This is a genomic window from uncultured Gemella sp. (assembly GCF_963529685.1).
GTDB lineage: Bacteria > Bacillota > Bacilli > Staphylococcales > Gemellaceae > Gemella.
In genome coordinates this window covers 1-51,139 of the sequence record NZ_CAUSAI010000005.1, presented here as the reverse complement: position 1 = coordinate 51,139, position 51,139 = coordinate 1, and the positions used below count along the sequence as shown (strand labels likewise).

Here is a 51,139-nt window from a genome sequence, read left to right as displayed (position 1 = left end):
TTCATTATCAGAGGCAGTAATTAAAATATATCCTCCTTCTTCAATTTTTGTTGGTTCCGAAATATCTAAATTATAAGAACCTAAGATTTGTTCACCAACTGCATACTGTGTGTTTCCATCAATTAATCGTCCAGATATCTTAGCACCACTATAATCAATTGTTTCCGGATCTGTTAATGCTCTTTTAGATCGTTTACTAATTTTCTTCCTATTTCTATTAGTAACTTCACTTGTAGTATCAACAATAGATGAATTACTATTATTTTCAGTAGGTTTTATAGAATCAGTATCCATTTGTTGGGGTGTTGTACTAGAATTTACACCCATTTTATCATTATTAGGACTATTTTTGGAGTTTACAGAATTATCATCTACATCGTCACTATTTCTATTGGAAGTAGTTTCAACAGCAGGCTCATTAGCTAAAGCTACAGATGCTTTACTACCTAAAAATACAATACCAGTACCTATTAAAACTGACGCTGCACCAACTTTTAATTTTTTTATCGAAAATATTTCCTTTCTTTCCATATGATTACATTTTCCTTTCTATAATGCTAATTATTTACACATTACATTTATCATCTATTTGTTATTATATTTTAATTAATGTGAATTATAAATTATTCCCTTTATATTATATCAGATTTATTATTTTTTATCAATTAATATATTGCAAAAACACCTTAAATACAACTTTAAAACCTTTTCTACTTTACCTTAAGTATAGTTAAATTTTACTAAAAATATATATAAAAAAAAAAAAAACAGGAAGTATTTTAGCTCTTTGTCAAATTCGGTTGATTTTGAAATTTAAGAGGAAGCTATACTATATTAAGTAATATAGCCTTTTTCCTATTTTTTCGTTTTAATTTTCTTTCTTTTCGGCGAGATTCTTGTGAATATCTAGGTTTCTTCTTAATCTCTGAAGGTGTAAACAGGCTAAAAACAAGGAGTATTTTACCTCTAAAGTTACTAAAAGATCTATATCCGTAAGAAATACGTTTAATAACCTTGATTTAATTATTAACCCCCTCTAAAGGACCGTTAGAAAGCCCATTATAGTAAATAGTATTTTTAATCTGTTTTTTATATTTTCTAAGTGTTTTAATAGCTGTAAACATATATCTAGGTAAAGTAGTTCTATCATTGATTAAAGCTTTAAATCTATCAAAATCATCTTTTTCAAGAGCTTCTCTAAGGTCTTGAATAAGCCAATAACATTTATATAACTGAGGATCTTGCTTAATTATGTAAATGATTTATGACAACTTTTACAAATAAAGCGCTGTTTATTTAGGTATAAGATAGCTGGTTTATCAGAGATAAAGGGCATTTTAACCTTTGCTTTTCTATACCCATTTTTTCCTACCTAACATTTCTTACAATAAGGGTAAACCTTAGGTGAAGCGTCTAATACTCCGCAATAAATTAAATGAACTTGTCCTTTTATGTTCTCCTTTTCTGTTTTATCTAGAATTTTTATATTTTTGTCAGTTATTTGTAGCGTTGTTTTAAGAGATTTGTTATAATTAGACATGTGAATGTAAATTTCCTTTCTTATTTTTTTGCTCATACTTAAATATAAAGGAATTTTACATTCTTTTCCGTTTTTTTATAAATTTAAATACGGCTGATTTTTATTAACAACCATATTTATTATAGATCCAAAACATTCATAAAAAACTCTCTTTACTGTAATTTCTATCCAGTAAAGAGGTGGATATATCTACCCTATAAAATTCATAAAAAAATTACTGCTGAATTGTGTTTTTCCTTGACTATATATATATATATATATAATATTAGTATAAAAATTTTATGGAGGAGTTATTATGTCAAAAAAAATTACAGATCAAGATGGGAATATATATATTCAAAAAAAACCTATCTATAAAAGAATTTGGTTTATAGTTTTAGCTGCAATTGTACTTATATTAATTATTCAGCAAACAACTGGTAATAAGAAAAAAGATGTCGAAGTTAAAAGTTCTACTCAAGAAACTCAAAAAGCTAAATATGAAGTTTCTGAACTAAATATAGAAAAAGATTCTTTTTCTAGCTATGTTACGGGTGTGTTAAAAAACAATACTGACAAAGAGAAATCATATGTTCAAGTTACAATTCCTGCTTACGATGCAAATGGTAATAAAGTTGGGGATGCTTTAGCAAACGTCAACGACTTAAAACCTAATTCTACATGGAAATTCAAAGCTATGTACCTTGGTTCTGAGAAAAATGTTACATTTAAAACTGAAGAGTTAAAAGTTAGTGGCTTTTAATATTAAAACGAGATTATCAAAATACGATAATCTCGTTTTATTTTATTTTCTATTGTTAATCTTGAATTTCAAGAATAAGTCGTTATAGAACTGAAGCATTTTTTTCTCTAAGTCCTCATATACCTCTGCTCTATTTCCAAAACTTTCTAAATCAGGATAAAATTGCTCATCACTTGTTGTTTCCTCTGGAAGCAACTCTTTGGCTTTTGTATTAGGTGTTGCATATCCTATAAATTCAGAATTTTTCGCAGCATTTTCTGGTCTTAGCATAAAGTTAATAAATTTATACGCCCCTTCTTCATTTTTAGAAGTTTTAGGAATTATGATATTATCAAACCAAAGGTTCGTTCCTTCTTTAGGTAAGGCATATACCATATTTTCATTTTCTTCCATAATGGCTTTTGCATCTCCTGAAAATACTACCGATACCCATGCTTCGTTGTTAATCATAAGCATTTTTTTCTCATCAGCATTAATTGCTTTTACATTCGGATGAAGTAATTCTAATTTTCTTTCAGCTAAGTTAAGATTTACTTCATTAGTGTCATTAACTGAATTCCCTTCAGATTGAAGTGCAATTCCCATCATTTCACGAGCCCCATCGATTAATAATACATTATTCGCTAGTCTAGTATCCCAAAGATCATTCCATTTTTCGAAAGTTAAATCCTCAGGAACTTTTGTTTTATTATATAAAATCCCTAATGTTCCCCAAAAATACGGAATCGAAAATTCATTGTTATGATCAAAACTTTTATCTTTAAACTGAGGATCAATATTGTCAAATCCTTCAATTTTACTATGATCAAGTTTTTTCAAAAGATTTAGTTTTTTCATCTTCTTAATCATATAATCTGACGGAATAACAATATCATATGGTGTTGATCCTGCTTGAATTTTTGTAAGCATTGCTTCATTCGAGTCAAAAGTTTCATATACTACTGAAATACCAGTCTCTTCTTCAAACTTTTTAATTAAATCTGGATCAATATATTCTCCCCAGTTAAATATTGTTAACGTTTGCTTATCACCACTATTTGAGCTATCAATAAAATCGCGGCTATACAGCATACCTAAACATATAACTAAGATTGAAACAGCTGAAATAAGTAATTTTTTCATATTATCTTACCTCCCTTTTTAATTTACTAGTATTAATTACATAATAAATAAGTACTGCTACAACTACGAAAATAGTTAACACTGTAGATAACGCATTGATTTGTAAGTTGATTCCTTGTCTAGCCATTGAGTAAATTTCAACCGATAATGTTTGAAATCCATTACCTGTAACAAAGAATGTCACAGCAAAATCGTCTAATGAATATGTTAATCCCATAAAGAATCCAGCCCAGATACCTGGTGTAATATATGGAATAACGATTTTACTAAGAACTTGTGAATATGTTGCTCCAAGGTCAATCGCAGCATCTACCATACTTTTTGGCATTTCATATAACTTAGGTAATACCATTAGAACAACGATTGGAATACTAAATGCAATATGGGATAATAATACAGACCAAAAACCTTGAATGCTATCTAATCCAGTGTACTTAGAAATAAATGTAAACATTAATAAAAATGAACATCCAATAATAACGTCTGGACTAACGATTAATATATTATTTCCAACTAAGAAAGAATTTTTTTGTTTGTTAGATTTTAAAGAATAAATACCTAGCGCACCTAACGTTCCAAATATAGCCGAAAACAATCCACAAAGTAGTGCAACAACAAGTGTGTTGATAACTATAACCATCATACGAGTATTTTCAAATAAATCAATGTAGTGTTTCCATGAAAAACCTTCAAAGTCTATCATTGTTTTACCCGAGTTAAAAGAAAAATACGCTAAGTAAATTAGAGGTATATATAAAATTGCAAAGATAACCCCTAAATATATTTTTGAAGTTAATTTCATTATTTTCTACCTCCAAAATTAGTTTTGTCTTTTGTATTAGTAAGTACCATAATAATACCCATCACTACTATTAAGAATACTGCGATAGTTGAACCTACTCCCCAGTTTTGAGTAACAAGGAAATGTTCCTCAATAGCTGTACCTAAGTTTATAATTTTATTACCTGCTACTAAACGTGTAATCATGAATAGAGATAAGGCAGGAATAAATGTTACCTGAATACCAGTTTTAACACCATTAACACTTAATGGGAAAATGATTTTTAAAAATGTAGTTTTAAAATCTGCCCCAAGATCATATGATGCTTCAATCAAGTTTTTATTCATACCTGAAACTGAATTATATATTGGGAGTAACATAAATGGTAAGAATATATAACTAGAAACAAAGATAAAACTAAACGAATTAAATAGTAAACTTTGTGTACCTATACCGATATACTCTAAGAAACTATTGATTGTTCCGTATTCACCAAACAATCCTAAAAACGCATAGGTTTTTAATAAAATATTAATCCATGTCGGTAGAATGATTAACAATAATAATAATTCTTTATGTTTACTTTTATTAATTGCAAATGCTAGCGGATAGCTAATTACTAAACAAATTAATGTAATTAAAAATGCATACCAAAAACTATATAGTGTCATCAGAACATATGTACTACTAAAGAAAATCTTATAGTTAGCTAATGTGAAATTTCCATCGATATCTCTAAACGAATAATATATTATCAGTAATATTGGAAATACTACAAAAAGTAACATCCACATTACATAAGGAATCATAAAAAATGAACGAGTTTTTTTATTAAACATTTCTACTCCTCCTCTTCATACGATTCAAGACGAGCATCAAATTCTTCTTCTGTTTCTCCAGGTACCATGATATGTATTGCTTCTGGATCGAAGTTTAAACCTACCGCAGCTCCTGGTTTTGCCTGTTTTGTTGAATGAACAATCCATTCATTATACTGGTCATCTAAACAACAAATTTCATAGTGAACTCCTCTAAATAGTTGAGTATCTACTACAACACTTATTTTACCTTTTTCTGCACTTGTAATTTCTAAGTCCTCTGGACGAATAACTACCTCTACTCTCTTATTCTTATCTAAACCAGCATCTACACATTCGTATTGTTTGCCATAGATTTCTACTAAATAGTCATCTAACATGACTGCATTAACTATATTAGATTCACCAATGAAATCAGCAACAAAACGGTTTACCGGCTCATCGTAGATATCAAGTGGTGTTCCACTTTGTTCAATTTTCCCGTGATTCATAACAAAGATATAGTCACTCATCGCTAGAGCTTCCTCTTGGTCGTGAGTTACATAGATAAACGTAATCCCTGTTTGTTGTTGAAGTTCACGAAGTTCATATTGCATCTCTTGACGAAGTTTTAAATCAAGTGCTGATAGTGATTCATCTAAAAGAATAATATCAGGTTCATTAATAATGGCACGAGCTATAGCAACACGTTGTTTTTGTCCACCACTCATCTCGCTTATATCACGTTTTTCAAAACCTACTAAGTTAACTTGCTTAAGAGCTTTTTTTACTTTCTTATTAATTACTTCTTTCTTTTCATTTTTAATTTTTAATCCAAAAGCAACATTTTCAAATACATTCATGTGTGGGAATAATGCATAGTCCTGGAACACAGTATTTACATGTCTCTTATTAGCTGGTAAGTCATTCACTACTTTTCCATCTAATAATACATCTCCTGAAGTAGGACTTAAGAATCCACCAATCAACTTTAAAATTGTACTTTTACCGCAACCACTAGGTCCAAGTAATGTATAAAATTTTCCTTTTTCTATTTCTAAATCAATGTTTTTTAGCACTTTATTGTTACCAAAAGACATGTTAACATTTTTAAATTCAACAATATTTGCCATGATTTTCTCCTTATAAATACGAATTAGTCGCTACTATTAACACTTCACATTCTTCATCAAATGGATTTGATAACCTATGTTCAGATGTAGCTAAAAAATAAAAACTTTCATGTGTAGAAGCAATATACTCCTCATCACCTAATTTTAATTTACATTTCCCTTTTAATACATAACATAATGTTTCAGACTCTGAGGGATCAAATGTTTTATAATTACTATTTTTATCTAACTTCAGTATTAGTGACTCCATCTCTTTCTCATTTGATTCAGGAACAAGCCAAGTAAGTTCATACCCTTCATCAGTTTCTTCATAACTAGTTTGATCCTCTAATGAGTAGTATACTTTCTGACTTGTACTCTCTTTATCAAAGAAATCTTTTGGAGCACACCCTAAAACCTGCAGTATATTAAAAAAAGTCTCCATCGATGGGGATGCTAAATCTCTTTCTACTTGAGATATATATCCCTTACTAAGATCAGTACGTTCTCCCAGTTCTTCCTGGGTGAGATTTTTTTGAATTCGTAATCTCTTTAATCTTTCACCTATAGAATACATAAATTCTCCTTCTATAATTAAAAGTTATTAATTGTTTATCAATATCTAACTTTTCGTTATATATGTTTATTATTATCTAACTTACTGTCATAATTGTTTACCATTATTAAACTTATCGTCACTTAAGTTTAACGTCAGTAAACTCTCTGTTTAGTATAATTAAATCACAAGTATTATATTACTATATTTCCTACTTAAAATCAAGCTAAAATTAAGCTATTTTTTAACTTTTTTAATAATTTTTAAACTCCTAAAATTCTTCATTTTTCTTTCTTAAATCAGCGTTTTAGTATATAATAATACTATCAACAAAAGACATAAACAAGGAGTCTCAATGAAATTTAAAATTACACAAGATTTCGTTAGTGTAGAAAGCTATTTAAGCCAATTCCTAAAGATTTCCAAAAAAAATATACACACTATTAGAATGAATAGTCATCACTATAAAGAAACTATAAAAATTAATAATAAAGAAGCGGCATTAAATTCAAATTTAAATGCTAACGATATTTTAGAAATAAACATCAATTTAGGTTCTTCTAATTATATCTCTAATAAAACAACATCAATATTAAAAGAATATGAGGATGAATATCTATTAATTGTTTCTAAACCTTTCGGTATTAAAACACATCCAAATGACATAGCAACAGAAAATGACACTTTAGTGAATTACCTAATCTCTGATTACAACTATCTAGAACCTATTCATAGACTTGATATTGATACGTGTGGGTTAGTTATTCTAACTAAAACTCCATTAATTAAAGCTAAACTAGATCAAATGCTTGAACAAAGAGATATTAAACGTTATTATACAGCTTTAATAAAAAATAATATTAAACCTCAGACTATAAATACTAATATTGGAAGAGACAGCAAAGAGAAGAATAAAATGGCTGTAACTAGAAATGGAAAAAATGCTATAACTAATATTCTTAGTTGCACGAAATTAGATCAAAATAAATTTTCTGTAACTTTATCATTGGAAACAGGTCGTACGCATCAAATACGTGTGCATCTCGCTTCTATCGGCGTTCCTATCATAGGAGATAAATTATACTCTAAAGATGGTTATAAATATGAAAAAATGTATTTAGGTGCATTAAAAGTAGTATTCAAACATCCTGTTACTCACAATTTAATAGAGATTAAATCTTCATTAGAAAGAGAATTTATATAATTCTAGTTATATTAAAGTTTTATAATTAATTATAAAATAGCGAATCATTTCATAATTTGAATTTAATATATATAAAAAACAGATGCGTTTTTTACACATCTGCTTTTTTATATATTATTTTTTCATTTGTTTGTGAGCTTGTTTTTGAGCTTTTTGCATGTTGCTCATAACTTGATTGATTTTTTTACGAGATGGTTTTTGTCCCATTTGACTCATCATACTCATAACCATATCTTCATTGATTTGAGGATTTTTTTCCATGTAGCTCATGAAATTACGTCTTGCTAGGAAGAAACCTCCTACAACACCAGCAAGTAAACAAATTGCTCCAACTAAAATTGTAACTGCAGTTGCACTCATTGTTAATTTCCTTTCTTCTTAGGAGTTATATCTTCTCCGTTTTCATTAATTACTCTAGTATTATCTAATATATTTCTCATATTAGCTTTAAAATTTTGTAAATATAATTGTCTATATTTAGCTAATTCTTCTGATTCCTCAGTAGTTAATTCACGCTCTTTTTTTGTAGCGTTAAGTGAATTAATTTTATCAATAACTTCTTTCATTTCCATATTATTATACACTCATTAACTCATCTTGTTTTTCTTTTGTTACTTTATCGATTTCAGCTACGAATTTATCAGTAACTTTTTGAATATCATCAGAATATCCTTTTAAATCGTCCTCAGTAATTTGAGAAGCTTTTTCTAATTTTTTAATAGCATCCATTGCATCACGACGAACATTACGTACAGCAACTTTAGCTCCTTCAGATTCTTTTCCTACTAATTTAGCAAGTTCTTTACGACGTTCTTCTGTTAAAGCAGGGAATACAATACGAATAACTGATCCATCGTTTGAAGGATTCAATCCTAAATCAGACGCTTGAATAGCTTTTTCAATATCTCCTAATAAAGTTTTTTCGTATGGAGAAATTACAAGCATTTTTGGTTCAGGTACAGATACTCCTGCTACTTGATTAATTGGAGTTGCAACTCCGTAGTAATCAACTGTTAATCTGTCTAAAACAGCTCCACTAGCTTTACCAGCTCTAATTGACGCTAATTCACGACGTAAGCTGGCAATAGCTTTTTCCATTCTTTCGTTTAAATTATTCATAATTTGTTCAGGCATAATTGTAAACTCCTAATATTAATTTTATTCAATAATTGTTCCTAAATTAGAATCAGAAACAACTTTAACAATATTATCTGCATCATCTATTGAAAAGACAATAATTGGCAGGTGATTATCCATACAGAAAGTAATTGCTGTAGAATCCATTATTGTTAACCCTTTGTTCATAATATCCATGTATGACAACTTATCATATTTAGTTGCTGTACTGTCAAGTTTTGGATCAGCAGAGTAAACACCGTCTACTCCATTTTTACCCATTAGAATAGCTTCAGCACCAATTTCTTTAGCACGTAATGCTGCTGTAGTATCTGTAGAGAAATAAGGATTCCCTATTCCAGCTGCAAATATAGCAACACGACCTTTTTCTAAATGTCTAATTGCACGTCTTCTAATATACGGCTCAGCCATTGCTTTCATTTCAACTGATGTTAATACACGAGTATCAACACCTTTTTGTTCTAGTGAATCTTGTAAGGCTAATGAGTTCATAACTGTTGCAAGCATACCCATTGAATCTGCTGTAGCACGCTCCATTCCTAGCTCTTCACCAGTCTTACCGCGCCAGATATTTCCACCACCAACAACAATAGCAACTTCTACTCCTTGTTTAACTACTTCTACGATTTGTGAAGTTATTTTATTAACAACTTCTGAATCAATTCCAAATCCTTTTCCACCTGCTAGTGCTTCACCACTAAGTTTATATAAAACTCTTTTATATTTAGTAGCCATTTCTATCCTCCTAATAAATTACAGACATTATTGTTCCTACTATAATCATTTTTTAAAAAAGCACACACAAGAAGTGTGTGCTTTACCTCTTTTAATAGTTTATATTAAATAGAGAATTATTATTTGCTAGCGTTAACTTGGCTCATTACTTCTTCGGCAAAGTTATCTTCTCTTTTCTCGATACCTTCACCAACTTCGTAACGTACGAATTTAGTAAGTTTTCCACCTTTTGATGCTACGAATTTTTCTACAGTGAAACTATCATCTTTAACGAATTTTTGTTTAACAACTGTGATTTCTTCTAGGAATTTGTTAATTCTACCAACGATCATTTTTTCAACGATGTTAGCTGGTTTTCCTTCGTTTAATGCTTGCTCAGTTAATACTTTTTTCTCGTGCTCAAGTACGTCAGCTGGTACTTCGCTTTCGTCTAGGTATCTAGGAGCTAATGCTGCGATATGCATTGCAACATCTTTTGCTGCTTCTTCATCTGTGCTTCCTTCAACAAGAGTAAGAACACCGATTCTTCCTCCCATGTGAGAGTATGCACCAAATGCATCAGCATCTGATTTAGTTACAACTTCGAATCTTCTTAATGAAAGTTTTTCACCAATTGTAGCGATTCCTTCATTAATTACAGCTTCAATAGTTCCACCTTGTGCTTCTACTTGAAGAGCTTCTTCTAAAGTTTTTGGTTCAGCTGCTAAGATAGCTTCTGCAACATTTTTTACTAAAGCAACGAATTTTTCGTTTTTAGCAACGAAGTCAGTTTCTGAGTTGATTTCTAAGATAACAGCTTTGTTACCTTTAACTTCGATGTAAGAAAGACCTTCTGCAGCGATTCTGTCAGCTTTTTTAGCTGCTTTAGCGATACCATTTTCTCTTAGGTAGTCGATTGCTGCATCGATATCTCCATCTGTTTGAGTTAGTGCTTTTTTACAGTCCATCATACCAGCACCAGTACGTTCTCTTAATTCTTTTACCAAACTAGCTGTAATTTGTGCCATTTTGATTTGCCTCCGTTATTTTATTAATTATTTTTCTTATTTATTTTAATCTAAAATTATTCTTCTGTTGCTTCTACTTCTTCTACGAAAGCTTCTTCAGTTCCTTCGATGTTTCCTTCGTTGTAAGCTACAAAAGCATCTGCCATTTTAGCTGTTAATAATTTAACTGCACGAATAGCGTCATCGTTTGCAGGGATTACATAATCAACATCGTCTGGATCACAGTTTGTATCTACGATACCAACTACTGGAATTCCTAATTTTTTAGCTTCAGCGATTGCATTGTGCTCTTTCTTAGGATCTACTACGAAGATTGCATCTGGCATACCTTTCATTTCACGAATTCCACCTAGGAATTTGTTTAATTTATCGTATTCTTTTCTTAATTCGATAACTTCTTTTTTAGGTAATACTTCAAATACTCCATCAGCTTCCATTTTTTCAATTTCAGCGATTCTGTCAATACGTCCTTTAATAGTTTTGTAGTTTGTTAAAGTTCCACCTAACCAACGGTGATTGATGTAGTATTGACCACTTCTTTCAGCTTCTTCTTTAATAGCATCTTGTGCTTGTTTTTTAGTACCTACGAATAACATTTTTCCGCCTTGATCAGCAACTGATTTTACGAATTCGTATGCTTCATCAACTTTTTTAACTGTTTTTTGTAAGTCGATAATGTAGATACCGTTTCTTTCTGTGAAGATGTATTTATCCATTTTAGGGTTCCATCTTCTTGTTTGGTGACCGAAGTGTACACCAGCTTCTAATAATTGTTTCATTGAAATAACTGCCATAGTTATTTTCCTCCTTGGTTTTTTCCTCCGACATTCTCTAGGCTTACTGCAAACATAAATGCACCGAGCAGCTACTCAAATGTCGTGTGTTATATTTTTGTTGATTTTTACTCAACTTTATTAATTATATAGCATTAGCAACTAAAAATCAAGTATTTTAATAAATTTTGAATGAATATTTCTACTAATTTTATTCTCCTCTTTATTCATTTAATATTTCAAAGAATTAAGTTTTATAATGTAGGAGAAATCAATAATTCACTCATTAATCAAAATAATTTCGTTTAAGCTCTTGATTTTTTTATTTAGTAGTATTATAATTTATTAGAACGTAATAATTACGAATAACGGAGGAATATTACTAATGAAAAAATTTTTAAAAATTATTTCAATAATTGCTGCATTCGCATTACTATTGGTCGGATGTTCAAGTAAAACTAATTCTGGAGCTACTAACTCTGGAAACAAAACTAAAATTGTTACTTCAGTAAACTTTTATGCCGAAGTTGCAAAAAGTATCGCAGGAGATAAAGCAGAAGTTTCTTCTATTATAAGTTCTACTTCTGTCGATCCACATGATTTTGAACCTACTGCGCAAGATGCAAAAACTGTTTCTGATGCTAACATTGCTATTCTTAATGGTGGTGGATATGATTCTTGGTTTGAAAAACTAACTGCTAATAATAAAGACGTCAAAAAAATAGATGGTGCTAAATTACTAGGACTTAAAGATGGAGAAAATGAACACATCTGGTATAATCCTGAAGTAATGAGTAAAGTTGCTGACGAACTTACTAAAGTTTTATCAGATAAAGATTCTTCTAATAAATCTTTCTATGAAAAAAATAGAGATAACTATAAAAAAGAACTTTCTAAAATTACTGATAAAATTAAATCACTAAAAGAAAAAGCAAATGGTAAATACGTTCTAACAACAGAACCAGTATTTGAATATGCTGTGGATTCTTTAGGATTCAAAACAACTGACCAAGTTAAAAAATTAGCACAAGCTACTGAAGAAGGTAATGACCCTGCTCCACAAGATTTAAAAACAATCCAAGAGCAAATCAAATCTAAACAAATATCATTAATCATCAATAATGTTCAAACTACTAACAAAACTATAGAAGGATTAATTCATCTTGCTGAACAAAACAAAGTCCCAGTTCTAAACGTTACTGAAACTCAACCTGATGGAAAAACTTACATTGAATGGATGTTAGATCAATACAATAAATTAGAAGAAATTCTTAACGGTGGAGCTGGAGAAAAAGCATATCATGTAGAAGGTGCTGAAGAAGGACATTCTCACGACCATGATCATGAAGGACATTCTCACAATCATTCTCACGGTGAAAAAGATCACGATGATGAGAAAGAACACAAACATTAATACGAAGATTAAAAATTAGTCTTCACATATTATAAATATGTAGTATAATATAAAGAAGAGATTCTAAATCGTATCTCTTCTTTTTTATACATTTGAATTAAAAAATAATTTAATATAGGAGATTTTATGACTGAATTAATTATAAAAAATCTCACTTATTCTATAGGAGATAAAACAATACTAAACAATATTTCTTTTTCATGTATACCTGGAGAAGTCGTTGCAATAGTTGGTAAAAATGGCGTTGGTAAAACTACATTACTTAACAATATACTTCAAAAATTAAATAAATCCGAAGAAATTAGACTAATAGGAGAAAATCCTACTCTTGGATATGTTCCACAATTTAGACAGATAGATGAAGAACTACCTTTATCTGCTAGAGATTTTGTATCTCTTCCTATTCAAAAAGGATTTTTCCCTTGGCTTAGCAAAAAAGAAAAGGAAAGTATCAATGATTCGTTAATTTTAACTAATTCTATTAAGTTACAAAACAAATCAATAGGAATGCTTTCTGGTGGAGAAAAACAACGTGTTTTCTTAGCTCAGGCTTTAGTTAATAAACCTAATTTGCTACTATTAGACGAATTTACATCTAATTTAGATAAAACTAGTGAAATTGAATGCATGACTCTTTTAAACAATATTACAAAAAATGAAAACATCATAACTTTGTGTATAACTCATGAATTATCGCTTATCAATGAAAGATATGTCGATAAAATTTTGTACTTAGAAGAAAACAACTATAAATTTATTAGTATTGATGATTATAATAGAGAACAGAATAACTTGAAACTTTGCAAACATTATGTAGGAGATAACAATTATGCTTAATTACGATTTTATGCAAAATGCTTTTATAGCAGGAACTATTGTAGCTATAATGGCAGGATATATAGGTGTGTTTGTTATGGCTCGAAATATGTCATTCATATCACATACACTTTCTCATGTTGGGTTTGCTGGTGCAGCATTTGCTGTTTTTTTAGGTATTAATCCAATATACGGTTTACTTATATTTACAATTACTATGTCTTATCTTGTTGGTCACCTTAGTGTTAAAGCATTTAGAAGAGAAGCTACTGTAAGTGTAATGTTGGGAATTTTCCTAGGATTAGGTTTACTCTTCTTATCATTAACGCCAAAAAGTACAAGTTATGTGAATAACATCCTTTTCGGTAGCGTAGTATCAATAACTAGAGATGATGTGAAACTAATCTTTTCGCTAGCTATTGCAGTTATACTATTCCTTTCTATGTTCTACAGAAAAATTAAATTTGACTCTTTTGATGCCATCGGTGCTCGCGCTCTTGGACTGAACGGGAAGTTTATATCTATATTTTTCCTAGTATTACTTTCTGTAGCTACAAGTATCACTGTACCGGTAGTTGGAGCATTACTTATGTTCGTATTGCTTACTGTTCCAGCAAGTGCAGCTAGATATCTGACTAACAAAGTCGGTTTAATGATTGCTATATCAATCTTTTTTGCTCTGATTGGAACATGGGCTGGGATTACTCTTTCTTATTATACATCTCTACCCACTACGTTCTTTATAGCAACTATTGAAGCAATATTTTACTTTGCTAGTTTAGGATACTTTAATCTAAAAAGAAAATAAATTTATAAGTAGCTATTCAAAGATTTATTACCAATACAAATTTTGAATAGCTTTCTTATTAAGAAAAAGCCTCAGTCTTATTTTCATGACTAAGGCTTTTTTATATTATCTTGGTTTTACTGAATTTCTTATTCTTTCGTATGCACCTGGCTCAACTTTGTCTAGAGAATTTCTAATAATTTCTAGAGTTTTGTTATAACGATATTCTCTATAATATTGCTCAGCAACAGTTAATTGTTGATGGAATTCAATATTATCTTTTCTGTATCTGTTCGCATAACGAATAAGTTTTTCTATTAATTCTATATCAGTAAGAATATTATTAACTTCTGAAGCGTAGATATCTAATGATTCTTCTGCCTCAGCAACAGCACGTTTTAACAAATCAATGTTAATTGGTTCTTTTTTAAGTTCCTCTATAGCGTATTTATAGCTATCCGTAACATCTTTGTATAATACGATAAATCTATCGCTAAATCCTGGCACTCTTGAATTATCTAACTTACGTTTAATAACTTCTTTTTCTTGATTGATGAAGATAAGTTTTTCACGAGAGTGACCTTCTTCTTCACGTAGACTCGTTAAGTATCTTGAATAATTAGTTTGATCTTCTTCGATTTTTTCTAAACCTTGACCTAATAATTCCACTTTTTCTTTCAAATCTTTATAATTAAGTTTAGGTTGATTATTTATATAAACATCGATATCATGTTTAACATCAAGTAACTCACTTAATTCATCATAATAGTTAGCTACCATTTCTTCGTCTTTTTGATAGATTTGGTATCTATTTTTGATTTCTTGAATATTATTGTATAGAGCTTCATTTAATTTATCTTGTAATTCAAGTTTATTAGTTATTTCTCTATAGTTTTCTTCAATGTATTTTTTATAATCAAGTTCTTTTTTTAGATCATTAGAAACTTCATCGATAACATCATAAATACCATCAAGAATATTTTCTATTAAATCTATATCACCAGATTTAACTTTCTCACGAGCATCACTAAGCTGCCATACACTACTTTCTATTTTACTTGAAATTTCTAAGTGAGTAAGTTTAAATCCTTTTTTCTCCATTTCCTCAACTTTAAGTCGTAATGACTGAATTTGAGCTGGACAAGTTTTTTCAATCTCTTTTAACAAATCTGGTAATACTTCCATTCTGTCTTTTAGACTTGTTACTAATTCTTTTACAGAATTAATCTTATCTTGAGCTTCTAAATATTTACCAGTAGATGTTAGAAGTTTGAAATCATCAAGTTGTGGGGCGATTTCTTTGATATTAACTTCAAATTGTTCTGCTGCCGCACCATATTGATGACGTTTCGCTAATAATTCTCTATTAAGCTCTTTATACTCAACAACGATTTCTTCATATAGCTCTCTATTTCTAGGTTCAACTTCTGTTAATTCTTTAATTTCTCTTCTAATTCCAGCGATTCTGTCTTTAATATTGGCAATTAATTCACCGCTATTCATAATCACTTCATCAGCTCGTTTGAAATTAAATTTATCAATATAAGTTTCTGCACTATAAAGATCTCTGTCAAGTTCCTCAATGTCAATGCTTTGAATTTCGTACCATTCACTTTCCCATTGAGCATAAAGCTTCTCAGCTTTACCCGCAATCTCAAGTGCTTTTACCTTTTTCAAATCATCAGACAGTGTTTCTCTCTCTAGCTCATCTTTCATAACTAAAAGAGGGTATAAATCTTGTTTTTTCCTATTTCTAAAGACGAATAGGGCTACTACTCCTCCAAGAACAAGGATACACACAAATAAAAATATATATGTCATATATCTTCCCCCTGAAATTTTATATTTAATTTTTTACGTTTATTAATACAATAACCTAACAAAATTATACCATTTTTATCGCAAAAAACAAAGTGTTTCAGTCATTTTTTTAAATTTTTTTCTCAAAAAAATATCTAAATATTTAAAATTAATTATAATCTCTCCTTATAATTAGAAAAATTCCCTCAAAAATATCGATTACAAATTTCCTAAAGAATATTATTTAATATCTATCGTCCATATCACTTTATTTTTTGTATCTAATATGCGAAAATATAATAAAGTCTTTTTACAGAGGTATCTAAATGAATATAGTAGAAAATAAACAATTATTTATAGCACAAGCCACAGCACTAGTATCAGGAGAAGATAATTTAGTTACTAATTTATCTAATTTATCAGCTCTATACAAAGAATACTTACCAAATACAAACTGGGTTGGATTTTATTTATTAGATGAAGCTAATAATAATTTAGTTTTAGGACCATTCCAAGGAAAAGTTGCCTGTACTCGTATTCCATTTAATAAAGGTGTCTGCGGCCATTGCTATACAACTCGCGAAACTATTTACGTTGAAGATGTTCATAAGTTTCCTGGACATATTGCTTGTGATAGTGCTACAAATAGCGAATTAGTTATTCCTATCATTCAGAGCAATAAAGTTGTAGCTTTGCTTGATATCGATTCTATAGAATTTAATAGGTTTTCAGAAGAGGAAGTAGCTGCATTTAGTGAAGTTACCAAAATAGTCTTTGAGAAAATAATTTTTTAATAATATTATTAAAAGGAGAGTGACTCAACAAAATCGATTTATCCAAAATCACGATTTTTGAATCACTCCCTTTTTTATTAATCTATAATCCCTTTGAATCTTAGATAGTTTTCATAATCCATCTCTTTATTGATTGCACCTTCAGGTGTTAATTCAACTACTCTATTTGCAATTGTTTGAATAAACTCATAATCGTGAGATGTGAAAAATACAGAACCTTTGAATGCAATAATACCTTCATTGACTGCTGTAATAGACTCTAAGTCAAGGTGGTTTGTAGGTTCATCTAAAAGAATAACGTTAGCTTTAGATAACATCATTTTAGATAACATACAACGCATTTTTTCTCCCCCTGATAATACATGAGCGCGTTTAAGTGCTTCTTCACCAGAGAATAACATTCTACCTAGGAATGAACGTAAGTACGCTTCACTTTCTTCTTCAGGAGAAGCATATTGACGAAGCCACTCTACTAGTGAAAGTTTTAATCCTTCAAAGTATTCAGAGTTATCTTTTGGCATATAACTTCTAGAAGTTGTAATACCCCATTTAACTGTTCCACTATCTGGTTCCATTTCACCTGCAAGAATTTTTAATAATGTAGTTTTAGATACCTCATCTCCTAAAAGGATAACCTTATCATTAGGATTTACAGTGAAACTTACATTGCTTAATACTTCTTTACCTTCAATAGTTTTACTTACACCATCAACGATTAATAAATCATTTCCAATTTCACGATCTGGCGTGAAACGAACATATGGGTAACGACGACTACTTGGTTTAATATCGTCAAGAGTAATTTTATCAAGCATTTTCTTTCTACTTGTTGCTTGTTTTGATTTAGAAGCATTCGCTGAGAAACGTGCGATGAATTCTTGTAATTCTTTAATTTTTTCTTCTTTTTTCTTATTATTATCTTCTGCCATTCTTCTAGCAAGTTGACTAGATTGATACCAGAAGTCATAGTTACCAACATATAGTTGGATCTTACCAAAGTCTAAGTCACAAATGTGCGTACAAATGTTATTTAAGAAGTGACGGTCGTGACTGACTACGATAACAGTGTTCTCAAAGTTAATTAAGAACTCTTCTAACCACTTAATTGCACCAATATCTAAACCGTTGGTAGGCTCATCCAGAAGAAGTACATCCGGATTACCGAATAACGCTTGGGCTAAAAGAACTTTAACCTTAATAGCATTATCAAGCTCACCCATAAGCATATCGTGAAACTCTACAGAAATTCCTAATCCTTCAAGAAGTTGTGCTGCATCACTTTCTGCAGTCCAACCATCCATTTCAGCAAACTCACCTTCAAGTTCAGCAGCGATGATTCCATCTTCCTCAGTGAATGGATCTTTCATATAGATTTCATTTTTACGGTTCATAACATCCCAAAGACGTTCATGTCCCATCATTACAACATCAATAACTCTGTTTTCTTCATAAGCGAAGTGGTTTTGACGAAGTACTGCAAGACGTTCACCTTTTCCTAAAGAAACATGTCCTTGTTGCGAATCTATTTCACCAGATAATAATTTTAAAAATGTTGTTTTACCTGCTCCATTAGCTCCGATTAAACCGTAGCAGTTACCATTTGTAAATTTGATATTTACATCTTCAAATAATTTTCTATCTGCAAAACGTAAACCTAAATTTGTTACTTGTAACATTATATTCTCCTTTAAATTCTATAATACTTTTAAATATTCGAAAAGTTCAGAGCCTATTACAGGCTCCAAACACTTCAATTATTCTTCGTCTTCTTCCTTTTTACTGACACTAGCTATTAAACTTTCAATGTGTAAAGCATATTCAGCAGTAGTGTCGTATTGGAAAATAAGTTCTGGAAATTTTCTAATTTTAATTTTCTTAGCAACTTCACTTTTCACGAAACCTTTAATTTTCTTAAATGCTTCTTTTGTTTTTTCTTTTTCACGTTCCCCACCTAAAACAGTGTAGAACACTTTAGCTTGAGAATAATCTCCTGTCAAAGCAACTTCTGTTACAGTAACAAATCCTAAATCATGATTCTTAACTTTTGTAGCTAATACATAAGTAATTTCTTTTTTTATTTGTTCTGCAAGTCTATTAACTCTAAGTTCTGACATAAAGTTTGCCTCCTATTTTTTTACTTCTTCCATGATGTATACTTCGAAGACATCTCCTTCTTTAATATCATTGAAGTTTTCTACAGTCATACCACATTCATAACCACTTTGTACTTCTTTAACATCATCTTTAAATCTTCTTAATGTATCAATTTCACCTTCGTAAATTACTACACTATCACGGATTACACGTACTTTACCATCACGCGATACTTTACCTTCAGTTACATAAGCACCAGCGATTGTACCAATTTTAGATACTTTATATACTTGACGTACTTCTGCAAGACCGATAACTTTTTCTACGAATTCCGGATCTAATAATCCTGTCATCGCTGCTTCGATTTCTTCTATAACTTTATAAATAATGCTGTGAAGACGGATATCTACTTGCTCAGTTTGAGCCATTTGTTTAGCGTTATTATCAGGACGCACGTTAAATCCAATTACTACTGCATTTGATGCTACTGCTAATGTAATATCAGATTCATTAATCGCACCAACACCAGTGTGAATAATACGCACGTTAACTCCTTCAACATCAATTTTAGCTAATGACATAGCTAATGCCTCAACAGAACCTTGAACGTCTGCTTTAATTATAATGTTAAGGTCTTTCATCTCACCTTGTTTCATTTGTTCGAATAATGTATCTAATGAAACAGCTGAATTTGCTTGACGAGTAGTTTCAATATATTGTTGTTGACGTTTTTCACCGATTTGACGAGCAGTTTTCTCATCTCCAAATACTACGAAACGATCTCCTGCATTTGGAACGTCTTGTAACCCTGTAATTTCTACTGGTGTAGATGGTTTGGCTGTTTGAATGTTTTTACTACGATCATTAATCATAGCACGAACACGACCAAATGTGTTACCTACTACAAGCGGATCTCCAACATTTAAGCTACCATTTTGTACTAATAATGTTGCTACTGCTCCACGACCTTTATCAAGTTTAGCTTCGATAACTGTACCTAAAGCTAAACGATTAGGATTGGCTTTTAACTCTTGCAATTCAGTCACTAATAAGATATTTTCTAATAATTCATCAATACCATCACCTTTAAGAGCCGAGATTGGTACGAAGATTGTATCTCCACCCCACTCTTCCGAAATTAGTCCATATTCTACTAATTCATTCATTACTCTATCAGGGTTAGCTTGTGGTTTATCCATTTTGTTAACCGCAACAATAATAGGAACGTCAGCTGCTTTAGCATGGTTGATAGCTTCGATTGTTTGAGGCATAACACCATCATCTGCTGCAACAACTAAGATAGTTACGTCGGTAATTTTTGCTCCACGTGCACGCATTGTTGTAAATGCAGCGTGACCTGGTGTATCTAAGAATGTAATTTTTTTATCTTTAGCACGTACTTGATAAGCACCGATATGCTGAGTGATACCACCTGCTTCACCAGCTGTAACACGAGAATTTCTAATTGTATCTAATAATGTTGTTTTTCCGTGGTCAACGTGTCCCATAATTGTTACGATTGGAGCACGTTCTTTAAGATCTTTTTCAGCATCTTCTACTTCAAAGTAAAGATCTAAATCTTCTTTATTGATTTCTACTTCCTCTTGGATTTCTTTACCATAGTCCATAGCGATTAACTCTATTTGCTCTAAAGTAAGAGATTGGTTAATATTCGCCATAATTTTAAGTTCCATGAATAATTTTTTAATAAGTTCAGTCGAACTTACACTTAGAGCTTCTGAAAGTTCACCAACTGTCATTCCATCTTTTACTAAAATAGTATCTTCTGAAATTGATTCTTCTGTTGGAACTTCAATAATAGCTGGTTGTTGTTTTTGAGCTTTTTTATTTTTCTCTTTTTTATTTTTTTTCTTTTTATTTTTCTTACCTTCGTTATTTGAAGTTTGCTCATTTTGAATAGTTTCCTCTTGTTTCTTGAAGACACTATCAAGCTTAGCTAACCCCTCTTCTGTTAGCATTGACATATGATTCGACACTTCAATATTCGCGTCTTTTAAAATTGTAATAAGGTCTTTTGATTGTTTTCCGACTTCTTTGGCGTACTCATAAATTCTGACTTTTTTCATTACTGTCTTCCTCCTTCTTCTAATAATTGTTTAAATTTCTTTATAAATCCATCATCAGTTATTCCCACAGCTACACGATTGTCTCTACCAATCGCAATACTAATATTTTCTATTGTAGAAAATTCGATGCATTTAACATTATAAAAATTAGCTTTATCCGTTAATTTCTTTTTTGTATTAACACCACAATCCTCAGCAATAACTAACAATTTGATTTTATTATTTTTTAAATTCTTTGTAATTAAATCTTCACCTGTAATAAGTTTACCTGCCCTTTGCATTAAACCTAATAAATTATATACTTTTATCATTATTTCTGTGGAATTGACTTTCTATAAATTAATCTAATTACTTCGTTATAGATAGGTTCCATAACTTCAGGTGACGTTGAGAAAAATTTCTCTAATTGTTTCTTTTCTTGTGCAACTTTTATAACTTCTAGGTCAGCTACAACATAAGCTCCACGCCCAGCTTTTTTCCCAGTTGGATCTACAGAGATTTCGCCTTCTTTATTTTTAACAATTCTTAATAAATCTTTTTTAGCAAACATCTCATTTGTTAGAATACATTTTCTTGTTGGTATTTTTCTTTTCTTCATAATCAATACCTCACTATTCAGCAGCTTTTATGTCAATTTTCCAACCTGTTAATTTAGCAGCTAGACGAACATTCTGACCTTTTTTACCAATTGCTAGTGAAAGCTGATCATCTTTAACTTTTACATTTGCAATTTTTTCTTCTTCATCAATTATGATTTCTTCTACTTTAGCAGGTGCTAACGCATTAGTAATAAATTTAACAGGATCAGCATCCCAAGTAATAATATCGATTTTTTCACCGTTTAATTCTTCAACTATACGATTAACACGTTCTCCTTTATTACCAACACAAGCTCCTACAGGATCAATATTTTTATCTTCAGCATAAACAGCTAATTTAGTTCTTTCTCCAGCTTCACGTGATACACTCTTAATTTCAACAGTACCACTATAAATTTCAGGAACTTCGATCTCGAATAATCTTCTGATAAATTCTGGATGTGATCTTGAAGCTAATACGTGTGGTTTACTTCCACGAGTTGGATTATCAACTTTCGCGATATATACTTTAATTGGAGTTTGTGGAACATAAGTTTCACCTTTAACTCTTTCATTTTCACCTAAAATCGCTTCAATTTTACCTAATTTAACATAAACATATCTTGTATCTATTCTATCAATAGTTCCTGATAAAATTTCACCTTCGTGTTCGATATATTCTTTATAAAGAATTTCCTTTTCAGCTTCGCGAAGTCTTTGTAATAATGCTTGTTTCGCAGCTTGCGCTCCAACACGTCCAAAATCACTTGGTAAATCAACTACTTCATAAATATCCCCTACTTCATATGCAGGGTTGATTTTCAAAGCATCTTCTAATGCAAACTCAATTCTATCATCATAAACTTCTTCTACAACATCTTTTCTAATGATAAATTTGTAATCACCTGTAGCTCTATTGAAATCTACTCGTACATTTTTAGCAGCATTAAAATTCTTTTTATATGCAGATAATAAAGCTAACTCAATAGCTTCTACTAATATATCTTCTGCAATTCCTTTTTCTTGTTCAATTAATTTAATAGCTTTAAGCAAGTCCTTGCTCATCTTTCATTCTCCTTTAATAATTAAAATTTAACAGCTAATCTAATTTTAGCGATTTTAGTGTAATTAATCGTAGATTTTTTTACTCTCGCTTTATCTTTATATTCTATCGTGATTTCTTCACCTTCAACAGCTAATATATCACCATAAAATTCTTTTTGACCATCAATTTTTTCATATGTTTTTATATAAACATGCTTCCCAATAGAATTAGTAACTTCTTCTAAGTTTCTTAAATCTCTCTCAATACCCGGTGAAGAAACTTCTAAATAATATTTATCACTAATAAAATCTTCTTTATCAAGTTCTTCAGCAAGTTTTTCACTTAATAACACACAATCATCAAGCGTAAGACCGCCATCTTTATCGAAGTAAATACGTAAAAAGTACTCTGTACCCTCCTTAACATATTCCACATCATAAAGAGAAAATTCCGTATTTTCAGTCTGTTTCATTGCTATAACTTTAACTTTTTCTACAATACTCATACAGCATACCTCTTTCTTAAATTTTTATTGCAATATAAAAGAGCGGAGAACCTTTCAAAATTCACCACCCTTCCGGTAATTTATTTCAATGTAGTTACATTATATCATATGATTACAAAAAAATCAAATGATTACCACATTTTAGTACGAATTACTTCAATTTTATATCCATCTGGATCTTTAATGAAGTAATAACTTGGCGGGAATCCTGGTAAACCTTTAAGGTCTGTTACATCATATCCTGCCGTCTTTTGTTTGTCATGTAACGCTTCTAAATCTTCTACAGAAATAGCAATATGACCGTATCCATCACCTAAATCATACGCACCATGATCATAATTGTAAGTTAATTCTAATTCATAATTAGATCCAGGTAAAGTTAAATATACTAAAGTAAACTTATACTCTGGAAAATCTTTTTCTCGACTTACTACAAAGTCAAATGCCTCAGTATAAAATTTTACTGATTCTTTTAAATTTGCTACACGGTAGCAAGTATGCGCCATAGTTTGAACCATTTTCCCACCTCTTAAATTTATAATATCGTCCATCCAAACCCAACTGCACCTATTCCTAGGTGTGTCGAAATAACAGGGCTTATTCCATCTATCTCTACAGTTACATTCGAATAATTTTCATCAACATATTTTTTGATTTCTTCTGCTTTTTCTAATGCATCAACATGTAGAACACATACAGTAATATGTTCACCTTCATGTTGTTTGTAATACTCATCGAATAATTCATACATTCTCGTTACAACCTTCTTGTATGTGCGAATTTTTTGAAACGGTACAATTACCTTATTATCAAAATGCAATAAAGGTTTCACCTGAAGTAAACTTCCTACCACTGCTTGCGCTCCGCTTAATCGCCCACTACGTTGTAAATGAGATAAATCATCTGCCATAAAATAAGCATTAGACACTTTTTTCATTTCATTTAAAGCTGAAATAATTTCTTTTGAAGATTTCCCTTCTTTTATTAATCTTGCCGCTTTAATAGCATAATAACCCTCTGGTCTACAAGATACTTCAGAATCAAACGGATGAACATTTAAACCGTCAACCATCAGTCCTGCTACAGAGTATGATGAATACGTGCCACTTATTCCACTTGATAAAGCAATAGCGATTACATCAGTATACCCTTCTTCTTTTAATTTTTCTAAGCAAGCTACAACTTCTCCAATAGCTGGTTGAGAAGTTGTCGGAAACGCATTGTTAGGATTTTTTAAATATTCATGATACTTATCAAGAGGCATATCTATTACTTCTTTATAAGAATTACTATCTATAATTAAATTTAGATAAACAGTACGAATATCTAATTCTTTCTTTAAATCCTCTGATAAAAATGCAGTTGAATCCATAATTATAGCAATTTTTTCCACACTCTATCCGACTATCTTAAAAGATAGCTTTTCCTTTCTTAGAATTTTTCTATATTATAAAGTTCAAGCTCCACTTTAGTCTCTCTTCCCATAAGCTCAATCATAACATCAGCTTTATAGTTGTGCAAGTCTAAATTAACTACTTTCCCTTCCATACCAACGAATGGACCAGAGATAACACGAACATAATCTCCAACCTCAATATCAATATCTACAACACTAGATAATCCCATTTGTTGTAAAATAAAGTTGATTTCTTCTGGTAATAATGGGCTTGGTTTTGAACCTCCACCATGTGATCCAACAAATCCAGTAACACCCGGTGTATTTCTAACAACGAACCAAGAATCATCAGTCATAACTAACTCAACAAGAACGTATCCCGGGAATGTCTTTCTGTTAACTTCTTTTTTCTTTCCTGTTGGAGTTAAGATAGTCTCTTTCTCTTCAGGAACAACGATTCTAAAAATCTTATCTTCCATACCAAGAGACTCAACTCTTTTTTCAATATTATCTTTAACTTTGTTTTCATAACCAGAGTAAGTATGTATCACATACCACTCTTTACTTACTGTATCACTCATAATAACCTCTCTTATCTACTGAAGTGTCTAATTCCAGCAGTTATTCCTAAATCTACCGCGTAGCTAAATAGCATTAATATTCCAACTACAACAATAACAATCAATGTTTTTCTAACAAGTTCACTAAAAGTTGGCCAACTTACTTTTCTCATTTCAGCAGCAACTTTTCCTAGAAATCTAATCATTAAGTCCAAACCTCCCACATAAATTTCTTACTATACATTTTTAAAATTATATCACAGTATAATTTATAAGTCTATATCTGTAAAATAATACATTCTTATACAATATAATATTGTATCATTAAATCATAAACATTTCAATTAAATATAGTCTCAAATAATTTATATAGTTTTTTAAAGTTATTTATTTAGTAAATCATACGTTGCAGTTAAAGTATTTCTCATTAACATAGTAATTGTTAACGGACCCACTCCTCCTGGAACTGGTGAGATGTATGCTACTTTATCTAAAAATTCATCTAGATTTACATCACCTACTAGCTTACCATCTTTATAGTTATTACCTACATCAATAATTGTACATGTTGATTTAACTTTCTCTTTTCCACTTAAGAAATGAGCGACTCCTACACAACTCACTATAATATCCGCTTGTTCAATTAATGACTCTAGGTTTTTCGTTCTAGAATGCGCAGTGATTACAGTTGCATTATTTTGAAGTAATAAAGTTGAAATAGGTTTTCCTACAATATTACTTCTTCCAATTACTAATGCTAGTTTCCCAGAAATTTCTTCTCCAGTAGATTTTATCATTTCTAAAATCCCTAATGGTGTACACGGAATAAGTTTAGCTTCACCAATAACGAGTTTACCAACATTTACAGGATGAAATCCATCTACATCTTTAAGAACACTAACAGCATTCAAAACTTTTTCCTCATCTATATGTTTAGGTAAAGGTAATTGTACTAGAATCCCATGAACTTTATCATCTGTATTTAATTTTTCAATTTCATTTAATAAATCATCAGTAGTAATTTCTTCTGGTAATTCTATTTTGATAGAATTTATATTATTTTCTAAACAAGCTTTATGTTTTGAATTAACATAACTTCTTGAAGCTTTATTATCTCCAACTAATACTACAGCAAGCGTTGGTTCAACGCCTTTTTCTCTTAATACAGTAGCTTCATTTTTAATTTCTTCTCGCAACTTCTTTGCAAGCTCAGTTCCACTAATGGTTTTTGTCATTCTTTGTTCCCCTTTTTATTTTCAGTTTTGATTGATTCTCTGTTCCATTTATTAATCTTAATATATTCTTTTTGTGCACATAAATAACAAATATACACATTACTATCATTACCCACTTATCTATTCCTGATTCAAAAATACTTAGGTATCCGATAGCAGTTAAACTCATCAAAATACTTCCTAAAGAAACATATCCTGTTAAGAATAGCGTTGCAAAGAATATTACCAATAATAACAAACTTAACATAGGATATAAGAATATAAAAACTCCTGAACCTGTTGCTACAGCTTTTCCTCCTTTGAAGTTTGCAAAGATAGGGAATACATGCCCTATCATTGCAAAAGCTCCAAATACAGATAGAAAATCTACTCTACCTAACATTAGTGTCGGTAAAAATGTAGCTACAATCCCTTTTGATACATCACATACAAAAACAGTTATCCCTGCTTTTTTCCCAAGGCATCTGAATGTATTTGTTGTACCTAAGTTTCCACTTCCTAATGTCCTAATATCAGTATTATAAAATACTTTTCCTACTATTAATGCAAAAGGAATAGATCCAATTACATATGCCAAAATACAAAACAATATAATTTGTGTAATCATAGACTACCTACCTAATAATAGCTCCGTATGCTGTAAGTGCAACAAGCACTTTATCATGTACTGATGTTACTTCTTCGTCTGTTAAAGTCTTTTGCTTATCGCTATAAGTAATTGTTAACGCTAAAGATTTCTTACCAGCTAATAACTCAGCACCAACATATAAATCGAATAATTCTACTTTACTAATTAGCTTACTATTTACTGATTCAACAACATTATAAATATTTTGATACTCATCTTTCACATCAACTAGCATAGCAATATCACGAGTAATTTCTGGATATTTAGTTACTTCTTCATATTTAGGTCTAACTTTACTTTCTGAAATTACTTCATCTAAATTAATTTCAAATACATAAGTTTTATTTAATCCAAGTTTGTCTGCAACTTGTGGATGAACTTCACCGATAAATCCAATACGTTTTTCACCTAAGTAAACCTCAGCAAAACGTCCTGGATGCATACCTTCAAGAGTAGATTTTTTATATGTAACTTTCTCATCTAAGCCTAAACGTTCAAATACAACTTCTAAATACCCTTTAGCCGCAAAGAAATCTAAAGCACTACTTTCTTTAAGCCATTTAGTTGCTCTTTCTTCACCTGTTAAAGCTGCACTTAAGTATAATGTTTCTTTTGGTTGAATATTGTCATCACCACTTCCGAAAAATACGCGTCCAATTTCAAGAAGTTTTAAATCTTTTTGTTTTCTAGCCACATTATATTGTACCGTATTTAATAATCCTGGAACCAAACTTTGACGTAAAGTTGAATGTGTTTCAGTCATAGGCATTAATAATCTTACTTTATGATGATCTTCTAAAGTATACTCCGTAGCTTCTTCTTCTGATACTAATGAATAATTAATAGTATCGTTAAATCCTAAGCTAGCATATACTGCACGAAGGTCACGCACCATTCTTTGCGAATAAGTTAAACCACCCTTTGTAGTTTTAGAGAATTTTGGTAATGTTGAGGCTAGGTTATCATATCCATAAATTCTAATAACTTCTTCAACTAAATCTTGTTTAATTGAAATATCCGGTCTTCTAGTAGGTACTTTAACTACTAAGTTTTCTCCTGTTACTTCTACTGTAAAGCTCAGCCCTTCTAAAATAGCTACTATTTCTTCAGTTGATAATGTAATTCCAAGATAGTTGTTAATATAAGTAGTTGTGATTTCAACAATTTTCTCTTCTTCTTTGTTTACTATTCCAACAGAACTTTCAACTACAGCATTCGGGCATAATTCTAAAATTAATTCTACTGCACGAGCAAGAGCTGCTTTTTGCATATTAGTATCAATACCTTTTTCAAATCTTGCCGAAGAATCACTTCTTAAACCATGAGCAGCTGAAGTACGACGTACTGATGTTGGATTAAAGTAAGCAGATTCTAAAATAATATTTTTAGTTTCCTCACTTACTTCTGTGTTTTTACCACCCATTACTCCACCAAGTGCAATAGCGCGAGAACTATCAGTAATTACTAAGTCAGTTGTTTGTAGTTTTCGCTCTTCTCCATCAAGAGTTTCAAGAACTTCACCTTCTTTAGCATCACGAACTACGATTTTATCTCCTACTAGGTCTTTATCAAAAGCATGCATTGGTTGACCAAATTCTAATAGAACATAGTTAGTAATATCTACTATGTTGTTAATCGGACGTATTCCAGAGTTCATAAGTCTTGTTTGTAACCATAATGGAGAAGATTTAACTTCTACATTTTTCACAACTTGACCTACGTAGTTTCTACAAGACTCACTTTCAATTGAAACTTGTAATGAAGTCTCTTCATAATTTTCTTCTTTCTCAACATCTTTAAAATCAACTTTATTATTGTATAAAGCACCTAATTCATAAGTAAGCCCACGCATACTTAGTGCATCCGCTCTGTTTGGAGTTATTGAAAGATCTAAGATATAGTCATTTAAACCAAGTACTTCAACAACATCAGAACCTAACTCTTGTTCAGTTTCAAATACGTAGATACCTTCTTGATAATTTTTAGGTACAACACTTTTACTTAATCCAAGTTCTGCTAAAGAACAAATCATACCTTGTGATTCAACACCACGAAGTTTTGCTTTTTTAATTTTGATTCCTGGTAATTTTGCTCCTACTTTAGCAACGATTACAAACTGTCCAGCATCAACATTTGGTGCACCACAAACAATTTGTAAGTTTTCTTCTTCACCAACATTAACTTGACACACATTCAATTTTTCAGCATCAGGATGTTTTTCTTTAGACACAACATATCCAACTACTACACCAGAAATTTCTTCTGCTAAATATTCAACACCTTCAACTTCAATACCACCACGAGTGATTTTTTCAGCTAATGCATTCGCATTATCTTCAACATTTGTATATTGTTTTAACCAATTATAACTTACTAACATTACTACCTCCTATTAATCGTTTCTATCACTATTGAATTGTTGTAAGAATCTTACATCATTTGTATAGAAACTTCTAATATCGCTAATACCATATTTTAACATCGCAACACGCTCAGGACCCATACCAAAGGCAAATCCAGTATATACTTCAGGATCAAAACCAGCCATTTTAAGAACATTAGGATGAACCATACCTGCTCCTAATATTTCAAGCCATTTAATGTTTTCTTCATCATCTTCATTTCCCCAAGATACATCAACTTCAACAGATGGTTCAGTAAACGGGAAGAAACTTGGACGCAGGCGAATTTTTTTATTTTCACCGAATACAGCTTTAATAAAATGCTCTAAAGTACCTTTTAAATCACTGAATGTAATATTTTTATCTACTACTAATCCTTCAATTTGAGTAAATTGGTGTGAGTGAGTAGCATCATCATTATCACGACGGAATACTTTACCAGGACAAATAATCTTGATTGGTCCCTCACCATTAGCTTTTAACATTTCACGAGCTTGAACTGGTGAAGTTTGTGTTCTCATTAATAATTCATTTGTAATATAGAATGAATCTTGCATGTCACGAGCTGGGTGATCTTTTGGTAAATTTAACATTTCAAAGTTAAATTTGTCAGTTTCCACCTCTGGACCCTCTGCAACTGAATATCCCATAGAAATAAATATTTCTTCTATTTCCTCAATAATCTTATTTAGTGGGTTTAATCCACCTAACTCAACTTTTTTACTAGGTAGCGTAACATCAATATCCTCACTAGCTAATTTCAACTCTAATGCTACCTTAGCTAATTCAGCTTTTTTCTCTTCTAGACTATCATTAATGAAAGTTTTTACCTCATTAACAAGTTTACCAAAAGTCGGCCTTTCTTCAGGAGATAAATCACGTGCACCTTTCATAACTTCCGTTAATGCACCTTTTTTCCCTAAAAATTTAACTCTTAGGTCATAAAGTTCTTTTTCATCTTTAATCGTTTTAACTAATTCTAAATATTCTTTTCTTATATTCTCTAAAGTCATAAGTTCCTCCTTAAAAATTTAATATAAAGACATTGATATAAGTTCTATTATTTATCCAAAATAAAAAGTCCCTCAAGACATAGTCTTAAGGGACGAATATATCGCGGTACCACCCGTATTTTAAAGCTGTTACGCTTCCTTATAATAGTTTATAACGGATACCACCCGATTGTACTCATAATATACTTATACAATTACTCATAAGCTGAAAATATATTCTCAGTTAGTACAACTCTTTCAGTCGCGTAGTTGCTCCCTGTTAAAAACATCCAATATACTGTCTTAATCATCGTTTTTGAAAAATTTTATATTTAAAATAATAATATAAATACGCGATAATGTCAACCAATAAGGCTATTTAAATTGGAAATTATACAAGTAAATCTTATTTTATCAAGTGTTATCTCAAACCTCTATAGTTTACAACATTATCAATTCAATAGATAAAAAAGACTTTTGGGCGAACCAAAAGCCTTTAATTTAGTAATTATTTAGTGTATTCTTCTACTAACGCTAATACTTCTTCAGTTGTTGAGCACATAATGGCTTTATCAACTAACTCTTTCATTTTTTCTAATGATAAGTTTTTGATTTGGCTACGCGCTTGAAGAATTGATGTAGCTGACATAGAGAATTCATCTAATCCCATACCTAATAATAATGGAATAGCTAAGCTGTCTCCAGCCATTTCTCCACACATTCCAGTCCATTTACCTTCTTTGTGAGATGCTTCAATAACATTTTTCACAAGACGTAGAATAGCTGGATTGTATGGTTGGTATAGATAAGATACTTTCTCACTCATACGGTCTGCAGCCATAGTATATTGAACTAAGTCATTAGTACCAATAGAGAAGAAGTCTACTTCTTTAGCAAAGATATCAGCGATAACTGCAGTTGATGGAATTTCAACCATAATACCTAATTCGATATCGTTGCTTACCGCAATACCTTCTGCTACTAATTTTTCTTTTTCTTCTAAGAATAAAGCTTTTGCAGCTCTAAATTCTTGAACTGTTGCAATCATTGGGAACATTACGCAAAGTTTACCATAAACTGAAGCACGTAATAATGCTCTTAGTTGAGTTCTAAATAAGTCTTTTTCTTCTAAGCAAAGACGAATAGCTCTGAATCCTAAGAATGGATTCATCTCTTTTGGTAAATCTAAGTATGGTAACTCTTTATCTCCACCAATATCTAAAGTACGAACTACAACAGGTTTATCTCCCATTCCTTCTAATACAGCTTTATAAGCTTCGAATTGTTCTTCTTCAGTTGGCAGTTGATCACGTCCCATATATAGGAATTCTGTACGATATAATCCGACAGCTTCTCCACCATTATTGTTAACACCTTCTAAATCAGCAGGCGTACCGATATTCGCTGCTAGAATTACTTCGTGTCCATCTTGAGTTACAGATTTTTCTGTAACTAATTTAGCCCATTCAGCTTTTTGAGCTTCAAATTTAGCGTATTTTTCTTTTAATTCAGTTGTAGTAGCTTCATCAGGATTTACGTATACAATACCTTCTAATCCATCAAGAATTAAAACATCACCATTCTTAACTTCTTCAGTAATTGTACTAGTTCCTACTACTGCAGGAATTTCTAATGATCTTGCCATAATAGCTGAGTGAGATGTACGTCCACCAATGTTTGTCGCAAAACCTTTAACGAATTGTTTGTTAAGTTGTGCAGTATCAGATGGAGTTAAATCTTCAGCAATGATGATTACTTCTTCATCAATTAAGCTTGGATTTGGTAAATCTACACCAAGTAAGTGTGCTAAAATACGTTTAGAAACATCGCGAATATCAGCGGCACGTTCTTTCATGTAATCATTATCCATCGCTTCAAACATAGAAACAAACATATCTGAAGTTTCTTTTAATGCATACTCTGCATTAATTTCTTTTGATTGAATATCTGTTTTAACAGTTCCCATGAATTCTGGGTCTTCTAGTATTAATAAGTGAGCTTCGAAAATAGTTGCTTTATCAGCTCCTAAGTTTTCTAAAGCTTTATCTTTGATGATTGTTAATTCTTTTTTAGAAATTTCAATCGCATCTTCAAAACGTTTAACCTCAGCATCTATATCATGAACCTTAACTTCTTTGACTGTTAAATCAGGCTCAACAAAAATGTATGCTTTAGCAAAAGATATGCCTTGAGAGGCTGCAATACCTTTTAGTTGTAACATTTTATGCTAATCCTTCTTTCTTCATTGTTTCTTCTAAAGCTGCTAATGCTTCAGCTTCGTCAGCTCCATCAGCATAGATTACGATATTAGCATCTTTACCAACTCCAAGGCTCATTACACCCATGATTGATTTTAAGTTTACTTTGCGTCCGTTGAATTCTAATTCAATATTTGATTGGAATTTAGAAGCAGCTTGTACTAATAAAGTAGCTGGTCTAGCGTGGATTCCTGTTTCATCGATAACTTTAAATTCTTTTTGTAACATAGTAGTGTCTCCTTTTATTTAAAAAAATATTTACATTCAAATAATAACACATGAAAGCAATATTTACAAGTATTTTATACTAATTTTACTTTTAAAACTATTCTTATTCTATAACAAAGAAAACCATTTCTTAATGAATAACAACACCTTACCACTATTCTTTTGAAAAACTTATGAAAACAAATTTTCAATGTTTAATGCCACAAAAAGATTCAACTAAAGAAAAAAGTATCTGTTACAGCACTAGTAACGATACTTTTTTTATATCATATTATTATTCTTATATTTAAAATTATTATATTTTTATTATTATATTGTAAACCAAAGAAAAATATTTATTACACTAATTCTCCACCAAGTTTAATAATAGATTTGAATTTTTCATAATCTTCATGATTTCTATTAAATTCACGAGCATTTTTATTAATTTCCTTAAAATCTATTCCTTGATCTTTGGCAGCAAATACACAACCACAATAACACTGTCTATAAATATTATAATCATTACACATTTCTACAGATCTTTTATAACCATTATTCTTCTTAAAATCTGAAGGTAAATAGTATATTGAAACTTGTTCTTGCAGCACATATCCTGCCTCATTAATGACAGTCGCATTTTTTTTAGGACTAAGTGTTAATGCAGAAGCAAAGTAGTCATAACCTAATTCTTCAGCCTTTTGAGCGGAAGAGTCTAAACGCATTTCATAGCAAATATGACATCTATCTCCACCTTCTCTGTCTTCTTCATGCCCTTTTACTGCACTAATGAATTTGTTCGGAGAATATTCATCAGCTAAAAATTTGATTTTTTTATCGTTTCTTTTATTGAATTCTTCTACAAAATCTTTTTGCACCAACATACGTTTTATATACTCTTCTTTGGGGTGTATATTCGAATTTGAAAAGAAAATTGTTATGTCACTAATTTCAGATAAATATTCTAATACGTAAGTACTACACGGTGCACAACATGAATGAATAAGAATCTTTGGACGGAAATTATTTTTTTCCCACTCTTTTATAAGTTCTTTCAAGACATTATCATAATTGATTTTTTGATTTTTATGTCTAGTATTTATAAATTGTTTACTATCAATCATACAAATTTAATCCTTCTAAAATTTCTTATATTTTACTTACCAAGTTTAATATACTTTTCCATATTTTACAATTAATATAGTCACTAACTAAAAAAGATTATCAATAAGTTAAAACATGAGTTTCGAGATATTACCTTAATAAAGTATATATAATAAAACCCATGTTATTTTTTATTAACCTTTATAGCTAATTCCTAAATGCTGATATGCCTTAGGTGTTGCACGACGACCTCTTGGAGTACGCTCTATAAAACCTTCTTTAACTAAATATGGTTCATAAACATCTTCTATCGTTATACTCTCTTCTCCAATCGTAACAGCTATTGTTTCCAATCCAACAGCACGACCGTCATAACGTTTTATTAAACATTCTAATATTTTATAATCAATATTATCCAGACCTTTAGCATCCACTTGTAACAAATCTAAAGATTCTACTGCCAAACTTTTTGCTATCACACCATCATTTTTCACTTGCGCAAAGTCTCTAACACGTTTTAATAGTCTATTAGCAATACGCGGTGTTCCACGAGATCTCATAGCAATCTCATACGAACTATCTTCGTCAATATCACATTCAAAAATATCAGAGGTTCTTTCTATTATATTTTGAAGTTCATTAATAGTATAAAACTCTAAACGACAATGAACACCAAATCTATCTCGAAGTGGAGCTGTTAATGCTCCAGCTCTAGTTGTAGCACCCACCAAAGTAAATGGCGGCAACTCAATTCTAATACTACGTGATTCCTCACCCTTACCAATTACAATATCAAGATAGAAATCTTCCATAGCAGAATAAAGAATCTCTTCAATTGATCTGCTAATTCTATGTATTTCATCAATAAAAAGAACGTCTCCAGGTTCAAGACTAGTCAAAATCGCTGCTAAATCTCCTGATTTTTCTATAGCAGGTCCTGATGTATATTTAATACCAACTTCCATCTCATTGGCTATTATAGTAGCAAGTGTCGTTTTCCCTAAACCCGGTGGTCCATATAACAAACAATGATCCAATACTTCACCTCGAAGTTTTGCAGCTTCTATAAAAATTTTTAAATTACTTTTTATTTGCTCTTGACCTATATATTGACTTAATAACTTCGGTCTTAAAGACTGTTCCTCGCGCTCTTCTCCAAAATTTTGACTTGCAGATACCATTCTATCTTCCATAATTTCCTCCTTTCACAGTTTATGCATTCATTAATAATTTTAATCCTTGTTTTACATATTCATCAACACCTGAAAAATCAAACGCTGATAATTTTTTCTCAATTTTCGTAAGTTCCTTTTTACTATACCCAAGTGCTTCTAATGCAAGCATTGCGTCACTAAGATAATTATTTATTGCAGTTGGAGCACTGCTAATATTTGCCATACTAAAATCAACCTTACCTTGTAAATCTAGAATAATCTGCTGAGCTGATTTTTTACCAATTCCAGGAAACTTAGTTAAATAAACAGCATCTTGATTTTCAATTGCACTTATTATTTCCTCACTAGTTCCTCCTGCTAATATTGCTAATGCACTTTTCGGTCCTACGCCTTTTACTTTTAATAATAATAGAAACACTTTCTTCTGTTCCTTATTCGAAAATCCATAAAGAACATTAGAATCTTCTCTCACTTGTTGACTTATATAAACTGTTCTATCGTCATTTAAATGGTATTCATAAGGATTTGCTACTACCACTTCATAACCTATACCATTATTATCAACAACAATATTAGTCGGATTTATTTCCGAGATTTTTCCTTTAATATATGCGTACATTACATTCACACTCCTGATTGATTATTTTATTATAAAATTAAACGTAAAAAATCTCAAGTATTTTATATAATAATAGAGTTTCAACTAACAAAAAAACCTGGCACAATTTGTACCAAGTTTCTAATTATTATTTAACTTTATCTAAGTCAACATTCATAACTTTAGCTGTTGCTTCTACTTTTTTATATGTATCTTGATCTACATCACTAAATCCTGTAATACTAAACATCTTAGTGAACAGTTCCTTCATTTTTGGATCTTTCTCTATATCACGAAGAGCTTTTTCTAATTTTTCTTGTAACTCTTTATCCATTTTGCTAGAAACTGTAACCATAACACCTGGTATCATCTCACTAGTTGCTAATTTTTGAATTTCATTTTTAGCCTGTGGAAAATCTTTAGCGTATCTATCTTCTACACCATCAAATGTCGCAATAACATCAACATCTTTATTTAGAAGTAATTGTAAACTCTTATCATGACCGCCACTAAATTGATAACTAATATCTTTATCTAAATTTAGTCCTGCTTCCACCAACATAGCGCCTGGATAAATATATCCTGATGAAGATGAAGGATCTACGAATGCTACTTTTTTACCTTTAACATCTTGAAGAGATTTAATACCTGAATCTTTTCTGACATATAATTCAGCAGTATACCCAGGTTTTCCTGTTTTCCCTTTAGATGTTAATATTGGCTTTGCATTACTTTGTTTTTGGGCAAGTAAAGATGAAAACGGAGGGATAATACCAAAATCAACACTTCCACTACCTAAGCCTTCAACTACCCCTATATAATTACTTGCAGTAAAGGCTTCTACTTTTACTCCTAATCTTTCAGAAAGATAATCAGAGATTGGTTTAAGATCTTCTACTAACTTCTCACTATTTTTTAGAGGAACAAATCCCATTTTAATAACTTTTTCCTCTGACTTTTTAGTTTCTGTCTTAGCAGAACATCCTACTATTGAGAAGACGAAAATAAAACTAAATAACGCCAATAATAATTTTTTCATAATTATTACCTCCTCGGTATTTATATAATATTATTTTGGTATAATTTTAACACAAAAAAAATAATATATCTACCTTTTAAATCAAAATAATAACAATTTTCAATGGAAAATTCGATATTTACTAAAAAAACGTTCGTCAATTACTAATAAATTTACAAATATTTAAATAATATAATTAATAATACATAATAAAAAACGTAATTTAGGCATAAAAAAAACACCTTATAAAAAGATGATTAAAATTGGAGGCGGCTACCGGATTTGAACCGGTGATCAAGGTTTTGCAGACCCGTGCCTTACCACTTGGCTAAGCCGCCTGAATATATTAAATTTTAATGGGGCGGCTGAGGGGAATCGAACCCCCGAATGTCGGAACCACAATCCGATGCGTTAACCACTTCGCCACAGCCGCCATATTTAACAACAATATTTATTATACATTTTCAATCAATTTATGTCAAGGGCTTTTTTTAGAATTTTAATATTTTTTCAGCTAATAAATATGCTATTATATTCAATATTTTAGTTAAAATCCATTATAAGTATTCTATTAACTTTTATATTAATTATCACTTACAACTTTTAGATTTAAATGATATAATTATTGTATAATTACAACACGGGAGAAACACAATGAAAATATTAACTAAAGAAGATATAAAAAAATGTATAACAATGAATGAAGCTATCGAGGTTTGTAAGAGTGCAATGGTGAACTATACTCTAAGTAAAGCAGAAATCCCACTACGTACGCCTATACAATCTAGTAAGAATAATGGACAAGTTCTATTTATGCCTGGAAAAATCTCAGAGGAAACAGATAACATAGGAATTAAAATTGTATCAGTTTATCCTGATAATACTAAAAATAACTTACCTTCAGTGCCATCTACTATGATTACCATAGATGAAAAAACTGGTATAGTTAATGGTGTTCTTGATGGTACTTACTTAACAGCATTGCGTACAGCAGCGCTTCAGGGGGCTGCAACAGAGTTACTTTCAAGAAGAGATAGTAAAATTGCTACATTAATAGGAACTGGAGGTCAAGCACTTGAACAGGCTCGTGCCATGATGACAGTTAGAAATCTAAGCGAACTTAGAATTGTTGCTCGAAATTTTGAAAAAACAAAAAATTTTGTTAAAACATTAAAAAAAGAATTAAATGATTTTGATGTGAATATCATAGCATACAGTGATCCAAATGAAGCAGTGACTGATTCTGACATAATAACTACAGTTACTACATCTAAAACACCAACTTTTTCATCAGAATACTTAAAAACAGGTGTTCATATTAACGGTATCGGTTCTTTTACATACGACATGGTTGAACTACCATCTGAAATAATAAATAAAAACAATAAAATTTATTTTGATACCAAGGATGGTGTTTTAAGCGAAGCTGGTGATATCTTACAACCTCTAGAGAATAAAAAAATAGAATTAAACGATTTTCAAGGAGAGCTTGGTGAACTTATTCTAAATAAAATTGAAGGTAGAACAAACGACAATGAAACTACTATTTTTAAATCAGTAGGAACTGCTGTACTAGATATCGCTTGTGCAAACTTCATAATAAATAAAGCAAAATCACTTGGTATAGGCACTAATATTGAAATATAAATAACTAAGAAGGGAGTGACTCAAAAATCATCATTTCGCAGAAATTAATTTTGCCGAGTCACTCTCATAGATTTATTATCTATTCATGTATTTCTAACGGTAAACCATCAGGATCGAAGAAAAATGCCATCTTTTTATTATCGAAATCATCATAACGAAGTTCTTCATGCAAAATACCAAGAATATCAAATTTTTTTAACATTTCCTCTACATTATCTACTCTAAAAGCTAGGTGCCGTAATCCTGTATATTCTGGCATTGGTATTTTTGGTCGTAAAGGAGCTGTTTCTTTAATAAATATTTCCAAAACTAAATCACCATTCTGAACGTTAATAATAATATCATTCTTTTCAGGTCTATTATATTCACTTATAATCTTGAACCCTAACTTATCAACATAGAATTCCTTAGTTTTGCTGTAGTTTGTTCCTATTATTGCTATGTGATGTACGTTACTAAACATTCTATTCCTCATTTAATCTTTTTACTATTTGTACAGCTTGAGTTAACTTTTTAGAATCTACCGCTTCATAGTCACCTTTGTCTGTATATCTATAAGTTACATCCGTACCAGTTGTTGTTTGATCAACACCATACTTTTTAAACGTTCCATGAACTTGAGTAACTCCAGTTTTTTTAATAATACTTTCTATATTTTCTGTAGAAATACCCGCACCAGCTAAAATTTCAATTCTATCACCAAATTTCTCTTGCAACAACTTCAGTAACTCCGCACCTTTTTCTACATTAGCTCCTAAACCACTTGTCAAAATCCTAGTACATCCTAATTCTACTAAGCGTTGAATGTTGTATTCAGGTTCATCAGAACAATCAAATGCTCTATGAAAGACACTTTCCGCTTCATAACTTTTACAAAGTTCTATCATTTTCCTTGTCTCATCCCATTCTATCTTTCTATCTTCATTTAAAAATCCAAATACGATACCCTTTGCTCCATGCTTTAGCAATTCTCTTGCTTCTCTAAACATTTGTTCTTTTTCTATTTCCGAATAACAAAAACCTCCTCCCCTAGGTCTAATCATTGCCATTATAGGTATTTTCACTCCATTTTCTATAGCCATATCTAGAACAGTTGTCGTTGGAGTTAATCCCCCTAAATAACTAGCACTAATTAACTCTATTCTGTCTGCACCTTCATTTTGCGCTACAATACAATCTTGTACACTACTAGCACACACTTCAATTTTTATCATGTTCAAATTCTCCTTTTAACTTTATGTTTATATTATAGCATATATTTTTCTAAGATATGTAACGTTCTTTGCTATACAAACTTGCAAAAGATAAAATAACTAGGTATATCAACCTGAAATATCAAGTTATTTTACCTAGTCATTTTAGATTTATTTATTTATCATACCCGCTTGAAGCTGATACATTTTGTAATAATTACCTTTTCTAGCCAATAGTTCTTCATGCGCACCTGATTCAATTATTTCACCTTTATCCAATACATAGATACAATTTGAATCTTGAATAGTAGAAAGTCTATGTGCTATTGCAATAGTAGTTCTACCTTCTCTCATTTTTTTTAGTGAATTTTGAATTATGTCCTCAGTTTCAGAATCTATATTAGCCGTTGCTTCATCGAGAATAAGAATTTTCGGTTTACTAGCTATTGTTCTAGCAAATGTAAGAAGTTGTCTCTCCCCACAAGAAAATGTCGAACCTCTTTCTGTTACTATACTATCATATTTATCTTCAAGTTTATCAATAAAATTGTGTGCATCGACAAACTTTGCTGCTTCAATAACATCTTCTCTTGTCAAGTTTTCATTATACATTTTAATATTAGATTCTACCGTACCATGATATAAAAACGGATCTTGTAAAACTAGACCTGTACTACTTCTTAATTGACTAGCACTATAATCTTTTATATCAACTCCATCTATAAAGATTTGTCCTCTATCAAAATCATAAAATCTTAAGAAAAGATTCATTATTGATGATTTACCAGAGCCAGTAGCACCGACAAATGCTATACTTTCTCCATTTTTCACACTAAAAGAAATATTCTTAAGAACATCACGTTTCCCATCGTATGAAAAACTAACATTTTTGAACTCAATATCACCATTCGAAATAACAAAATCTCGATCTTTTTGCTCTGGCTCATATTCATCATTATCTATTAATGTAAACACTCGCCCCGCAGAAATTATAGATGTTTGAAGAATTGAGAAGTTTTGCATTAACTCTATTAACGGATTGAAAAGTTGATTCGTATATTGAATAAATGCATAAATAATCCCCGCTGTAAATCCAGCACTTTCAAAACTTAGACCGAAGTACATAACTATAACTCCATACGCTAATACTTTCAATAGAGCCATTGCGGGTCGCAATAATAAACTATCAACTTTTAATGATTTAGTATAATAACGAAGATGCTCATTATTAACCTCACCGAATTTATCTATTAATCTCTGTTCCTGATTGAATGCTTGAATAATTTTCATACCTTCGATTGATTCAGATAACTTCGTATTCATCTCACTAATTTTTGCTCGCGAAATCTCTACAAGTTTACTAGATAACTTCTGATACATATATACCGAACCAACCATAACAGGTATGAATAATATCATATAAATTGTCAATTGCCAACTCAGAGCAATCATCGCAGAAAGTGTTACGATAAACATAAGAATAGTATTTAGGAAACTAGAAAAAATCGTCCCAAACATATCCGCAACTGCTTGAGTATCATTAGTTAATCGTGATACAACAGAACCTACAGGAGTTTTATCGAAATATGACATTCCTAATTTTTGCAAATTAATAAAACTATCATTTCTCAAATCTCTAACTATACTATGAGCTACTCTTGCAAAGTAAAACTCTCCTAAAAATGTAAATACAACTCTCAGTATAAACAATCCAAAATAAATTATTAATATATATAATCCTGCTTTAGCTATATTTTTCGTAATAAAATTATCAATATAATATTGAGCTAAAAGAGGAATCGCTGTCGCTACAATAGAAGTCAATAATATAAATAATAATGCTAATATCGATAAACCTTTATATCTAAACATATAGCGCATTAATCTAAAAAACGTCTTACTTTTCGACATCATCACTTCCCCCTTTCAAGCTTTCTTCCATTTGTTGACTTTCATAAGTTTCCTTGTACCAACCGTTATTAGCAATAAGTTCGTCATGTGTACCTTTTTCAATAATCGTATCATCACCTAAAACAATTATTAAATCAGCTTCCACAACAGCAGAAAGTCTATGAGCAGTGATTATGTTAGTTTGACCACTACGTTGCTCTTTTAAATTCTCTAAAATAATGTGCTCTGTCTTAGCATCAACTGCAGATAATGAATCATCAAGAATTAAAATCTCAGGATTAATTATTAAAGCACGACTCATTGCTAGACGTTGTTTTTGACCTCCAGAAAGACTAACTCCTTTTTCTCCTACAATCGTATCGAATTTATCTGGCATAGCCATAATATCATCGTACAACCCACAGATTTTCGTAATTTCTTCTACCTTCTTATCATCGATAAGTGGATTAGCAAAACGAATATTTTCTTTAATCGACATAGCGAATAGTACTTGATCTTGAGGAACATATCCTACAAGTTTTCTTAAATCGCTCAAACTATATTCAGCAATATCTCTGTTATTAAGCATTATATTACCAGAATTAATATTAAATTCCCTAAGCAGCAATCTTAATAACGTAGTTTTACCTGCACCAGTAACACCTACAATACCAAGTGTTTGTCCTTTTTCAATAGCGAATTTAATATCTCTTAACACCGTCTTACCTTCTTCAAACTCGAAGTTTTCTATATTATATTCTAGTTTTCCATTTTCAGCTTTAACTTTACTGTCTAGGTTAGTATCTACTTCATTAACTTCAGCTAATAAACTCTCAATACGCTTATAAGATACTTCTCCACGTTGCGATATATTATATAACCAACCAATCGCCTGAAGTGGCCATACTAACATATCTAAATACGTTACAAAAGTAACCAATTCACCAACTGATAAATCACCATTAGAAATGAAAATCCCACCAAAGACAAGAGTTAGTGTATAAGATATTCCAACAAATATCAACACCATCGGGTCAAATAATGAATTATACTTGGCTGCAATAACATTCTTTTCAAATACTCTATTATTAACTTCTCTAAAACTCTTAATCTCATCATTACCATAACCAAATGATTTAGTAACCTTTATCCCAGAGGCACTTTCTTGAACCTTATTGTTTAAATCTGAAAAAGATTCTTGAGCCTCTTCAAAACTTTCATAGTTTTTATCTCCAATATAATTAGTAGCATAAGCTAAAAATGGCAATGGAATAATGGCTATTAGAGTTAACTTAAAATCAATTAAAAATATCATTGTAAACAATGTTACTAATGCTGTAATACTTGCATCAACCGCAGACATTACCCCTACACCAGCAACCATAGCAACCGAATTTATATCATTTGTCGCATGCGCCATTAAATCACCAGTACGATATTTTTGGAAAAATGATGGAGACATCTTAGTAAAATGTTCAAATAGTCTTGACCTTAAAATTCTTCCTAGGTTATATGCTGCCCCAAAAATATAAACACGCCAAACATAACGAAGTGCGTACATTGCAAGTGCCGCTAATACAAGATAGCTAACATTTAAGAACAACTGAGCATTTATTAAATTTCCAGCTTCGATTTTGTCAATAACAGTTCCGATAACTTTTGGTGGAATCAAGTTAAAAATACTTACTAAGATAAGAGCAATTATCCCAATGGAATAACGCCTTTTTTCTAACTTCATAAACCAGCCTAGTTTTCTAAATAAATACATCTACACATCGCCTTCTCTTTCTTCTAATTTTGAGAAAACTTCTCCAATCTTACCATTAATAACCAGATCAGCCATATTGTCCTGAGGTGTTGAAGTTTTATTAATTACTACTAGATGTTTCCCTCTAAAATAGTGTAGTAGATTTGCTGCAGGATACACACTTAAAGAAGTACCGCCGATAATTAATACATCTGCCTTTTCAATAAAATTAATCGCAGCATTAAATACCGTCATATTCAATTCTTCTTCATATAAAGTAACGTACGGTTTAATTACTCCACCACATTTATCGCAGCTTGGTATTTCTTCATTTTTAGCCAAAAAATCTTCTAAATTATAAAACGACTTGCATTTCGTACAATAATTCGCATCAACACTTCCATGTAGTTTCAAAACGTTTTTACTTCCTGCTTGTTCATGAAGTGTATCTATATTTTGTGTTATTACTGCTCTTAATTTTCCTTGTTCTTCTAATTTTGCTAAATAAAAGTGTGCTCTATTAGGTCTTGCTTCCGGATACACTAAGTGTTTTTTATAAAAATCAAAGAAATCTACAGGATACTTCACAAACATTGTTCTAGAAACGAGTTGCTCAGGTGTAAAATGACGATTTAATTGCACATTAAATACACCGTTAGCACTTCTAAAATCAGGTATATCCGATTCAGTAGAAACACCAGCACCACCGAAAAAGACAATATTGTCATTAGACTTTATTATTTCTCTTAGTTTTTCTATATGCTTCATAATACTACCTCCTAAAATATATATTATAAGCTATTAAAAGAAGGAAACCTATTTTCAAGTCTCCTTCTTTTCCTAACTATTAATTAGTCTCTTTATCTTTTTGAGCTTTCAATTCTTTAATACGTTGTTTACGCTCTTCTATACGAGCTTTTTTCTCTTCACGAGTTGCACTCTTAATTGGACCACGAGCAATATGTTCTTTATGATCATTAGTAACAAGGTTCGTTGGTTCTTGTTTCATCTCGATTTCTTCATGACGTTCTACTCTAATACGCATTAGATTAGTAACAACCTCTACTTGAATATCATCAATCATGTATTCAAACATTTCATGTCCTTCTGTTTTGTACTCACGAAGTGGGTCGATTTGTCCATATGAACGTAGGAAAATCCCTTTTCTAAGTTGATCCATTTGGTCAATATGATCAGTCCATCTATCATCGATAGCATTAAGTAAGATATATTTTTCAAATGAATTCATAGTTTCATCACCAAGTAACTCACGTTTCTCAGCAAGTTCTAGGTTAATTCTGTGAATTACAAGCTCACGAATTTCATCATCACTCATTACATCAGCATACTCACTATCAGTAATAGGTTTTAGACCTAAGAATTTTTCATTAAGTGATTTAATGATTTCTTCTGTTTCTTCTTTTTCACTATGAACTTCAAGATTTTCAGTAATGTAAGCAATAGTTTTATCTACTGCATCTCCAATCATTTCTTGAATAATTTCAGTAACTACTTCATTTTCTAGTACTTCATTTCTTTCCGCATACATAATTTCACGTTGTTTACGTAATACATCATCATATTGAAGTACTTGTTTACGAGAATCATAGTTGTTACCTTCAACACGTTTTTGAGCACTTTCAACAGATCTACTTACCATTCTACTTTCAAGCGGTGTATCATCATCTTTCCCCATGATTTTTTGTAATCTATCAGCTCCGAAACGAACCATAAGCTCATCTTCAAGAGAAAGATAGAATCTACTGTAACCTGGGTCTCCTTGACGTCCAGAACGACCACGTAGCTGATTATCAATACGACGTGATTCGTGACGCTCTGTACCGATAACAGCAAGTCCACCTAATTCACGAACACCTTCTCCAAGTTTAATATCCGTACCACGACCAGCCATGTTAGTCGCGATAGTTATTGAACCGCGTTGTCCTGCTTGTTTGATAATTTCTGCTTCACTTTCATTTTGTTTAGCATTAAGAACTTTATGAGGTACTCCATATCTATATAATAGTTTAGATACTAATTCACTCGTTTCAATAGAAACTGTACCTAAAAGAACTGGTTGTCCTCTATCATAACATTCTTTAACTTCTTGTGCTACGGCATTAAATTTAGCTTCCATGTTTGAATAAATAAAGTCTGGAGCATCAATCCTTTGGATAGGTCTGTTTGTAGGAATTGTCGTAACAAACATGTTATAAATGTTTCTAAATTCTTCTTCCTCTGTTTTACCAGTCCCTGTCATACCACTAAGTTTTTTATACATTCTAAAGAAGTTTTGGAATGTAATAGTTGCCATTGTTTTACTTTCTTTTTGAATTGGCACACCTTCTTTAGCCTCTATAGCTTGGTGTAATCCTTCAGAAAAACGACGTCCAGGCATAGTTCGTCCTGTAAATTGGTCAACGATTAAAATCTCTCCATCTTCAGCAACAACATAGTCTACATCTAATGACATAGTATAGTTTGCTTTTAATGCTTGGTTAATATGGTGAGTTAAATCAACATTTTTTAATTCATATAGATTTTTTAATCCGAAGTAACTTTCGGCTTTATCGATACCATTTTCAGAAAGTTGAATAGCTTTAGTTTTAATATCTAAAGTGTAATCTCCATCACTTCCATCTTCTTCCTCTGCTTTTTTCAAAGTTTTAACAAATGCATTTGCAACTTGGTATAGTGAAGTTGATTCTTGTCCTTCACCAGAGATAATAAGAGGTGTACGTGCTTCATCGATAAGAACTGAGTCAACCTCATCGATAACAGCGTAGTTTAATGGACGTTGAACACGAGCTTCAACCGTTTTTACCATGTTATCTCTTAAATAGTCAAATCCCAACTCATTGTTTGTTGAGTATGTAATATCAGCGTTATAAGCCGCTCTTTTCTCTTCTGAGTTTAGAGAGTTTAAGTTAAGTCCTACTGAAAGTCCCATATAGTTGTAGAAAACTCCCATTTCTTGAGCGTCACGTTGAGATAAGTATTCGTTAACTGTAACAACGTGCACACCTTCTCCTGCTAATGCATTTAAATAAACAGGCATTGTCGCAGTAAGTGTTTTACCTTCCCCTGTTCTCATCTCTGCGATATCCCCACGATGTAGTGCGATACCACCCATAATTTGAACTTTATAAGGTTTCATACCTAATGAACGGAATGCTCCTTCACGAGCTGCAGCAAAAGCATCTACTAAAATTTTCTCTAGTATATCAGCTGTCGATTTCCCTTTTTCTCTCTGTTCTTCAATATAAGTTTTAAATTCTTCAGTTTTATCTTGTAATTGTTCATCGCTAAGATTTGAATACTCTTCATCTTTAGCTAATACTTTATCCGCTAATTTCGCTAAGTTTTTTACTTCTCTTTTGTTAGCATCAAATATTTTTCCTAAAATAGCCATTAACATTTTCCTTCCGACATATTTTCTTATTAATGATTTTATAATCTTATTATAATTATCTTATAATTCATCTCCTTATTATATCATCCATTTCTCTTTAAAGCAACCACTATAACATGATTTTAAGTTGATATTAAGTACACTCTCCATATTCAAAAATATACTAAATGAATTTACATATATTTAAAATTTTAATAGGGAAAACAAAAGCGACATAAAACGTTTTTCATAAAATTTTTGTTTTATATCGCATCTTATTTTTATTTCATACTATTTAACTCATCACTGGCTTAATATTATTAATCATCGATAACAAATCACTTGATATTTTATGGAAAAATACACTATTACTAACCAATAATTTAGATAACTGTGCAACTGTTGTTGGCATCTTTTCTAATACCTCATCTTTCATCATTTCCGTCATTAAAGACGCAGTCGTTACACCTAGTTTTTCCGATTTTCTTATCAAGTATTTCTCCAATATTTCTCCAAATTCATCACGTGAAATTTTAGAACTATCATTATTTGCCTTTATACTTTTCGTTGAATTTCTTTCAGCTATTTTCTCCAATGCTTTTTTCTCATTTATGTTCTTTTCCAATTGCATTCTAAGTTCAAACTCATCCCACTTCTTAAAATTTTCTTCAACATAGTCACTATTTTTCAAAATAGGGTCCAAGAGTTTATTTTTAATTTTTTCTATTTCTTTTTCACTATAGATTTCTTCTAGATCTTTTTCTTTTTCTCTAATCAAACTATTTAAGCAATCTAAATTAATTACATCAATACCTCTTAAAATAGTTTCATCTTCGATTTCTATTCCAGTCTCTTCGTTCGCATAAACAATTATAGGATGAATATTTTTTATATCTACATCAAAATCTAATTGCTCCAAAATCATTTTTTGTCTTTCTATTTGATTTAACACACTAAAAATTCGATTCTTTTTCCCTTCTTTAACAAGGTAAAAACTTCCAGTAGAATCAATTTTTAAATTAGCCCCATTGTTTTTACACTCAATCAAATATATTGACTTTTTGGTTATAATTAGAAAATCGATCTGGCAATGAAATTCTCCAATATTAATCGAAATATCTTTAATAATATGCATAGGATAAAAACTATATTTTAATTCATCCAATACTTTACTCTCACCAAGTTCACCAATTTTAAATAGTAATATTTGATAATTAATAGCATTATTTTTCAAAGCAGAACTTTCAGTTTTTTGCTTATTCATAAGATTTTTAATATTATTATTTAATGTATCATTAGCTTTAAAAATAACTATTTTCTCACCATTCGGTAAACTTACATACTCTGTTTTCTTGCTATTTATAATTTCATCAATTTCCTTTAACGTATGGTCTATAATACCATCTTTTTCAACATCTATACTTGAAACAGCTTTCTCAGAATCTTCATTTATAGTGACATCTTCTTTAATAACATCCCTTTCATCGCAAACTCCTCCGACATCTTTACTAATTTTAATATTTTTTAGAAAAATACCTTCGCTTTTCAGTTGTTCATTTGTCATATCCTTGTAAAAAGGTCCTTTAATTTCAAAGCTACAACAATGTTTACAAAAACGATAATCACCCCAAACAAACTCCACCCAATCTAAAGATGGCTTATCATTCGATTTTTTTAATGTTCTGCAAGAAGAGTCGTGAATCAAACCACTATCCATCTTACAAAAAGCACTAATTTCACTTTTATGTTCAAAATAAACTAAAAGTCTTTCAAAAATTTGATAAAAAATATCTACTACATATCTAGGAACACCAAGTTTAAACTTATCATATTTGATTTCTAATAATTTCAATACATTTTTTAACGTATAATTAACTGGATTATTAGCATTTGTTAATCCTACCTTAATTATCTTAGCTTGAATATATTCAAATTTATAATAACTTAGAAAAGGAAAATATTTCTCAATTAGTTCCCTTTTTTCTTTATACCAAACAAAAATTTTAACATCAATATCCAATGGTAAATTGTTAAAATAATTTTCTAATGTATTCTCTAAATCAAATAAATATTCACCTGAATCTATTTTTTGATGAAAATCTACATCATCAATAACTTCAAGTCTATCAGTTACATTTATCCTTTTTACTGAAACTGATAAAACATTAGCAACTTTAGTTTCAATAATATCCAATAAAACTATATTTTTATCCATTTTTTCAACCTTCTCATTTATTTATATTTATTCAACAACACCCCTACTTCCCTCACGTATAAGTCTCGAACATTTTGAGGTGCTAATATTTCAATATCACTACCTAAAGAGAAAATCCAACCTAAGAAATGACTACTACACATTACTTCAACAGAAGTTTGATATACATTACCTTTTTTATGAATAATAATATCTTTACCGAATCTATCGACGACTGCTCCTATTAAGGACTCCTTAAATTCTAAAGTCACTTTTTCTAAGTTCCCTCCATACATACCGAATATTTTTTTATAATAACTCGATATATCTTCTTTTTGGAACTGAGCATGTCCTACTCTATCAATATCAGCGATAACAACACTGCGCATTTTATCAACACGATAATTCTTTATTAAATCCGTTTTGTTATCATAAGCAACCATATAATAATTCTCATCATTCCATACTAATGCGAATGGGCTAACGTTATAAACTTCACCATTTTTCCTATCAATCATTTGTTTTTTATAATTCCACTGCCAATAATTGAAATTAATTTGCTTATTTTCTGCAATTGCATTATGAATCGCATCAACATTATAATAAATATTTTCGTTTATATATTTATTTTCTTCGAAAGAATATACCTGCCTTTGAATTTTTTGTGCCTGTTGTTTACTAGCTAATTTCTTCAACTTTAGAATTAAATCTCTTGATTTTTTTGCAGTTAAGAACTTACTCGCCTGAATAACATCAATCAGCATTTTCACCTCTGCAAGTTCAAACTCTCTTTCTACTAAAGCATAAGTATTTTCACGACCATTTTTTTCAACTACAATATTGAATCCATAATCTTGTAATAATTCTATATCTTTGTATAAAGTTTTTCTCTCTACAACTATTTCATTTTTTAAAAGTAAATTTGTTAACTCTTTAACACTTAAATAAGTATTTTCATCACTATAATCTCTTAATATTTCTAGTAAGTACAATAACTTTAATTTTTGATATCTTCCTTTTTCCATAAAAATTGCTCCTTATATATACTTATGTATATAATAACAACTATTTACGATTTTTTCTATCATTTTTGTTAATTATTTTCTTCTCTTTTTAATACTTCTGCAATTACAGATCCACCAGTAACAAAACACACTCTTACAAAGAACTTATCTCCCACTTTATCATAAATTCTCCCTGCACTTTTTGTACCTTTAGCAACAGTTCTACATGAATTTGCTACGTATCCAACTTTACCAAAAGTTTTCACCATAACTTTTATAGCTTCTTCATCATAATCGTTATCAAACTCTTTTTCACAGTTAATAACATCTCCTACCTTAAACACTTTATTTCCAAAATAGTATTCCATTCCTGTAATTGTAATATAGTCTTTTTCCATTTTAAATCACCTCTTCGTTTTATGATTTAATTATATCAATCTATCTGTCCATTTTTTGGGACTCTTGTAGAAAATTATAAAAAACATAAAAAAATAAGAGCCTAAAAATATATTTTCTTAAAATCTCTATTTTTATATAGCTCTTATTTTTTTATTTAGCAAAGTCACTTAAATATAAATCCCATAGTTTACATAAATTTATATTTTAAAACTTAACAATATCTCCTAAAAATTACCAATAAATAAAACATAATGATACGTATTATTTATCCTCGTTTACGTTTCACTGAAAAACTAATTCCTAGACCTGCCATAATTACACCTATCAATAATAATGAAGATGTTGTTTCTCCAGTTCTTGGTAGAACACTCTTTGTTTCTTTCTTCCCTAAATCACCTTCTGATTTATTTATTGATTTGTTAGTTTTATCTTCTTTTAATTTTGTATCAAACTTATTTTTATCTTCTAATGATTTACTTGGTTTGTTACCTTCTTCTGTTGACTTTATTGTTCCTGATGGTACGTTACTTTCTTCTGTTGGCTTTATTGTTCCTGATGGTGCGTTACCTTCTTCTGTTGGCTTTATTGTTCCTGATGGTGCGTTACCTTCTTCTGCTGGCTTTATTGTTCCTGATGGTACGTTACCTTCTTCTGTTGGCTTTATTGTTCCTAATG

At 30.7% G+C, this 51,139-nt stretch carries 52 protein-coding genes, 2 tRNA genes and 1 pseudogene; 7 read left to right on the top strand and 48 right to left on the bottom strand.

All coding sequences use genetic code 11. The features are described 5' to 3' along the window. From RWS90_RS01825 to RWS90_RS07850, 3 genes and pseudogenes are all read right to left on the bottom strand, one after another. Positions 1 to 531, bottom strand: a 531-nt coding sequence (locus RWS90_RS01825; RefSeq protein WP_314548254.1) for a YSIRK-type signal peptide-containing protein, incomplete at its 3' end; no start/stop codon positions are given. A gap of 488 nt (positions 532 to 1,019) precedes the next feature. After that, the gene (locus tag RWS90_RS01820; RefSeq protein WP_399541437.1) at positions 1,020 to 1,250 is read right to left on the bottom strand and encodes a transposase; all 231 of its coding nucleotides are present in this window, start codon (positions 1,248 to 1,250) and stop codon (positions 1,020 to 1,022) included. After that, positions 1,250 to 1,354: pseudogene (locus RWS90_RS07850) on the bottom strand (hypothetical protein); the annotation flags it as partial. The gene RWS90_RS01820 and the pseudogene RWS90_RS07850, both read right to left, overlap by 1 nt. A 481-nt stretch (positions 1,355 to 1,835) precedes the next feature. On the opposite strand from RWS90_RS07850, the gene RWS90_RS01815 reads away from it, so the two are divergent. Further along, positions 1,836 to 2,282: an FxLYD domain-containing protein gene (locus RWS90_RS01815; RefSeq protein ID WP_314548252.1), complete on the top strand. Its 447-nt coding sequence runs from the start codon at positions 1,836 to 1,838 to the stop codon at positions 2,280 to 2,282. 42 nt (positions 2,283 to 2,324) lie between these two features. Here RWS90_RS01815 and RWS90_RS01810 read toward each other — a convergent pair whose 3' ends face one another. The 5 genes from RWS90_RS01810 to RWS90_RS01790 are packed head-to-tail and all read right to left on the bottom strand — an operon-like array spanning position 2,325 to position 6,671. After that, on the bottom strand, positions 2,325 to 3,404 hold the full coding sequence (locus RWS90_RS01810) for an ABC transporter substrate-binding protein (protein ID WP_314548251.1): 1,080 nt from the start codon (positions 3,402 to 3,404) through the stop codon (positions 2,325 to 2,327). A gap of 1 nt (position 3,405) precedes the next feature. Next, complete coding sequence (locus tag RWS90_RS01805; protein ID WP_314548250.1) at positions 3,406 to 4,206, bottom strand: ABC transporter permease; 801 nt, start codon at positions 4,204 to 4,206, stop codon at positions 3,406 to 3,408. Beyond that, positions 4,206 to 5,024, bottom strand: a complete 819-nt coding sequence (locus tag RWS90_RS01800; RefSeq protein WP_314548249.1) for an ABC transporter permease — start codon at positions 5,022 to 5,024, stop codon at positions 4,206 to 4,208. The genes RWS90_RS01805 and RWS90_RS01800 overlap by 1 nt, the downstream gene beginning before the upstream one ends. Before the next feature lie 2 nt (positions 5,025 to 5,026). Further along, positions 5,027 to 6,115 carry an ABC transporter ATP-binding protein gene (locus RWS90_RS01795; protein ID WP_314548248.1) on the bottom strand — a complete coding sequence of 363 codons (1,089 nt, stop codon included), beginning with the start codon at positions 6,113 to 6,115 and terminating at the stop codon, positions 5,027 to 5,029. Positions 6,116 to 6,125: 10 nt separating this feature from the next. Beyond that, a complete protein-coding gene (locus RWS90_RS01790) occupies positions 6,126 to 6,671 on the bottom strand; it encodes an XRE family transcriptional regulator (protein WP_314548247.1) in 546 nt (181 codons plus the stop codon). A gap of 334 nt (positions 6,672 to 7,005) precedes the next feature. Between RWS90_RS01790 and RWS90_RS01785 the strand changes: the two genes are divergently transcribed. Further along, positions 7,006 to 7,854, top strand: coding sequence for an RluA family pseudouridine synthase (locus RWS90_RS01785; protein ID WP_314548246.1), 849 nt, complete (start codon positions 7,006 to 7,008; stop codon positions 7,852 to 7,854). A 114-nt stretch (positions 7,855 to 7,968) separates the two neighbouring features. Here RWS90_RS01785 and RWS90_RS01780 read toward each other — a convergent pair whose 3' ends face one another. The 6 genes from RWS90_RS01780 to rpsB all read right to left on the bottom strand — a co-directional run bounded on the left by RWS90_RS01780 (position 7,969) and on the right by rpsB (position 11,527). Beyond that, positions 7,969 to 8,214: a YneF family protein gene (locus RWS90_RS01780; protein ID WP_314548244.1), complete on the bottom strand. Its 246-nt coding sequence runs from the start codon at positions 8,212 to 8,214 to the stop codon at positions 7,969 to 7,971. A gap of 2 nt (positions 8,215 to 8,216) precedes the next feature. Next, on the bottom strand, positions 8,217 to 8,426 hold the full coding sequence (locus RWS90_RS01775) for a DUF896 domain-containing protein (RefSeq protein ID WP_314548243.1): 210 nt from the start codon (positions 8,424 to 8,426) through the stop codon (positions 8,217 to 8,219). Positions 8,427 to 8,430: 4 nt separating this feature from the next. Beyond that, on the bottom strand, positions 8,431 to 8,988 hold the full coding sequence (frr, locus tag RWS90_RS01770) for a ribosome recycling factor (RefSeq protein ID WP_314548242.1): 558 nt from the start codon (positions 8,986 to 8,988) through the stop codon (positions 8,431 to 8,433). Between the two features lie 24 nt (positions 8,989 to 9,012). Then, on the bottom strand, positions 9,013 to 9,726 hold the full coding sequence (gene pyrH, locus RWS90_RS01765; protein ID WP_314086637.1) for a UMP kinase: 714 nt from the start codon (positions 9,724 to 9,726) through the stop codon (positions 9,013 to 9,015). A 119-nt stretch (positions 9,727 to 9,845) separates the two neighbouring features. Continuing rightward, complete coding sequence (gene tsf / locus RWS90_RS01760; RefSeq protein ID WP_314548240.1) at positions 9,846 to 10,733, bottom strand: translation elongation factor Ts; 888 nt, start codon at positions 10,731 to 10,733, stop codon at positions 9,846 to 9,848. A gap of 56 nt (positions 10,734 to 10,789) precedes the next feature. Next, positions 10,790 to 11,527, bottom strand: a complete 738-nt coding sequence (gene rpsB / locus RWS90_RS01755) for a 30S ribosomal protein S2 (RefSeq protein ID WP_048801949.1) — start codon at positions 11,525 to 11,527, stop codon at positions 10,790 to 10,792. Positions 11,528 to 11,891: 364 nt separating this feature from the next. Between rpsB and RWS90_RS01750 the strand changes: the two genes are divergently transcribed. The 3 genes from RWS90_RS01750 (at position 11,892) to RWS90_RS01740 (ending at position 14,544) form a co-directional block, all read left to right on the top strand. Continuing rightward, positions 11,892 to 12,920, top strand: a complete 1,029-nt coding sequence (locus tag RWS90_RS01750) for a metal ABC transporter solute-binding protein, Zn/Mn family (protein WP_314548239.1) — start codon at positions 11,892 to 11,894, stop codon at positions 12,918 to 12,920. Positions 12,921 to 13,046: 126 nt separating this feature from the next. Beyond that, positions 13,047 to 13,757 (top strand): ATP-binding cassette domain-containing protein, encoded by a 711-nt coding sequence (locus tag RWS90_RS01745; protein WP_314548238.1) that lies wholly within the window; start codon positions 13,047 to 13,049, stop codon positions 13,755 to 13,757. Further along, entirely contained in the window at positions 13,750 to 14,544 is a 795-nt protein-coding gene (locus RWS90_RS01740; protein WP_314548237.1) for a metal ABC transporter permease, read from the top strand. The genes RWS90_RS01745 and RWS90_RS01740 overlap by 8 nt, the downstream gene beginning before the upstream one ends. Before the next feature lie 105 nt (positions 14,545 to 14,649). On the opposite strand, the gene RWS90_RS01735 is transcribed toward RWS90_RS01740, so the two are convergent. Continuing rightward, the gene (locus RWS90_RS01735; RefSeq protein ID WP_314548236.1) at positions 14,650 to 16,344 is read right to left on the bottom strand and encodes a septation ring formation regulator EzrA; all 1,695 of its coding nucleotides are present in this window, start codon (positions 16,342 to 16,344) and stop codon (positions 14,650 to 14,652) included. A gap of 305 nt (positions 16,345 to 16,649) precedes the next feature. Here RWS90_RS01735 and RWS90_RS01730 point away from each other — a divergent pair, with 305 nt between their 5' ends. Next, positions 16,650 to 17,117 carry a GAF domain-containing protein gene (locus RWS90_RS01730; protein ID WP_314548235.1) on the top strand — a complete coding sequence of 156 codons (468 nt, stop codon included), beginning with the start codon at positions 16,650 to 16,652 and terminating at the stop codon, positions 17,115 to 17,117. A gap of 77 nt (positions 17,118 to 17,194) precedes the next feature. Here RWS90_RS01730 and RWS90_RS01725 read toward each other — a convergent pair whose 3' ends face one another. From RWS90_RS01725 to RWS90_RS01615, 23 genes are all read right to left on the bottom strand, one after another. Further along, complete coding sequence (locus tag RWS90_RS01725; protein WP_314548234.1) at positions 17,195 to 18,793, bottom strand: ATP-binding cassette domain-containing protein; 1,599 nt, start codon at positions 18,791 to 18,793, stop codon at positions 17,195 to 17,197. 78 nt (positions 18,794 to 18,871) lie between these two features. Then, positions 18,872 to 19,231 (bottom strand): 30S ribosome-binding factor RbfA, encoded by a 360-nt coding sequence (gene rbfA, locus RWS90_RS01720; protein ID WP_314548233.1) that lies wholly within the window; start codon positions 19,229 to 19,231, stop codon positions 18,872 to 18,874. A 12-nt stretch (positions 19,232 to 19,243) separates the two neighbouring features. After that, the gene (gene infB / locus RWS90_RS01715) at positions 19,244 to 21,298 is read right to left on the bottom strand and encodes a translation initiation factor IF-2 (protein WP_314548232.1); all 2,055 of its coding nucleotides are present in this window, start codon (positions 21,296 to 21,298) and stop codon (positions 19,244 to 19,246) included. Further along, positions 21,298 to 21,609, bottom strand: a complete 312-nt coding sequence (locus RWS90_RS01710; RefSeq protein WP_314086872.1) for a ribosomal L7Ae/L30e/S12e/Gadd45 family protein — start codon at positions 21,607 to 21,609, stop codon at positions 21,298 to 21,300. The genes infB and RWS90_RS01710 overlap by 1 nt, the downstream gene beginning before the upstream one ends. Then, entirely contained in the window at positions 21,609 to 21,896 is a 288-nt protein-coding gene (gene rnpM, locus RWS90_RS01705) for an RNase P modulator RnpM (protein ID WP_314548231.1), read from the bottom strand. Before rnpM ends, RWS90_RS01710 begins: the two co-directional genes overlap by 1 nt. Positions 21,897 to 21,909: 13 nt before the next feature. Continuing rightward, complete coding sequence (nusA, locus tag RWS90_RS01700; RefSeq protein ID WP_314548230.1) at positions 21,910 to 22,941, bottom strand: transcription termination factor NusA; 1,032 nt, start codon at positions 22,939 to 22,941, stop codon at positions 21,910 to 21,912. Between the two features lie 20 nt (positions 22,942 to 22,961). Beyond that, on the bottom strand, positions 22,962 to 23,426 hold the full coding sequence (gene rimP, locus RWS90_RS01695) for a ribosome maturation factor RimP (protein ID WP_314548229.1): 465 nt from the start codon (positions 23,424 to 23,426) through the stop codon (positions 22,962 to 22,964). A gap of 131 nt (positions 23,427 to 23,557) precedes the next feature. Beyond that, positions 23,558 to 23,944, bottom strand: coding sequence for a VOC family protein (locus RWS90_RS01690; RefSeq protein WP_314548228.1), 387 nt, complete (start codon positions 23,942 to 23,944; stop codon positions 23,558 to 23,560). Positions 23,945 to 23,961: 17 nt separating this feature from the next. Next, on the bottom strand, positions 23,962 to 24,819 hold the full coding sequence (locus tag RWS90_RS01685; protein ID WP_314548227.1) for a DegV family protein: 858 nt from the start codon (positions 24,817 to 24,819) through the stop codon (positions 23,962 to 23,964). 38 nt (positions 24,820 to 24,857) lie between these two features. Then, complete coding sequence (gene nusG / locus RWS90_RS01680) at positions 24,858 to 25,403, bottom strand: transcription termination/antitermination protein NusG (RefSeq protein ID WP_314548226.1); 546 nt, start codon at positions 25,401 to 25,403, stop codon at positions 24,858 to 24,860. A gap of 11 nt (positions 25,404 to 25,414) precedes the next feature. Next, a complete protein-coding gene (gene secE / locus RWS90_RS01675) occupies positions 25,415 to 25,588 on the bottom strand; it encodes a preprotein translocase subunit SecE (protein WP_314548225.1) in 174 nt (57 codons plus the stop codon). Positions 25,589 to 25,765: 177 nt separating this feature from the next. Next, positions 25,766 to 26,617, bottom strand: a complete 852-nt coding sequence (locus RWS90_RS01670) for a bifunctional 5,10-methylenetetrahydrofolate dehydrogenase/5,10-methenyltetrahydrofolate cyclohydrolase (RefSeq protein ID WP_314548224.1) — start codon at positions 26,615 to 26,617, stop codon at positions 25,766 to 25,768. Continuing rightward, complete coding sequence (plsY, locus tag RWS90_RS01665) at positions 26,601 to 27,224, bottom strand: glycerol-3-phosphate 1-O-acyltransferase PlsY (RefSeq protein WP_314548223.1); 624 nt, start codon at positions 27,222 to 27,224, stop codon at positions 26,601 to 26,603. Before plsY ends, RWS90_RS01670 begins: the two co-directional genes overlap by 17 nt. A gap of 7 nt (positions 27,225 to 27,231) precedes the next feature. Further along, entirely contained in the window at positions 27,232 to 29,625 is a 2,394-nt protein-coding gene (pheT, locus tag RWS90_RS01660) for a phenylalanine--tRNA ligase subunit beta (RefSeq protein ID WP_314548222.1), read from the bottom strand. A gap of 12 nt (positions 29,626 to 29,637) precedes the next feature. Then, positions 29,638 to 30,660: a phenylalanine--tRNA ligase subunit alpha gene (pheS, locus tag RWS90_RS01655; RefSeq protein WP_314548220.1), complete on the bottom strand. Its 1,023-nt coding sequence runs from the start codon at positions 30,658 to 30,660 to the stop codon at positions 29,638 to 29,640. Positions 30,661 to 31,147: 487 nt separating this feature from the next. Continuing rightward, on the bottom strand, positions 31,148 to 32,860 hold the full coding sequence (ptsP, locus tag RWS90_RS01650) for a phosphoenolpyruvate--protein phosphotransferase (protein ID WP_314548219.1): 1,713 nt from the start codon (positions 32,858 to 32,860) through the stop codon (positions 31,148 to 31,150). Position 32,861: 1 nt separating this feature from the next. Beyond that, a complete protein-coding gene (locus tag RWS90_RS01645; RefSeq protein WP_314548218.1) occupies positions 32,862 to 33,125 on the bottom strand; it encodes a phosphocarrier protein HPr in 264 nt (87 codons plus the stop codon). 338 nt (positions 33,126 to 33,463) lie between these two features. Beyond that, entirely contained in the window at positions 33,464 to 34,228 is a 765-nt protein-coding gene (locus tag RWS90_RS01640; protein WP_314548216.1) for an epoxyqueuosine reductase QueH, read from the bottom strand. Between the two features lie 174 nt (positions 34,229 to 34,402). After that, positions 34,403 to 35,401, bottom strand: a complete 999-nt coding sequence (gene ruvB, locus RWS90_RS01635) for a Holliday junction branch migration DNA helicase RuvB (RefSeq protein ID WP_314548215.1) — start codon at positions 35,399 to 35,401, stop codon at positions 34,403 to 34,405. A 19-nt stretch (positions 35,402 to 35,420) separates the two neighbouring features. Continuing rightward, positions 35,421 to 36,002, bottom strand: a complete 582-nt coding sequence (ruvA, locus tag RWS90_RS01630) for a Holliday junction branch migration protein RuvA (protein ID WP_314548214.1) — start codon at positions 36,000 to 36,002, stop codon at positions 35,421 to 35,423. A 127-nt stretch (positions 36,003 to 36,129) separates the two neighbouring features. Then, the gene (locus tag RWS90_RS01625; protein WP_314548212.1) at positions 36,130 to 37,020 is read right to left on the bottom strand and encodes a phosphate/phosphite/phosphonate ABC transporter substrate-binding protein; all 891 of its coding nucleotides are present in this window, start codon (positions 37,018 to 37,020) and stop codon (positions 36,130 to 36,132) included. Positions 37,021 to 37,263: 243 nt separating this feature from the next. Further along, a tRNA-Cys gene (locus RWS90_RS01620) sits at positions 37,264 to 37,337 on the bottom strand. A gap of 19 nt (positions 37,338 to 37,356) precedes the next feature. Further along, positions 37,357 to 37,432: transfer RNA gene (locus RWS90_RS01615), tRNA-His, on the bottom strand. A 221-nt stretch (positions 37,433 to 37,653) separates the two neighbouring features. On the opposite strand from RWS90_RS01615, the gene RWS90_RS01610 reads away from it, so the two are divergent. After that, entirely contained in the window at positions 37,654 to 38,646 is a 993-nt protein-coding gene (locus RWS90_RS01610; RefSeq protein WP_314548211.1) for an ornithine cyclodeaminase family protein, read from the top strand. 79 nt (positions 38,647 to 38,725) lie between these two features. Here RWS90_RS01610 and RWS90_RS01605 read toward each other — a convergent pair whose 3' ends face one another. From RWS90_RS01605 to RWS90_RS01560, 10 genes are all read right to left on the bottom strand, one after another. Beyond that, positions 38,726 to 39,109 (bottom strand): VOC family protein, encoded by a 384-nt coding sequence (locus tag RWS90_RS01605; RefSeq protein WP_314548210.1) that lies wholly within the window; start codon positions 39,107 to 39,109, stop codon positions 38,726 to 38,728. A gap of 1 nt (position 39,110) precedes the next feature. Beyond that, positions 39,111 to 39,860, bottom strand: coding sequence for a copper homeostasis protein CutC (locus tag RWS90_RS01600; protein WP_314548209.1), 750 nt, complete (start codon positions 39,858 to 39,860; stop codon positions 39,111 to 39,113). Between the two features lie 150 nt (positions 39,861 to 40,010). Next, positions 40,011 to 41,750 carry an ABC transporter ATP-binding protein gene (locus tag RWS90_RS01595; RefSeq protein WP_399541435.1) on the bottom strand — a complete coding sequence of 580 codons (1,740 nt, stop codon included), beginning with the start codon at positions 41,748 to 41,750 and terminating at the stop codon, positions 40,011 to 40,013. Then, complete coding sequence (locus tag RWS90_RS01590; protein WP_314548205.1) at positions 41,737 to 43,497, bottom strand: ABC transporter transmembrane domain-containing protein; 1,761 nt, start codon at positions 43,495 to 43,497, stop codon at positions 41,737 to 41,739. Before RWS90_RS01590 ends, RWS90_RS01595 begins: the two co-directional genes overlap by 14 nt. After that, positions 43,498 to 44,244: an NAD-dependent protein deacylase gene (locus tag RWS90_RS01585; RefSeq protein WP_314548204.1), complete on the bottom strand. Its 747-nt coding sequence runs from the start codon at positions 44,242 to 44,244 to the stop codon at positions 43,498 to 43,500. Positions 44,245 to 44,323: 79 nt separating this feature from the next. Next, the gene (gene secA / locus RWS90_RS01580) at positions 44,324 to 46,888 is read right to left on the bottom strand and encodes a preprotein translocase subunit SecA (RefSeq protein ID WP_314548202.1); all 2,565 of its coding nucleotides are present in this window, start codon (positions 46,886 to 46,888) and stop codon (positions 44,324 to 44,326) included. Positions 46,889 to 47,162: 274 nt separating this feature from the next. Then, entirely contained in the window at positions 47,163 to 49,082 is a 1,920-nt protein-coding gene (locus tag RWS90_RS01575; RefSeq protein ID WP_314548201.1) for a nuclease-related domain-containing protein, read from the bottom strand. A 17-nt stretch (positions 49,083 to 49,099) separates the two neighbouring features. Continuing rightward, the gene (locus RWS90_RS01570) at positions 49,100 to 50,086 is read right to left on the bottom strand and encodes a WYL domain-containing protein (RefSeq protein ID WP_314548200.1); all 987 of its coding nucleotides are present in this window, start codon (positions 50,084 to 50,086) and stop codon (positions 49,100 to 49,102) included. Between the two features lie 68 nt (positions 50,087 to 50,154). Continuing rightward, on the bottom strand, positions 50,155 to 50,463 hold the full coding sequence (locus RWS90_RS01565; RefSeq protein WP_314548199.1) for an HIRAN domain-containing protein: 309 nt from the start codon (positions 50,461 to 50,463) through the stop codon (positions 50,155 to 50,157). Between the two features lie 266 nt (positions 50,464 to 50,729). After that, the coding region (locus RWS90_RS01560; protein ID WP_314548198.1) for an LPXTG cell wall anchor domain-containing protein at positions 50,730 to 51,139 on the bottom strand (410 nt) is incomplete at its 5' end.

What these genes read in the sequence shown, in the direction of transcription:
- nusA (WP_314548230.1), bottom strand. Translation starts at nt 22,941, where the DNA reads ATGAGCAAGGACTTGCTTAAAGCTATTAAATTAATTGAACAAGAAAAA.
- RWS90_RS01590 (WP_314548205.1), bottom strand. Translation starts at nt 43,497, where the DNA reads ATGTATTTATTTAGAAAACTAGGCTGGTTTATGAAGTTAGAAAAAAGG.
- secE (WP_314548225.1), bottom strand. Translation starts at nt 25,588, where the DNA reads ATGATTAGATTTCTAGGAAAAGTTGCTGCTGAAATGAGAAAAGTAAGT.
- RWS90_RS01745 (WP_314548238.1), top strand. Translation starts at nt 13,047, where the DNA reads ATGACTGAATTAATTATAAAAAATCTCACTTATTCTATAGGAGATAAA.
- RWS90_RS01645 (WP_314548218.1), bottom strand. Translation starts at nt 33,125, where the DNA reads ATGTTACAAAAAGAATTTAAAGTTATCGATGAAACAGGAATCCACGCT.
- RWS90_RS01795 (WP_314548248.1), bottom strand. Translation starts at nt 6,115, where the DNA reads ATGGCAAATATTGTTGAATTTAAAAATGTTAACATGTCTTTTGGTAAC.
- RWS90_RS01585 (WP_314548204.1), bottom strand. Translation starts at nt 44,244, where the DNA reads ATGAAGCATATAGAAAAACTAAGAGAAATAATAAAGTCTAATGACAAT.
- RWS90_RS01610 (WP_314548211.1), top strand. Translation starts at nt 37,654, where the DNA reads ATGAAAATATTAACTAAAGAAGATATAAAAAAATGTATAACAATGAAT.
- RWS90_RS01735 (WP_314548236.1), bottom strand. Translation starts at nt 16,344, where the DNA reads ATGACATATATATTTTTATTTGTGTGTATCCTTGTTCTTGGAGGAGTA.
- RWS90_RS01815 (WP_314548252.1), top strand. Translation starts at nt 1,836, where the DNA reads ATGTCAAAAAAAATTACAGATCAAGATGGGAATATATATATTCAAAAA.
- pheS (WP_314548220.1), bottom strand. Translation starts at nt 30,660, where the DNA reads ATGACTTTAGAGAATATAAGAAAAGAATATTTAGAATTAGTTAAAACG.
- RWS90_RS01785 (WP_314548246.1), top strand. Translation starts at nt 7,006, where the DNA reads ATGAAATTTAAAATTACACAAGATTTCGTTAGTGTAGAAAGCTATTTA.
- ptsP (WP_314548219.1), bottom strand. Translation starts at nt 32,860, where the DNA reads ATGTTACAACTAAAAGGTATTGCAGCCTCTCAAGGCATATCTTTTGCT.
- rbfA (WP_314548233.1), bottom strand. Translation starts at nt 19,231, where the DNA reads ATGTCAGAACTTAGAGTTAATAGACTTGCAGAACAAATAAAAAAAGAA.
- RWS90_RS01790 (WP_314548247.1), bottom strand. Translation starts at nt 6,671, where the DNA reads ATGTATTCTATAGGTGAAAGATTAAAGAGATTACGAATTCAAAAAAAT.
- rimP (WP_314548229.1), bottom strand. Translation starts at nt 23,426, where the DNA reads ATGAGTATTGTAGAAAAAGTTAAAGTTATAGCAATGAAACAGACTGAA.
- RWS90_RS01805 (WP_314548250.1), bottom strand. Translation starts at nt 4,206, where the DNA reads ATGAAATTAACTTCAAAAATATATTTAGGGGTTATCTTTGCAATTTTA.
- RWS90_RS01775 (WP_314548243.1), bottom strand. Translation starts at nt 8,426, where the DNA reads ATGGAAATGAAAGAAGTTATTGATAAAATTAATTCACTTAACGCTACA.
- RWS90_RS01600 (WP_314548209.1), bottom strand. Translation starts at nt 39,860, where the DNA reads ATGATAAAAATTGAAGTGTGTGCTAGTAGTGTACAAGATTGTATTGTA.
- secA (WP_314548202.1), bottom strand. Translation starts at nt 46,888, where the DNA reads ATGGCTATTTTAGGAAAAATATTTGATGCTAACAAAAGAGAAGTAAAA.
- RWS90_RS01605 (WP_314548210.1), bottom strand. Translation starts at nt 39,109, where the DNA reads ATGTTTAGTAACGTACATCACATAGCAATAATAGGAACAAACTACAGC.
- ruvA (WP_314548214.1), bottom strand. Translation starts at nt 36,002, where the DNA reads ATGTACGCATATATTAAAGGAAAAATCTCGGAAATAAATCCGACTAAT.
- nusG (WP_314548226.1), bottom strand. Translation starts at nt 25,403, where the DNA reads ATGAGTGATACAGTAAGTAAAGAGTGGTATGTGATACATACTTACTCT.
- infB (WP_314548232.1), bottom strand. Translation starts at nt 21,298, where the DNA reads ATGAAAAAAGTCAGAATTTATGAGTACGCCAAAGAAGTCGGAAAACAA.
- RWS90_RS01710 (WP_314086872.1), bottom strand. Translation starts at nt 21,609, where the DNA reads ATGATAAAAGTATATAATTTATTAGGTTTAATGCAAAGGGCAGGTAAA.
- RWS90_RS01570 (WP_314548200.1), bottom strand. Translation starts at nt 50,086, where the DNA reads ATGGAAAAAGGAAGATATCAAAAATTAAAGTTATTGTACTTACTAGAA.
- RWS90_RS01625 (WP_314548212.1), bottom strand. Translation starts at nt 37,020, where the DNA reads ATGAAAAAATTATTATTGGCGTTATTTAGTTTTATTTTCGTCTTCTCA.
- RWS90_RS01750 (WP_314548239.1), top strand. Translation starts at nt 11,892, where the DNA reads ATGAAAAAATTTTTAAAAATTATTTCAATAATTGCTGCATTCGCATTA.
- RWS90_RS01640 (WP_314548216.1), bottom strand. Translation starts at nt 34,228, where the DNA reads ATGATTGATAGTAAACAATTTATAAATACTAGACATAAAAATCAAAAA.
- frr (WP_314548242.1), bottom strand. Translation starts at nt 8,988, where the DNA reads ATGCCTGAACAAATTATGAATAATTTAAACGAAAGAATGGAAAAAGCT.
- RWS90_RS01565 (WP_314548199.1), bottom strand. Translation starts at nt 50,463, where the DNA reads ATGGAAAAAGACTATATTACAATTACAGGAATGGAATACTATTTTGGA.
- RWS90_RS01725 (WP_314548234.1), bottom strand. Translation starts at nt 18,793, where the DNA reads ATGTTACAAGTAACAAATTTAGGTTTACGTTTTGCAGATAGAAAATTA.
- RWS90_RS01575 (WP_314548201.1), bottom strand. Translation starts at nt 49,082, where the DNA reads ATGGATAAAAATATAGTTTTATTGGATATTATTGAAACTAAAGTTGCT.
- rnpM (WP_314548231.1), bottom strand. Translation starts at nt 21,896, where the DNA reads ATGAAGAAAAGAAAAATACCAACAAGAAAATGTATTCTAACAAATGAG.
- plsY (WP_314548223.1), bottom strand. Translation starts at nt 27,224, where the DNA reads ATGATTACACAAATTATATTGTTTTGTATTTTGGCATATGTAATTGGA.
- RWS90_RS01730 (WP_314548235.1), top strand. Translation starts at nt 16,650, where the DNA reads ATGAATATAGTAGAAAATAAACAATTATTTATAGCACAAGCCACAGCA.
- tsf (WP_314548240.1), bottom strand. Translation starts at nt 10,733, where the DNA reads ATGGCACAAATTACAGCTAGTTTGGTAAAAGAATTAAGAGAACGTACT.
- pheT (WP_314548222.1), bottom strand. Translation starts at nt 29,625, where the DNA reads ATGTTAGTAAGTTATAATTGGTTAAAACAATATACAAATGTTGAAGAT.
- pyrH (WP_314086637.1), bottom strand. Translation starts at nt 9,726, where the DNA reads ATGGCTACTAAATATAAAAGAGTTTTATATAAACTTAGTGGTGAAGCA.
- RWS90_RS01690 (WP_314548228.1), bottom strand. Translation starts at nt 23,944, where the DNA reads ATGGTTCAAACTATGGCGCATACTTGCTACCGTGTAGCAAATTTAAAA.
- RWS90_RS01740 (WP_314548237.1), top strand. Translation starts at nt 13,750, where the DNA reads ATGCTTAATTACGATTTTATGCAAAATGCTTTTATAGCAGGAACTATT.
- ruvB (WP_314548215.1), bottom strand. Translation starts at nt 35,401, where the DNA reads ATGGAAGATAGAATGGTATCTGCAAGTCAAAATTTTGGAGAAGAGCGC.
- RWS90_RS01595 (WP_399541435.1), bottom strand. Translation starts at nt 41,750, where the DNA reads ATGTCGAAAAGTAAGACGTTTTTTAGATTAATGCGCTATATGTTTAGA.
- rpsB (WP_048801949.1), bottom strand. Translation starts at nt 11,527, where the DNA reads ATGGCAGTTATTTCAATGAAACAATTATTAGAAGCTGGTGTACACTTC.
- RWS90_RS01780 (WP_314548244.1), bottom strand. Translation starts at nt 8,214, where the DNA reads ATGAGTGCAACTGCAGTTACAATTTTAGTTGGAGCAATTTGTTTACTT.
- RWS90_RS01670 (WP_314548224.1), bottom strand. Translation starts at nt 26,617, where the DNA reads ATGACAAAAACCATTAGTGGAACTGAGCTTGCAAAGAAGTTGCGAGAA.
- RWS90_RS01810 (WP_314548251.1), bottom strand. Translation starts at nt 3,404, where the DNA reads ATGAAAAAATTACTTATTTCAGCTGTTTCAATCTTAGTTATATGTTTA.
- RWS90_RS01800 (WP_314548249.1), bottom strand. Translation starts at nt 5,024, where the DNA reads ATGTTTAATAAAAAAACTCGTTCATTTTTTATGATTCCTTATGTAATG.